This is a genomic window from Streptomyces sp. NPDC002734 (assembly GCF_040295685.1).
Lineage (GTDB): Bacteria > Actinomycetota > Actinomycetes > Streptomycetales > Streptomycetaceae > Streptomyces.
In genome coordinates, this window is record NZ_JBEOVU010000006.1 from 1 (window position 1) to 56,871 (window position 56,871).

General features: G+C 73.6%; 48 protein-coding genes, 1 pseudogene and 1 other annotated feature (1 of these 50 only partly in view). Of the genes and pseudogenes, 27 read left to right on the forward strand and 22 right to left on the reverse strand.

Translation table 11 applies throughout. The features are described from left to right. Positions 1-69: 69 nt before the first annotated feature. On the reverse strand, positions 70-741 hold the full coding sequence (locus tag ABT026_RS07500; protein WP_351113143.1) for a potassium channel family protein: 672 nt from the start codon (positions 739-741) through the stop codon (positions 70-72). Further along, the gene (locus ABT026_RS07505; protein WP_351113144.1) at positions 741-1,412 is read right to left on the reverse strand and encodes a potassium channel family protein; all 672 of its coding nucleotides are present in this window, start codon (positions 1,410-1,412) and stop codon (positions 741-743) included. Before ABT026_RS07505 ends, ABT026_RS07500 begins: the two co-directional genes overlap by 1 nt. 244 nt (positions 1,413-1,656) lie before the next feature. Between ABT026_RS07505 and ABT026_RS07510 the strand changes: the two genes are divergently transcribed. Next, complete coding sequence (locus ABT026_RS07510) at positions 1,657-3,765, forward strand: APC family permease (protein ID WP_351113145.1); 2,109 nt, start codon at positions 1,657-1,659, stop codon at positions 3,763-3,765. 200 nt (positions 3,766-3,965) lie between these two features. Continuing rightward, entirely contained in the window at positions 3,966-5,297 is a 1,332-nt protein-coding gene (locus tag ABT026_RS07515; RefSeq protein WP_351113146.1) for a class I SAM-dependent RNA methyltransferase, read from the forward strand. 406 nt (positions 5,298-5,703) lie between these two features. Here ABT026_RS07515 and ABT026_RS07520 read toward each other — a convergent pair whose 3' ends face one another. From ABT026_RS07520 to ABT026_RS07535, 4 genes are all read right to left on the reverse strand, one after another. Then, complete coding sequence (locus tag ABT026_RS07520) at positions 5,704-6,183, reverse strand: MarR family winged helix-turn-helix transcriptional regulator (RefSeq protein ID WP_351113147.1); 480 nt, start codon at positions 6,181-6,183, stop codon at positions 5,704-5,706. An 11-nt stretch (positions 6,184-6,194) separates the two neighbouring features. Further along, a complete protein-coding gene (locus ABT026_RS07525) occupies positions 6,195-7,256 on the reverse strand; it encodes an alkene reductase (protein ID WP_351113148.1) in 1,062 nt (353 codons plus the stop codon). 167 nt (positions 7,257-7,423) lie between these two features. After that, positions 7,424-8,395 carry an alpha/beta hydrolase gene (locus ABT026_RS07530; RefSeq protein WP_351113149.1) on the reverse strand — a complete coding sequence of 324 codons (972 nt, stop codon included), beginning with the start codon at positions 8,393-8,395 and terminating at the stop codon, positions 7,424-7,426. 646 nt (positions 8,396-9,041) lie between these two features. Beyond that, a complete protein-coding gene (locus tag ABT026_RS07535; protein ID WP_351113150.1) occupies positions 9,042-9,908 on the reverse strand; it encodes a DUF1963 domain-containing protein in 867 nt (288 codons plus the stop codon). A 383-nt stretch (positions 9,909-10,291) separates the two neighbouring features. Continuing rightward, positions 10,292-10,399, forward strand: a sequence feature (AL1L pseudoknot). 156 nt (positions 10,400-10,555) lie between these two features. On the opposite strand from ABT026_RS07535, the gene ABT026_RS07540 reads away from it, so the two are divergent. Then, positions 10,556-11,104 carry a Uma2 family endonuclease gene (locus ABT026_RS07540; protein ID WP_502967922.1) on the forward strand — a complete coding sequence of 183 codons (549 nt, stop codon included), beginning with the start codon at positions 10,556-10,558 and terminating at the stop codon, positions 11,102-11,104. A gap of 63 nt (positions 11,105-11,167) precedes the next feature. Here ABT026_RS07540 and ABT026_RS07545 read toward each other — a convergent pair whose 3' ends face one another. Continuing rightward, entirely contained in the window at positions 11,168-13,486 is a 2,319-nt protein-coding gene (locus tag ABT026_RS07545) for a beta-phosphoglucomutase family hydrolase (protein WP_351113152.1), read from the reverse strand. 126 nt (positions 13,487-13,612) lie between these two features. Further along, complete coding sequence (locus ABT026_RS07550; RefSeq protein ID WP_351113153.1) at positions 13,613-13,750, reverse strand: hypothetical protein; 138 nt, start codon at positions 13,748-13,750, stop codon at positions 13,613-13,615. Positions 13,751-14,387: 637 nt separating this feature from the next. Between ABT026_RS07550 and abc-f the strand changes: the two genes are divergently transcribed. Together abc-f and ABT026_RS07560 are read left to right on the forward strand one after the other, a co-directional pair. After that, a complete protein-coding gene (gene abc-f, locus ABT026_RS07555; RefSeq protein WP_351113155.1) occupies positions 14,388-16,022 on the forward strand; it encodes a ribosomal protection-like ABC-F family protein in 1,635 nt (544 codons plus the stop codon). 16 nt (positions 16,023-16,038) lie between these two features. Further along, on the forward strand, positions 16,039-17,724 hold the full coding sequence (locus tag ABT026_RS07560; protein WP_351113156.1) for an ABC-F family ATP-binding cassette domain-containing protein: 1,686 nt from the start codon (positions 16,039-16,041) through the stop codon (positions 17,722-17,724). 32 nt (positions 17,725-17,756) lie between these two features. Here the strand turns inward: ABT026_RS07560 and ABT026_RS07565 are convergent. From ABT026_RS07565 to paaK, 4 genes and pseudogenes are all read right to left on the reverse strand, one after another. Further along, positions 17,757-17,846: pseudogene (locus tag ABT026_RS07565) on the reverse strand (aldehyde dehydrogenase family protein); the annotation flags it as partial. Positions 17,847-17,922: 76 nt separating this feature from the next. Next, on the reverse strand, positions 17,923-18,726 hold the full coding sequence (locus ABT026_RS07570) for a lysophospholipid acyltransferase family protein (RefSeq protein ID WP_351113157.1): 804 nt from the start codon (positions 18,724-18,726) through the stop codon (positions 17,923-17,925). Positions 18,727-18,967: 241 nt separating this feature from the next. Then, positions 18,968-19,600 (reverse strand): TetR/AcrR family transcriptional regulator, encoded by a 633-nt coding sequence (locus tag ABT026_RS07575; RefSeq protein ID WP_351113158.1) that lies wholly within the window; start codon positions 19,598-19,600, stop codon positions 18,968-18,970. A 40-nt stretch (positions 19,601-19,640) separates the two neighbouring features. After that, positions 19,641-20,987 carry a phenylacetate--CoA ligase PaaK gene (paaK, locus tag ABT026_RS07580; protein WP_351113159.1) on the reverse strand — a complete coding sequence of 449 codons (1,347 nt, stop codon included), beginning with the start codon at positions 20,985-20,987 and terminating at the stop codon, positions 19,641-19,643. 255 nt (positions 20,988-21,242) lie between these two features. Between paaK and paaN the strand changes: the two genes are divergently transcribed. The 10 genes from paaN to ABT026_RS07630 all read left to right on the forward strand — a co-directional run bounded on the left by paaN (position 21,243) and on the right by ABT026_RS07630 (position 30,837). Then, positions 21,243-22,955, forward strand: coding sequence for a phenylacetic acid degradation protein PaaN (gene paaN / locus ABT026_RS07585; RefSeq protein WP_351113160.1), 1,713 nt, complete (start codon positions 21,243-21,245; stop codon positions 22,953-22,955). Continuing rightward, positions 22,955-24,178 carry a thiolase family protein gene (locus tag ABT026_RS07590; protein WP_351113161.1) on the forward strand — a complete coding sequence of 408 codons (1,224 nt, stop codon included), beginning with the start codon at positions 22,955-22,957 and terminating at the stop codon, positions 24,176-24,178. Before paaN ends, ABT026_RS07590 begins: the two co-directional genes overlap by 1 nt. A 5-nt stretch (positions 24,179-24,183) precedes the next feature. Next, entirely contained in the window at positions 24,184-24,936 is a 753-nt protein-coding gene (locus ABT026_RS07595) for an enoyl-CoA hydratase/isomerase family protein (RefSeq protein ID WP_351113162.1), read from the forward strand. Then, the gene (locus tag ABT026_RS07600; RefSeq protein ID WP_351113163.1) at positions 24,933-25,796 is read left to right on the forward strand and encodes a 3-hydroxyacyl-CoA dehydrogenase family protein; all 864 of its coding nucleotides are present in this window, start codon (positions 24,933-24,935) and stop codon (positions 25,794-25,796) included. Before ABT026_RS07595 ends, ABT026_RS07600 begins: the two co-directional genes overlap by 4 nt. 149 nt (positions 25,797-25,945) lie before the next feature. Next, a complete protein-coding gene (paaA, locus tag ABT026_RS07605; protein ID WP_351113164.1) occupies positions 25,946-26,959 on the forward strand; it encodes a 1,2-phenylacetyl-CoA epoxidase subunit PaaA in 1,014 nt (337 codons plus the stop codon). Beyond that, positions 26,956-27,249 (forward strand): 1,2-phenylacetyl-CoA epoxidase subunit PaaB, encoded by a 294-nt coding sequence (gene paaB / locus ABT026_RS07610; RefSeq protein WP_108952091.1) that lies wholly within the window; start codon positions 26,956-26,958, stop codon positions 27,247-27,249. Before paaA ends, paaB begins: the two co-directional genes overlap by 4 nt. Positions 27,250-27,258: 9 nt before the next feature. Further along, a complete protein-coding gene (paaC, locus tag ABT026_RS07615) occupies positions 27,259-28,089 on the forward strand; it encodes a 1,2-phenylacetyl-CoA epoxidase subunit PaaC (RefSeq protein WP_351113165.1) in 831 nt (276 codons plus the stop codon). Beyond that, on the forward strand, positions 28,083-28,598 hold the full coding sequence (paaD, locus tag ABT026_RS07620; protein ID WP_351113166.1) for a 1,2-phenylacetyl-CoA epoxidase subunit PaaD: 516 nt from the start codon (positions 28,083-28,085) through the stop codon (positions 28,596-28,598). Before paaC ends, paaD begins: the two co-directional genes overlap by 7 nt. Further along, positions 28,598-29,716: a 1,2-phenylacetyl-CoA epoxidase subunit PaaE gene (paaE, locus tag ABT026_RS07625; protein WP_351113167.1), complete on the forward strand. Its 1,119-nt coding sequence runs from the start codon at positions 28,598-28,600 to the stop codon at positions 29,714-29,716. The genes paaD and paaE overlap by 1 nt, the downstream gene beginning before the upstream one ends. A gap of 458 nt (positions 29,717-30,174) precedes the next feature. Beyond that, a complete protein-coding gene (locus tag ABT026_RS07630) occupies positions 30,175-30,837 on the forward strand; it encodes a deoxynucleoside kinase (protein WP_351113168.1) in 663 nt (220 codons plus the stop codon). 79 nt (positions 30,838-30,916) lie between these two features. Here the strand turns inward: ABT026_RS07630 and ABT026_RS07635 are convergent, their stop codons facing one another. Further along, positions 30,917-31,204, reverse strand: a complete 288-nt coding sequence (locus tag ABT026_RS07635) for a DUF4190 domain-containing protein (RefSeq protein WP_351113169.1) — start codon at positions 31,202-31,204, stop codon at positions 30,917-30,919. 330 nt (positions 31,205-31,534) lie between these two features. On the opposite strand from ABT026_RS07635, the gene ABT026_RS07640 reads away from it, so the two are divergent. The 4 genes from ABT026_RS07640 (at position 31,535) to ABT026_RS07655 (ending at position 39,135) form a co-directional block, all read left to right on the forward strand. Next, entirely contained in the window at positions 31,535-34,768 is a 3,234-nt protein-coding gene (locus ABT026_RS07640; RefSeq protein ID WP_351113170.1) for an FtsX-like permease family protein, read from the forward strand. A 239-nt stretch (positions 34,769-35,007) separates the two neighbouring features. Continuing rightward, on the forward strand, positions 35,008-37,785 hold the full coding sequence (locus ABT026_RS07645) for an FtsX-like permease family protein (RefSeq protein ID WP_351113334.1): 2,778 nt from the start codon (positions 35,008-35,010) through the stop codon (positions 37,783-37,785). Between the two features lie 74 nt (positions 37,786-37,859). Further along, positions 37,860-38,825, forward strand: a complete 966-nt coding sequence (locus ABT026_RS07650; protein ID WP_351113171.1) for an ABC transporter ATP-binding protein — start codon at positions 37,860-37,862, stop codon at positions 38,823-38,825. Between the two features lie 157 nt (positions 38,826-38,982). Next, positions 38,983-39,135 (forward strand): hypothetical protein, encoded by a 153-nt coding sequence (locus ABT026_RS07655; RefSeq protein ID WP_351113172.1) that lies wholly within the window; start codon positions 38,983-38,985, stop codon positions 39,133-39,135. Between the two features lie 10 nt (positions 39,136-39,145). On the opposite strand, the gene ABT026_RS07660 is transcribed toward ABT026_RS07655, so the two are convergent. Beyond that, complete coding sequence (locus tag ABT026_RS07660; RefSeq protein ID WP_351113173.1) at positions 39,146-39,577, reverse strand: hypothetical protein; 432 nt, start codon at positions 39,575-39,577, stop codon at positions 39,146-39,148. 131 nt (positions 39,578-39,708) lie between these two features. Further along, positions 39,709-40,419 (reverse strand): ABC transporter ATP-binding protein, encoded by a 711-nt coding sequence (locus tag ABT026_RS07665; RefSeq protein WP_351113174.1) that lies wholly within the window; start codon positions 40,417-40,419, stop codon positions 39,709-39,711. A gap of 179 nt (positions 40,420-40,598) precedes the next feature. Here ABT026_RS07665 and ABT026_RS07670 point away from each other — a divergent pair, with 179 nt between their 5' ends. The 4 genes from ABT026_RS07670 to ABT026_RS07685 all read left to right on the forward strand — a co-directional run bounded on the left by ABT026_RS07670 (position 40,599) and on the right by ABT026_RS07685 (position 45,983). Beyond that, complete coding sequence (locus ABT026_RS07670; protein WP_351113175.1) at positions 40,599-41,897, forward strand: tetratricopeptide repeat protein; 1,299 nt, start codon at positions 40,599-40,601, stop codon at positions 41,895-41,897. A 710-nt stretch (positions 41,898-42,607) separates the two neighbouring features. Next, complete coding sequence (locus ABT026_RS07675; protein WP_351113176.1) at positions 42,608-44,155, forward strand: DHA2 family efflux MFS transporter permease subunit; 1,548 nt, start codon at positions 42,608-42,610, stop codon at positions 44,153-44,155. A 187-nt stretch (positions 44,156-44,342) separates the two neighbouring features. Beyond that, complete coding sequence (locus ABT026_RS07680; protein WP_351113177.1) at positions 44,343-45,413, forward strand: hypothetical protein; 1,071 nt, start codon at positions 44,343-44,345, stop codon at positions 45,411-45,413. 105 nt (positions 45,414-45,518) lie between these two features. Next, positions 45,519-45,983: a nuclear transport factor 2 family protein gene (locus ABT026_RS07685; RefSeq protein ID WP_351113178.1), complete on the forward strand. Its 465-nt coding sequence runs from the start codon at positions 45,519-45,521 to the stop codon at positions 45,981-45,983. Positions 45,984-46,063: 80 nt separating this feature from the next. Here ABT026_RS07685 and ABT026_RS07690 read toward each other — a convergent pair whose 3' ends face one another. Genes ABT026_RS07690 through ABT026_RS07705 form a run of 4 tightly spaced genes read right to left on the reverse strand, consistent with a single transcriptional unit; the run spans position 46,064 to position 48,614 of the window. Further along, positions 46,064-46,219, reverse strand: a complete 156-nt coding sequence (locus tag ABT026_RS07690) for a hypothetical protein (protein ID WP_351113179.1) — start codon at positions 46,217-46,219, stop codon at positions 46,064-46,066. A 46-nt stretch (positions 46,220-46,265) separates the two neighbouring features. Further along, on the reverse strand, positions 46,266-47,228 hold the full coding sequence (locus tag ABT026_RS07695; RefSeq protein WP_351113180.1) for an MBL fold metallo-hydrolase: 963 nt from the start codon (positions 47,226-47,228) through the stop codon (positions 46,266-46,268). Further along, complete coding sequence (locus ABT026_RS07700; RefSeq protein ID WP_351113181.1) at positions 47,225-47,773, reverse strand: flavin reductase family protein; 549 nt, start codon at positions 47,771-47,773, stop codon at positions 47,225-47,227. The genes ABT026_RS07695 and ABT026_RS07700 overlap by 4 nt, the downstream gene beginning before the upstream one ends. A 55-nt stretch (positions 47,774-47,828) precedes the next feature. After that, positions 47,829-48,614, reverse strand: a complete 786-nt coding sequence (locus ABT026_RS07705) for an SDR family NAD(P)-dependent oxidoreductase (protein WP_351113182.1) — start codon at positions 48,612-48,614, stop codon at positions 47,829-47,831. A gap of 226 nt (positions 48,615-48,840) precedes the next feature. Between ABT026_RS07705 and ABT026_RS07710 the strand changes: the two genes are divergently transcribed. Continuing rightward, on the forward strand, positions 48,841-49,332 hold the full coding sequence (locus ABT026_RS07710) for an SRPBCC family protein (protein WP_351113183.1): 492 nt from the start codon (positions 48,841-48,843) through the stop codon (positions 49,330-49,332). Beyond that, complete coding sequence (locus ABT026_RS07715; RefSeq protein WP_351113184.1) at positions 49,329-50,504, forward strand: acyl-CoA dehydrogenase family protein; 1,176 nt, start codon at positions 49,329-49,331, stop codon at positions 50,502-50,504. The genes ABT026_RS07710 and ABT026_RS07715 overlap by 4 nt, the downstream gene beginning before the upstream one ends. 555 nt (positions 50,505-51,059) lie before the next feature. Here the strand turns inward: ABT026_RS07715 and ABT026_RS07720 are convergent. After that, on the reverse strand, positions 51,060-52,373 hold the full coding sequence (locus ABT026_RS07720) for an NAD(P)/FAD-dependent oxidoreductase (RefSeq protein WP_351113185.1): 1,314 nt from the start codon (positions 52,371-52,373) through the stop codon (positions 51,060-51,062). Further along, the gene (locus ABT026_RS07725) at positions 52,373-52,696 is read right to left on the reverse strand and encodes a 2Fe-2S iron-sulfur cluster-binding protein (RefSeq protein ID WP_351113186.1); all 324 of its coding nucleotides are present in this window, start codon (positions 52,694-52,696) and stop codon (positions 52,373-52,375) included. Before ABT026_RS07725 ends, ABT026_RS07720 begins: the two co-directional genes overlap by 1 nt. A gap of 170 nt (positions 52,697-52,866) precedes the next feature. Between ABT026_RS07725 and ABT026_RS07730 the strand changes: the two genes are divergently transcribed. Both ABT026_RS07730 and ABT026_RS07735 read left to right on the forward strand, forming a co-directional pair. Then, positions 52,867-54,357 carry a DHA2 family efflux MFS transporter permease subunit gene (locus ABT026_RS07730; protein WP_351113187.1) on the forward strand — a complete coding sequence of 497 codons (1,491 nt, stop codon included), beginning with the start codon at positions 52,867-52,869 and terminating at the stop codon, positions 54,355-54,357. Positions 54,358-54,377: 20 nt separating this feature from the next. Beyond that, a complete protein-coding gene (locus ABT026_RS07735) occupies positions 54,378-55,805 on the forward strand; it encodes an alpha/beta fold hydrolase (RefSeq protein ID WP_351113188.1) in 1,428 nt (475 codons plus the stop codon). Between the two features lie 72 nt (positions 55,806-55,877). Here ABT026_RS07735 and ABT026_RS07740 read toward each other — a convergent pair whose 3' ends face one another. Further along, positions 55,878-56,871, reverse strand: partial view of a winged helix DNA-binding domain-containing protein gene (locus ABT026_RS07740; protein ID WP_351113189.1) — the 3' portion only. The gene runs 113 nt beyond the window's last position; only the last 994 of its 1,107 coding nucleotides appear in the window; its start codon lies off the right edge, out of view; the stop codon is at positions 55,878-55,880.

A 56,871-nucleotide genomic window follows, 5' to 3' on the forward strand; every position in this document is an offset into this window, starting at 1 on the left:
GGGCCCGCGACACCCTTTCCGAGGTGTCGCGGGCCCGCCGCTTCGTCGTGTGCGGAGCCGCCCGCGTCGTCAGACGACGTCGTTACGCACCGACAGCAGGCTCTCCAGCTGCTCCTCGCGGTCCTGCGCGGCCACGAAGAGGAGCTCGTCGCCGGCCTCCAGCGAGTCCTCGGGGGAGGGCGCCAGCACCCGCGAGCCGCGGATGATGGTGACCAGCGAGGTATCCTGCGGCCAGGCCACGTCACCCACCCGGGTGCCGGCCAGGGCCGACTCCGGGGGCAGCGTGAGCTCCACCAGGTTGGCGTCGCCGTGGCTGAAGCGCAGCAGGCGCACCAGGTCGCCGACGCTCACCGCCTCCTCCACCAGCGCGGACATCAGCCGCGGCGTCGAGACGGCGACGTCCACGCCCCACGCCTCGTTGAAGAGCCACTCGTTCTTCGGGTTGTTGACCCGGGCGACGACCCGCGGCACCCCGTACTCGGTCTTCGCCAGCAGCGAGACCACCAGGTTGACCTTGTCGTCGCCGGTGGCGGCGATGACGACGTTGCAGCGCTGGAGCGCCGCCTCGTCCAGCGAGGTGATCTCGCAGGCGTCGGCGAGCAGCCACTCGGCGCGCGGCACCCGCTCCACCGAGATGGCGGTCGGCGCCTTGTCGATCAGCAGGATCTCGTGGCCGTTCTCCAGCAGCTCGCCCGCGATCGAGCGGCCGACGGCTCCGGCTCCGGCAATGGCGACCCTCATCAGTGCCCCGCCTCCTCTTCCGGACCCTTGGCGAACGCGGCCTCGATCTCGGCCACGTCCTCGGTCCGCATCATGACGTGGACCAGGTCGCCGTCCTGGAGGACGGTCTGCGACGAGGGGATCATCGCCTCGCCGAACCGGGTGAGGTAGGCCACCCGCACGCCCGTCTCGTCCTGAAGCCGGCTGATCCGGTGGCCGATCCAGGCAGGGGAGGTGTGCACCTCGGCCAGCTGGACGCCGCCGGTGGGGTCGCGCCACAGCGGCTCCGCGCCCGAGGGCAGCAGACGGCGCAGCATCTGGTCCGCCGTCCAGCGGACCGTGGCCACCGTCGGGATGCCCAGGCGCTGGTACACCTCGGCCCGCCGCGGGTCGTAGATGCGGGCCGCGACGTGCTCGATGCCGAACATCTCGCGGGCCACCCGGGCGGCGATGATGTTGGAGTTGTCGCCGCTGGAGACGGCGGCGAAGGCGCCCGCCTCCTCGATGCCGGCCTCACGCAGGGTGTCCTGGTCGAAGCCCACGCCGGTGACCCGGCGGCCTCCGAACCCGGAGCCCAGCCGGCGGAAGGCGGTGGGGTCGCGGTCGATCACGGCGACCGTGTGCCCCTGCTGCTCCAAGGTCTGGGCGAGCGCGGCGCCTACGCGTCCGCAGCCCATGATGACGATGTGCACGACCGTCCTTCCGGTGTCCCGATTGTCGTTCCGCACTGATGCTGTCCAGCCGTACGTGCCGTCCGGCGTCGCCGGCCGACACGAACAGGGTCTCAGACAGCCGCCCAAGGTACACACGCAGCGTCCGGAGCAAACCACCCCCCGCACCTGCCGGGTAAAGCCTTGGCGATGTTTTGAAACCCTTAACGCGATCCTGATGTCCCTGGCTGGGTCCTCCCCCTGCTCGGGCCTACGATCCACTGTCGTGTCCAAACTGACCGACGTGCCCAAACGCATCCTCATCGGGCGCGCACTCCGCAGCGACCGGCTGGGGGAGACCCTCCTGCCCAAGAGGGTCGCCCTGCCCGTCTTCGCCTCCGACCCGCTCTCCTCCGTGGCCTACGCGCCCGGCGAGGTGCTGCTGGTCCTGTCGATCGCGGGTGTGTCGGCCTACCACTTCAGCCCCTGGATCGCCGTGGCGGTCGTGGTGCTGATGTTCACGGTCGTCGCCTCCTACCGGCAGAACGTGCACGCCTATCCCAGCGGCGGCGGCGACTACGAGGTCGCCACCACCAACCTGGGCCGCCGGGCCGGCAAGACCGTCGCCAGCGCCCTGCTGGTGGACTACGTGCTCACCGTGGCCGTGTCGATCGCCTCGGGCATCGAGAACCTCGGCTCGGCCGTGCCGTTCGTGGTCGAGCACAAGGTCGCCTGCGCGGTCGCCGTCATCGTGCTGCTCACCCTGATGAACCTGCGCGGGGTGAAGGAGTCGGGCAAGCTCTTCGCCATCCCGACCTACGTCTTCGTCACCGGCGTCTTCGTGATGATCCTCTGGGGCGCCTTCCGCGGCATGTTCCTCGGCGACGAGATGCGGGCGCCCACCGCCGACTTCGAGATCCACCCCGAGCACCAGGGGATCGCCGGCTTCGCGCTGGTCTTCCTGCTGCTGCGGGCCTTCTCCTCCGGCTGCGCCGCGCTGACCGGCGTGGAGGCGATCTCCAACGGCGTGCCCGCGTTCCGCAAGCCGAAGTCGCGCAACGCGGCGACCACGCTGCTGCTGATGGGCACCATCGCCGTCACCATGTTCTGCGGGATCATCGCCCTCGCCATGGCCACCGGCGTCAAGATGGCCGAGTCGCCCGCGCAGGACCTGCTGGAGAACGGGCGGCCGGTGGGCACCGGCTACGTCCAGGACCCGGTGATCACCCAGGTCGCCGAGGCGGTCTTCGGGCACAACACGCTGCCCTTCCTGATCCTCGCCGCGGCCACCGCGCTGGTCCTCTTCCTGGCCGCCAACACCGCCTACAACGGCTTCCCGGTGCTCGGCTCGATCCTGGCCCAGGACCGCTACCTGCCCCGCCAGCTGCACACCCGTGGCGACCGACTCGCCTTCTCCAACGGCATCGTGCTGCTGGCCGGTGCGGCAGCGCTGCTCGTGGTGGTCTACGACGCGGACTCCACGCGGCTGATCCAGCTCTACATCGTCGGCGTGTTCGTCTCCTTCACCATCAGCCAGATCGGCATGGTCCGGCACTGGAACCGCCACCTGGCCACCGAGCGCGACCAGGCGGCCCGCCGCCGGATGCAGCGCTCGCGCGCCATCAACGCCTTCGGCGCCACCTTCACCGGCCTGGTGCTCGTCGTGGTGCTGCTCACCAAGTTCACCCACGGCGCCTGGGTCGCCCTGCTGGGCATGGTGATCTTCTACGGCACGATGACGGTGATCCGGCGCCACTACGACCGGGTCGCCGAGGAGATCGCCGCGCCCGAGGAGCCCGGCGACGAGAGCCAGCGGCCCTCCCGGGTGCACTCGGTGGTCCTGGTCTCCAAGGTCCACAAGCCGGCCCTGCGGGCGCTGAGCTACGCCCGGATGATGCGCTCCGACACCCTGGAGGCGCTCACCGTCAACGTCGACCTCGCCGAGACCAAGGAACTCCGCGAGGAGTGGGACCGGCGCCGCATCGACGTGCCGCTGAAGGTCCTGGACTCCCCGTACCGGGAGGTCACCCGCCCGGTGGTGGAGTACGTCAAGAACCTGCGCCGGGAGTCCCCGCGCGACGTGGTGTCCGTCTACATCCCCGAGTACGTGGTCGGCCACTGGTACGAGCAGCTGCTCCACAACCAGAGCGCGCTGCGGCTCAAGGGCCGGCTGCTCTTCCAGGCCGGTGTGATGGTCACCTCGGTCCCGTACCAGCTGGAGTCCTCCGAGGTGGCCCGGCTGCGGGCGCGGCGGCGGGCGAACTGGACCGCCCCCGGCTCGGTGCGGCGCGGGCCCGCCGCCCCGTCGCGCAACGGCGGCCACGGCGGCAACGGCGAGCGGCGCGACCGCAAGGGCTCGACCCGGGCGGACGGGTCCCAGGGCGGGCCCGGGTGACCTGGGCGGGCCGGGCGGGCTGGGTCTGAGGGTCCGCCCGCGCGTGACCTGAGGGTCCGCCCGCACGACCTGCCCGGCCGGCCCGATTTCGGTCCGGTCGGGCAGGCGCGCCGACCGCGTAGACTGGTCGGCTGTTGTCCGGACACGCGCCACCGGTGCGCGCGCCCGATTCGTCACCGAGGTTGTGGAGTCACCCCGCCATGCAGGCACAGGAGAAGAAGTCGCTGGTGGGGGAGGAGTACGAGGTCGAGATCGGCCCCGTGGCCCACGGTGGGCACTGCATCGCCCGGACCGACGAGGGCCAGGTCCTCTTCGTCCGGCACACGCTGCCCGGCGAGCGCGTCGTCGCCCGCGTCACCGAGGGCGAGGAGGGCGCGCGGTTCCTGCGCGCCGACGCCGTGGAGATCCTCGAGGCGTCCAAGGACCGCGTCGAGGCGCCCTGCCCGTTCGCGGGCCCCGGCAAGTGCGGCGGCTGCGACTGGCAGCACGCCAAGCCGGGCGCCCAGCGGCGGCTCAAGGGCGAGGTCGTCGCCGAGCAGCTCCAGCGCCTCGCCGGGCTCACCCCCGAGGAGGCCGGCTGGGACGGCACCGTGATGCCCGCCGAGGGCGACAAGGTGCCCGCCGGCCAGGTCCCGTCCTGGCGCACCCGCGTCCAGTACGCCGTCGACCCGGACACCGGTGAGGCCGGCCTGCGCAAGCACCGCTCGCACGAGGTGCAGATCATCGACCGCTGCCTGATCGCCGCTGAGGGCGTCAGCGAGCTCGGCATCGAGCAGCGCGACTGGTCCGGTATGGAGAGCGTGGAGGCCATCGCCGCCACCGGCTCCCAGGACCGCCAGGTCATCCTCGCCCCGCGGGTGGGCGCCCGGCTGCCCATCGTCGAGCTGGACCGTCCCGTCTCCGTGATGCGGGTCGGGGAGAAGGACGGCGGGGTGCACCGGGTGCACGGCCGCCCCTTCGTCCGTGAGCGGGCCGACGGCCGCACCTACCGCGTCGGCAGCGGCGGCTTCTGGCAGGTCCACCCGAAGGCCGCGGACACCCTTGTCACCGCGGTGATGCAGGGCCTGCTGCCCCGCAAGGGCGAGACCGCACTCGACCTGTACTGCGGCGTCGGCCTCTTCGCCGGCGCGCTCGCCGACCGCCTCGGCGACGAGGGCGCGGTCCTCGGCATCGAGTCCGGCAAGCGCGCGGTGGAGGACGCCCGCCACAACCTCGACGGCTTCGACCGGGTCCGCATCGAGCAGGGCAAGGTCGAGGCGGTCCTGCCGCGCACCGGCATCACCGAGGTGGACCTCATCGTCCTCGACCCGCCGCGCGCCGGCGCCGGCCGCAAGACCGTCGCTCACCTCGCCTCCCTCGGCGCCCGCCGCGTCGCCTACGTCGCCTGCGACCCGGCCGCCCTCGCCCGCGACCTCGCGTACTTCCGCGACGGCGGCTACCGGGTCCGCACGCTGCGGGTCTTCGACCTGTTCCCGATGACCCACCACGTGGAGTGCGTGGCGATCCTCGAGCCGGTGAAAAAGGGCGTCTGACCTGCGGTTTCTCTGCGCCGGTTCGGCTCATGAAGTGTTTTGCCGTGCACACCAGGTGGGGCGGGATTCATCCGCCCCCACCTGCGGTTTTCCGCTGTCGAGACGCGTGCGGGAGCTTTTGGGTGTCGGCTCGCTGGAATTTTTGACGCTTGTATGACGCTCGAAATGACGGCACGTTGGTGGCGGTGGCTCCGATGTGGGAGTGTCACCTGTTGAGAGTGGTGCCCCTGTACGAGGGCTGAGGACCCCCGCCGTCGGCGACTGGTACGGGCCCGATGAGGTCGTCTCGGAGCAGTCGGCGGAACGTGACCAGTCGTTGAAGCCGTTCACGTACGCCCAGGCGGGCATCGCGCGTTCTTGGCCCAGCGCCGCGTCCCCCGCTGACGTCATCCGCCCGGACACCCCTCTAAGGGGTGTCCGGGCGGATGACGTCGTGGCTGTTCATGGCGTCGACGATGGCATAGGCGTCGTGGACGAAGGATTCGGCCCGCTCCTTCGGCAAGTGGCGCATAGAGGTTGCCTCCAGAGTCCGCCACATTGCGGCGATGGGCTCGCGCAGGGCGCGGCCTTCGTCGGTGAGGTGGACGACCATCACCCGTCGGTCGTGGTCGGACGGCCGACGGGTGAGCAGGCCGGCGTCCTGCATGCGGCGCAGGGACTTGGAGACGGTGGAGTGGTCCAGGCCGACGCTCTCGAGCAGTTCGGACTGGGTCTGGCCGTCCTTGTCGAACAGCTGCATGAGCAGCAGTTCCTGTCCGGGGTGCAGGTTCATCTCGCGGAGCATGGCGGCTGCGTAGCCGCGGTGGGCGCGGGCGAGCTGGAAGATCGCGTAGCTCACCTGTCCCTCGCTGACGGTGGAGGGAAGAGGACGGGTGGGGGCGGGCATGGTCTGGATCCTCAGGCGGTGTAGGTGGGGTAGTCGGTGTAGCCGGCCGCGCCGCCGCCGTAGAAGGTGGCCGGATCGGGGGAGTTGAGCGGCGCGTCAGAGCGTAGCCGCTGAACCAGGTCGGGGTTGGCCAGGGCGAGGGCTCCGACGGAGATGAGGTCGGCCGTGCCGTTGGCGATGTCCTTGGCGCGAGTGGCCAGGTCGGTGCCGGCCCGGTTGAGGATCAGGGTGGTCGGCCACAGTGTGCGCAGAGTGTCCAGCAGGTTCCTGTCGCCGGCGTGCACGACGTGGAGGTAGGCGATGCGGAGCGGGGCGAGGACACGTAGGAGGGCGGGGTAGAGGTCGGCGGTGTCCGGCTCGGCGATGTCGTTGAAGGGGTTGCCGGGCGAGATGCGCAGACCGGTGCGGTCGGCGCCGATCTCCTCGGCCACAGCGGTGACGACCTCGGCGGCGAAGCGGATGCGGTGTTCGACTGAGCCGCCGTAGCGGTCGGTGCGCTGGTTGCTGTTGGTGGCCAGGAACTGGTGGACCAGGTAGCCGTTGGCGCCGTGGATCTCGACGCCGTCGGCTCCGGCCGCGATCGCCGCGGCGGCTGCGCGGCGGAAGTCGTCCACGGTCGCCGCGACCTCGCCGGTCGACAGGGCGCGGGGCATCGGCATTTCCTGCGGTCCCGAGGTGGTGAACATCATCCCCGATGGGCGGGTCGCCGAGGGGGCGACCGGCTGCCGGTGGTGGGGGGTGTTGTCGGGGTGTGCGATGCGTCCGACATGCATGAGCTGGATGAAGATCCGTCCGCCCGCGGCGTGGACCGAGTCGGTGACCGTGCGCCATCCGGCGATCTGTGCGTCGTCGTGGATGCCGGGGGTGAGGAGGTAGCCCTGGCCGTCGGCGGAGGGCTGGGTGCCCTCGGTGATGATGAGTGCGTAGGAGGCGCGCTGGGTGTAGTACTCGGCGTTCAGCCGCGTCGGTACGCCTTCCGGTATGGATCGGTCCCGGGTCATGGGGGCCATGACCAGGCGATGCGGCAGGGAAAGAGCGCCGACGGTCGTGGGTGTGAACAGGGCCTCACACATGAGTGATCCTTCGTTATGGTGGCGGGCGAGCTCGGTGTTCGTGGCGCTCCTGTGGACGTCAAGCCGCTCGAGCCAGGTCGGTCCACGGCGCGGCAGGCGGAGTGGCCTCCTTGCCGGGCAGTTGCTGCAAGGGCTGTGCGAGACAGGCGGCGGCCATGTCCCTCTCCTCAGGTGCCGAGGGTGCGGCGCACCCAGGCGGTGCGGGCGGCGAGCGCGGCGACGGACAGGGCCGCAGTGGGAGCTGCGCCGTCGAAGATGTGGAAACCCCCTGCCCAGACGTGCAGTTCTGCCTGGACGCCGGCCGCCCACAGCCGGGAGGCATAGGCGACGTCCTCGTCGCGGAACACCTCGGCGGAGCCGACGTCGATGAAGGCCGCCGGCAGTCCGGACAAATCGGTGGCCCGGGCGGGAGCGGAGTAGGCGGAGACGGCCTCGCTGCCGCGGCGCTCGCCCAGAAGGGCGGTCCAGCCCGTGGTGTTGCTCTCCCGGCTCCAGGAACCCGTGTTTGAGTACTGGAGCGTGGAGACGCTGTCGTCGCGGTCGTCGAGCATCGGACTCATCAGCAACTGCGCCATGGCCTTCGGGCCCTTGCGGTCGCGGGCGAGCAGCGCGACGCCGGCGGCCAGGCCACCGCCGGCAGAGGTGCCGGCCAGCAGGATCCGCCGGGGGTCCACACCGAGTTCCTCGGCATGGGCGGTGGTCCAAACGAAGCCGGCGTAGGCGTCCTCGACGGGGGCTGGAGCGGGGTGTTCGGGGGCGAGCCGGTAGTCGAGGGAGACGACGACCGCGCCGTGCTCCAGAGCCCAGTCGAGGATGTTCTCGATGCCGGTGAAACGGTCACCGATGATCATGCCGCCGCCGTGCAAGAAGTAGATGCCGGGAGCGGCGGCGGCCTTGTCGCGAGGGGTGAAGACGGAGGCTGTCAGCTCACCGTCCGAGCCTGGGACGGCGACGACCCGGTGGTCCAGGGCGCGAGTGGCGAGGACTTCCTCGATCGGGGCGGTGAAGGGCGCGGCCCGCAGCGGCTCGATCATCTCCGTCGTGATCGCGGACGGCAACGGACTGTTGGCGAGCAGGGCGCTCAGCTCCGGGTCGTACGGAGGGCGGGCGAGAGCCTCGGACGCGGCGGCAGCGGTCATGACGCACTCCTGGGAAGTGGTGATGCCGACCATTTATGTGGCCGACCACAGAAAAGTAGCGCGAATTTATGTGGCTGGCAACCTATTCGTGGGCAGGCCTCGCTTTTCACGGCGCTTCCCGGCGGTGTCGCCTGCCTGGCGCAGCGCGGCCGATCGCCTTGGCGTCACGGCCCGCTCGACGTGCTCCCCACTGACCGGGTGTGTCAATGTGCACCGGCCTGTGGCCCGTCGCCGACAAGCCCCGCCGTCCGCTCCCGTGCTCGGGCGCTACTGGAGGCGCCGAGCCGACGCGTCAGCCGACTGCAGGAGCCCGGCCGGTTCGCCGGGGCGACCGGGGCCGGCCTCCTGGCGGAGCAAGCGATCGCCAACAACTGTCCTGCGGCCGGATCGCAGGCACGGGCGGGCCCTTCACGCGCGTCGCGCAGGCCCACCGAGGGCGGTGGCCGGCACTGCTTCCAGCGGGGAGCGAGACCCCCGGTGGCCCCCCTCCCGGCGGCCCCCTCCCCACCCGGCCTCCGCACTGGCGGGGCACCGGCACGCCCGGACGCCCCAGGGCCGTCCTCCTTGGTGAACGGGCGCCGGCGGAAACGCCGTGTGGCTTCGAGGCGGAGCGGGCTGAACATGCGGGAGGGGCCGGTCGGACCGGTCAGGGGTTCCAGGAGACGTTGGCGAAGGCCCGGTCCAGACGTCGCGCTGTCAGGTCCTCGCGCTGGATCACCCAGTGCACGGTGGAGCCTTCCCAACCCACCACGTCCTCGCCGGCGAACCAGTCGGCGAGCAGAACCCAGTCCGCGGGGTCGGCCGAGGCCGGTCCGTCCCAACCGCCCGACTCCACCGCCCGCACGGCGGCCCACACGGCGTCCTCCACCGGGTTGAGGTGGACGACCTCCTCGTTCGAGTAACCTCCGATCTGGAGGGTCCCTTCGGGCACGATGTCGTTCCAGGTCTTGTCCCAGACCTCGACGAGTTCCTCAGCCCGGGAGTGTCCGGGGACGTGGGCGATGTCCTGTCCCCCCGGCAGGGTCACGTGTGTGTGATACGGGAGCGACGGGTGGAAGCTCGCGCGCAGCGGTCCCTGGGGGTAGCTGGCGAACATCCTGCGGTGGTCGTCCACGTCCCCCGAGTTCCAGGACTCCTGCTTGTCCCGCTCGTCGACGGTCGCGCCTGCGGGAACGTACACCACCTGGCCCGCGGAATGGCGGTGGTCGGGCTCGGGCCAGGAGAAGAAGAGCAGGTGGCCGTCGGGCGGCAGGGGCAGATCCGTCGCGTCGGCCGGCAGGGCCGCGAGGTCGATGGACGCCACGAAGGGGTACTTGGGGGTGGGGACGCCGACGGGGAGAAGAAGTGGGCCCCCAAACCGGCCCACGACGGGTTCCGGCCCCTCCTTCGCCGGTGTCAGGTTTACGCAGGGGCGAGCGAGGGTCAGCCACCGCTCCACGTCTTCGGCCGGTATGCCTTGCGCGAGCGCCTCGTCGCGGAAGGGTCGTAAACGGTTTCGCATCTCGGTGTGCATGGCCGGACTCTAAGCGCCGGGTCCGACAACGGGCGGAGGCAGGTGCGAGTGGCCCGCGGGCGCATCAGCCGACACGCGCGACGGGCTGGTCCTGCGAGCCTCGTGAGCGGTGGGTGACAGGACGACGCGTATCCGTACGCGCAGGCGCGGACGGTCGTACCGCACCTGGCGGAGCCGCCCCACCGTGCGGGCGTAACGGAACATCACCCGGAACCCGCCGTCGGGTGAAGCACATCGGGTCCTGGGCCTCGTTCGGCTCGTTGTAGCCCCACCGCTGCGGGCAGCCGTAGTTGCGCGTCTGCGGGGCGATCACCGTGCCGTGGGCGGACGCGGTCGGCGCCATCGGCAGCAGGCAGAGCAGCGCTGACGGTTGAGTTCACCTCGGCTTTCTTCGCGTCTGAGCTCGACCGGCTGTCGAAGCGCTCGTAGCGTTCATTGACGGGCACCGGGAGGTGTTCGGGGGCGAGCCGATCCGCAGGTGAACCGCCCCGGCCATCGGCGCGTTGGCGCATCGCGCGGTCCGGCGGCAGTTGTCGATTACGCTGATGTCAGTTGTGTGGCCCCTGTGCGCTTCCCGGGTGGGGGGCCCTGTGACTGTCTTCCGAAGGCGTCTGGAGGAAGCCGTGACCGCGGAGTTGCCCGACTGGATGATCCCGCCGAGGCCCAGCGGCTGGGAGGCTGATGATCTCGACCATCTTCCGCAGGCTCCCCGGCATACGGAACTCATCGACGGAGCGCTGATCTTCATGATGTCGCCGCAGCGGTCCTGGCATGCCAGGCTGGTGGAGAACATGACGTTCACGCTGCGGCGTGAGGCTCCGGCGGGCTTCGAGGCGGAGCGGGAGATGACCGTTCGCCTCGACCGCAAGAGTCGCCCGGAGCCGGACATCCTGGTGTCCACGGCCGCCTACGACCCCGACCGGACCTGGTACGCGCCCGGAGAGGTCACGTTGGTCGTCGAGGTCGTTTCGGAGGAGTCCGCGGACCGTGACCGGTCGCTGAAGCCGTTCAAGTACGCCCAGGCCGGGATCGCCCACTTCTGGCGGGTCGAGGACGAGGCTGGTGCGCCGACCGTTCACACGTATGAGCTCGACGCGATGACCAGGACGTATGTGCCGACGGGTATCTATCGTGGCCGGCTGAAGGTCTCCGTTCCCTTCCCCATGGACATCGACCTCGACGCTCTGGTGCCCTGACCGGCTTCACAGCGGAGCGGCGGTAGCGGGCGAGGCAGCGGCGGCAGGCCGGCCGGAGTGGCCTTACCGCAGGGACAGGGCTGCCGAGGGGTCGACCTGCCGCGGAGCACTCACTGTCATCGATCCGTGACTGGCCAGGTCTCCGGCTCGGAGGCCCGCGGTCTCCACCAGGAGCTCCGTCCCGTGCCGGTACAGGAGATCCACGTCTCCCGTGACCCGCACATACTGGGTGAGCGCGTAGGCGATGTCGGCATTGATGTGATACTGCGCCGTGCCTGCGGCGTAGTAGGGCGACGCCTCGGTGCCGTTGATCGTGCGCCATGGAAAAAGCGCTCCGTCGCACGAGACCTGCCGGGCCCGCTCCCGTGCCGTCGGCAACGCGTCGATGCGGTGCATCAACAGACTTCGGGCCACCGACGGGTGGGTGTGGACGAGGAACGGGAGCAGGTAGATCTCGGTGTCCCAGAAGTAGTGCCCCTCGTAGCCCGTCCCGGTCTGCCCCTTCGAAGGCACTCCACGCCCCTCGCTACGAGCCGTCCCCTGAAGCAGCGTGAACAGGCTGAAGCGGAGAGCCTGTTGTGCCGTCAGCGATCCCGTCCATTCGACGTCGCTGTCGGCCCAGAACCTCGCCCAGTCTGCCGCGTGCTCCTGAAGGTCTGCCGGAAATTCGGTGTCCATCGCACGATGCAGGGTCGCCTCCGCCCGGTCAGCCAAGGCGTCGCTGTCGCCGGGACCGTCGTGGTACGCCAGCCACTTCGTCAGCGTCACGGTCCGGCCCGGCGCGGCCCGCACCGTGAACTCCACGGAGACCCGATCCTGCTCGACACGGGTACGCGTGTGCGTCAGTGCCGCCGGGTCGAAGGAGTGATCCATCGCCGCGGCGACCGCCAGACCGCTGCCGGAGGTCCGGTACATCCGGGTGACGCGCACCCCGTCGACCCGCTCGCCGTCGGGCCGCAGCGCGTCCTCGGCCAGCGACCGGGTCCGGCGTGGGTCTCCGTCGGGGTCCGTGACGACCGGCGGGCGGGTGACCATCTCGGAGGAGAGCGCCAGGTCCGCCGGAGTGCCGGGCTCCTCCTGGCCCTGGGGCGCGGGCAGGACCGTCAGCTCGTAGCCCACACATGCCAGGTGCCGGTGGGTCAAGGACACGAAGCGGAACGAGTCGACCCTGATGGGCAGGCCGCCGGGCAGTTGGTAGGTGACGCTGCGGCGCAAGGTCCCGTCCGCCATGTTCAAGGTCCGCTCGTATGCGCGTACCTCGGTGCTCACGATGTCCACGGGCTCCTCGTCGACGAGGAGCCGGACGACGGTCGCGTCCGGGACCGGGACGACCGTCTGCCCCGTGCTCGCCAGCCCGTAGGCCGGTTCGGGACAGACGATCGGCCAGGTCTCGTGGAAGCCGTTCAGCATCGTCGCGGGCCGGTCCGCCGGCTCGCCCTCCTCGTGGCTGCCGCGCATGCCGATGTACCCGTTCGACACCGCGAACAGCGACTCGGTGCGCCCGACGTCGTCGGGACGGGGACTGCGTTCGAGGAGCCGCCACGGGTCGGTGGGGTGCTCGGCGCTGGTCGCCAGAATGCGCCGTGCGGCGGCCCGCAGGCGGTGGGTCCGCGGCCCGGACCTGTGGACCTCCTCGGTGACGTCCGCGAGCAGCTCGCCGAGATCTTCCACCACCAGGTCCGCGCCGTGCTCGGTCAGAGCACGGGCCTGGCCGGCCCGGTCCACCCCGATGACGAGCCCGAAGCCTCCCGCCCGGCCTGCGGCGACGCCGGCCGGCGCGTCCTCCACGACGACGCAGCGCTCGGGTCGCACGCCGAGCACGTCGGCGGCGGCGAGGAACATGTCGGGCGCAGGTTTTCCGGGGATGCCGTGGTCCAGTGCCGTCCGGCCGTCGACGCGGGTGTCGAACAGATTGCCGAGCCCGGCGCAGTTCAGGATCTCGGCGCAGTTCTGGCTGCTGGAGACCACCGCGGTCCTGAGCCCCGCCTCGCGCACCTCTCGCACCCAGGCGATCGATCCGGGAAACGCCTCGACACGGCCGGTCGCCAGCTCGGCGACGACCCGCTCCTGCTTCCGGTTGCTCAGCCCCCAGACGCTCCGCGTCGACGAAGGATCGTCAGGCGTTCCGGGAGGCAGGGTGATGCCGCGGGCGTCGAGGAAGTCCCGCACGCCGTCCTGTCGTGGCTTGCCGTCGACGTACGCCGTGTAGTCGGCGGCGTCGAAGCGGGCCGTGCTCGTCCCGTGGACGGCGTCCCACTCGCGCAGAAAGGCGTCGAACGTGCTGCGCCAGGCATCCTCGTGCAGGGACGCGGTCGTGGTCAGGACCCCGTCCATGTCGAACAGGACGGCGTCGAAGTCCTCAGGCGTGACCGGTGAGCGCATCACGGCACCTGCCGTTTCTCCGCGGACGCCGCATGCGGCATCAGCTCCGTTCCGCCCGGTCGCCCAGCGACCAGTCCCGCACCTCCGGCGTGTGCCGCAGATGCTCGACCACGTACCGCTCGTGCCTCACCGGCCGACGGTGAGGTAGTTGCTTGCCCGCCACCAGGCGTCGACCGCGGCGACATCGGCGTCGGTGGGATGTGCGAGCCGGTCCACGATGTGCGGGGCAGCGAGCCCGGTGGCGCCGACGTCGGCAGGTGCCACGGCGCTCGACCTCCTTCGCCACTGAGACCTCCCCCGACACCGTTGCGCCGGTGCGCCTTCCGTGGTGACCACTCATGACGAGTCGGGCGTTTTGTGCAATATGTCACCGTTGTGCCGGTCGTGCCACGCGGCCGCGGCCGCGGACGATCTTGACGCTCGTGCGACGCGCGGGACGCGTTCCGGTGTCCGTCGAGTGGTTCCGCACCTGGTGCTCGCCGAGGACTCCGTCGTTCTGCGTGACGGCACGGTCGAGTCGCTCGGCGCGCGGTTGCGAGGTGGCTGCCGTCGCGGGGGCGGCGCGGCCCGCGAACGGGCGGTGGCGACAGGTACGTGGGTGCGGGTGACGTACTCCTTCGGCCCGCTCGGCACCGGACGGCGGTCCGTCCGGGCCCGCTCGGCACCGGACGGCGGTCCGTCCGGGCGCCCCTTGCTAAAGTGACGGGCAGTCGACCGTTGATCGAGGAGTCAAGACGTGGTGGGTGACGACGACATCTCCGGGTGAGATCCGGATCTGACGGCCACCGGCCGGTGCTCGTGAGCACTGCCGAGGTGGTCCGCTCTGTCGTGCCCCCCTTTCCCACGTCTGCCCAGGGCAGAGGTCCATGCTCTGCCCTCGTCCTCCCGAGGTCGCTCCTCCATGTCCGTTGCCACGATCGTCTGCTCCAGCCTCTCCTTCGCCTGGCCCGACGAGACGCCGGTCTTCGACAACCTGTCCTTCACCGTCAGCACCGGCCGCACCGGCTTGGTCGCGCCCAACGGTTCCGGCAAGAGCACCCTGCTCAAGCTGATCGCCGGCGAGCTGAGGCCCGCCACCGGATCGGTGTCCGTCAGCGGTTCCCTCGGCCACCTGGCCCAGAGCCTGCCCCTGACCGGCACCCTCACCGTCGCCGAGGTGCTCGGCGTCGCCGAGGTGATCCGCGCCCTGGACGCCGTGGAGTCCGGCGACGTCCGCGAGGAACACTTCACCACCATCGGCGACGACTGGGACATCGAGGAGCGCACCCGCGCCCAGCTCGACCGTCTCGGCCTTTCCGACCTCCCCCTGGACCGCAGGCTGAGCACCCTCAGCGGCGGTCAGATCGTTTCCCTGGGCCTCGCCGCGCAGCTGCTCAAGCGCCCCGACGTGCTCCTGCTCGACGAGCCCACCAACAACCTCGACGCCCAGGCCCGGCACAAGCTCTACGACGTGCTGTCCGATTTCCCCGGCACGCTGCTCCTGGTCAGCCACGACCGCGCCCTGCTCGACCGCATGGACCGCATCGCCGAACTCGACCGTGAGGAACTGCGCCTGTACGGCGGCGATTTCACCGCCTACGAGGAGGCGGTGCGGGCCGAGCAGGAGGTCGCCGAGAAGAACGTCCGCAACGCGGAGCAGGAGCTCAGGCGGGAGAAGCGGGAGATGCAGCAGGCTCGCGAACGCGCCGAGCGCCGCATGAGCAACGCCTCCAGGAACCTCAAGAACGCCGGCCTGCCCAAGATCTTCGCCGGCACCATGAAGCGCGGCGCCCAGGAGTCGGCCGGCAGGTCCGCGACCGTGCACTCCACCCGGGTCGACGAGGCCAGGGCCCGCCTCGACGAGGCGGGCCGCGCCCTGCGCGACGAGCAGCGTCTCACCCTCGAACTGCCCGACACGCAGGTCCCCGCGGGCCGCAACCTCTTCCTCGGCGAGGGCATGCAGGCCCGGCTCGGCGACAGGCCCGTGTTCGCCGACGGCGGTCTGGGCCTGACGGTCCGCGGTCCCGAACGCATCGCCCTGACCGGCCCCAACGGGGCCGGGAAGACCACCCTGCTCCGTCTGATCGCCGGTGATCTCCCCCTGTCCGGCGGGGAGATCAAGCGCAACGACGGCCGTATCGCCTACCTGTCGCAGCGCCTGGACCTCCTCGACGTGGACCGCACGGTCGCGGAGAACTTCGCCGCCTTCGCCCCCGGGCGGCCCGAGGCGGAACGCATGAACCTGCTCGCCCGCTTCCTCTTCCGTGGTCCCCGGGCCCACCTCCCGGTCGGCGTCCTCTCCGGCGGAGAACGCCTGCGCGCCACCCTGGCCTGCGTCCTGTGCGCCGAACCGGCGCCCCACCTGCTCCTGCTCGACGAGCCGACCAACAACCTCGACCTGGTGGGCGCCGGCCAACTGGAGGGCGCGCTCAACTCCTACCAGGGGGCCTTCATGGTGGTCAGCCACGACGAGCGGTTCCTCGCCCGGATCGGTGTGCAGCGCCGGCTCCGGCTCGCCGACGGCACGCTGGAGGAGGTCCGGGCGCCCGAGGTGTGAGCCACCGACGTGTGACATGGCCCGCCGAGGCGTCCTCCGCCCGGCGGGCCGCCCACCAGCCACTTCTGAGGGAACCCCTGTGTCGGCACTGATCGCCCACGACCTCGTCCACAGCCTGGGAGGCCGTCGCGTCCTCGACGGCATCTCCCTGACCGCCGCTCCCGGCCGCCGCATCGGTCTCATCGGGGAGAACGGCGTCGGCAAATCCACGGTGCTGCGCCTCCTGGCCGGCGCCGACGAACCCGACGCGGGGACCGTCAGCCGCCCCGTCGATCTCGGCTTCCTCCACCAGGAGATGCCGTACGACGCCCGCTCCACCATCGCCGTCGTCCTCGACGAGGCGCTGCGCGAGGCCCGCGAGGACCTGGCCGAACTGGGCCGGCTCGGCGAGGAGCTCGCCCGCACGCCGGAGGACCAGGACCTCCTGGACGCCTACGGCAGGCGCCTGGAGCAGGCCCAGGACCGGGAGTCCTGGGACGCCGACCGCCGAGCCGCACTCGTCCTGGACGGCCTCGGCCTGGGCGCCGTCCCGCACGACCGCGTCCTCGGCTCCCTCTCCGGCGGGCAGCGCGGCCGCCTGGCCCTGGCCGCCCTTCTCGTACGGCGTCCGACCGCGCTCCTCCTCGACGAACCCACCAACCACCTCGACGACGAGGCCGCCGCCTTCCTGGAGGAGCAGGTCCGCGGTCTGCCCGGCACCGTCGTCGTCGCCAGTCACGACCGCGCGTTCCTCGACGCCGTCTGCACCGATCTGATCGATCTCGATCCGGCGCTCGACGGCCCGGTCCGTCACGGCGGCGGCTACAGCGCCTATCTGTCCCACCGGCTCGCCGAGCGGGAACGCTGGGAGCGGCGGTACGCCGAGGAGCAGCAGAGACTGACCGAGCTGCGTCAGGCGGCTGGGGTGACCGCGCACCGGGTCGCGCCCGACCGGGGCCGCACCGACAACGAGAAGATGGGCTACGGCCACCGCAGCGGCCGGGTGCAGAACCAGATCTCCCGCAGGGTCCGCGACGCCACGCGGAGACTGGAGGAGCTGGAGCGCGGACAGGTACCCGCGCCGCCGCGCCCTCTGCGGTTCACCGCCGGCGACCTCGCCGCCGCCGGCGATCTCGGCGCGGCCGGCGAGGAGGACTCCCTTCCCCTGGTGGCCCTGAGCGGGGTACGGGTACCGGGCCGGCTCGCCGTCGACGCCCTGGAGGTCTCACCCACCGACCGGCTGCTGGTCACGGGCGGCAACGGCACGGGCAAGTCGACGCTGCTCGCGGTGCTGGCCGGACGTCTCCCGGCCGAGGGCGGGGTGTACCGGCGCCCTCGGCTGACGGTGGGCCTGCTCACCCAGGACACCGTGTTCGACCGCCCCGACCGGACGGTCCGCCACACCTACGACCAGTCGCTGGGAGTTCCGCGTGCCGAGGAGGTGCCTCTGCGCTCGCTCGGCCTGTTCCACGAGGCGGACCTGGACAAGCCGGTAGGCCACCTGTCCGTGGGACAGCGCAGGCGGCTCGCGCTGGCCCTCCTCGTCGCCCGCCCGCCCCGGATGCTCCTCCTCGACGAGCCCACCAACCATCTCTCCCCGTCCCTGTGCGACGAGTTGGAGGAGGCCCTGGGCACGGGCCCGGGCGCGGTCGTCGTCGCCAGCCACGACCGCTGGCTCCGCCGCCGCTGGCGGGGGCGCGTCCTCGGGCTGGAAAGGCAGTGATCCGTCCTCGCGTGAGGCCGGGGCACCGGTCAGGACGCCTTGAAGCCTCCGAACGGGCCGTCGAAGGTCACCGGGGCGCCGTTGACGGTGAGGGTGCCGGTGCGGATGCGGCGGGCGAGGGCGTGGGACTGAGGCAGGGGCGAGTGCCCGCGGACGCACCGGTCGGCGCGCGCGACGGTCGGTCCACCGGCAGCGGCGTCAGGTCTGAGGGAGATGATCGGCCGTGGACGACGGGCACGGCTTGCGTGCGGTGGGACGGGGTTCCTCGCGGAGTTCCTCGAGGAGCGTGGTGATGGCGTCCATGATCCGCAGGCCGGCCTCCGCGAGGACCGGTGCCGTGATCACCTGTCCCCGCAGGTCGGAGAGGTCGACGGGCGGGCCGGCCGCCACCCGCACGACGGTCCGCCGGTACCAGGGGCGGGAGCGGCGCACCGTGCTGCCCGCCGCCGGGATGATCTCGTGCGCGTTCCACTGGGCCACCGGTATCACCGGAGCCCCGGTCTCCAGGGCCAGCCGGGCCACGCCCGTCTTGGCCCTGGACGGCCACAGCTGAGGGTCGTCGGTGAAGGTGCCCTCGGGGTAGACGGCCACGCAGCAGCCCCGGGCCAGGGCCTCCTTGGCGTGCACCAGCGCGTCCGACGCGTGGACGGTGTTCCGGTACACCGGTATGTGGCCCATGGCGCGTAGCGCCGCTCCCAGCACGGGCACCGAGAACAGCGGCGCCTTGCCCAGGAACCGGGCGGGACGGCCGTGGTGGTACTGGAAGAGGCCGTAGCAGACCGGATCCGCGTACGAGGTGTGGTTGACCGCCGTGATGTACCCGCCGGCTGCCGGCAGATGATGGCCGCCCCGCCACTCCCACCGTGCGACGAGCCGGACGAGAGGCGTCAGCACCGCGGCCGCGAACCGGTAGACCCACCCGGGTCCGTCCCCGGTCACCCCGCCGGTCCCGGTCCCGGTCCCGTCCCCGGACTGTCGGCCGGCCCCGTTCTCCTGCTGCATGGAGCCGTTCTACATGACGGGCGGCGGCAGGGACATCCCCTTTCACACGGCCCCGGCCCCCACTGTCGGCCCTGGTCAGCCGCCGGAGGAGTGGACGTCACCTCGGCGGCGGGCGCCGGCGGTGCGGCTCGCGATGGTGGAGCCGCCGATTCCTTCGGGCCCGGCGGGCCCTGCGCCGCCGTGCCGGCCGACGGCCGGCACGGGAGGATCCGGGCCGGCCGTCGCGCGCGTGGGCGGACGCCTACCGTGCCGGGCCGGCGGGCGCCGGGCGGCCCAGCCCCTCGAAGAGCATCGCCGTGAGCGCGTCGGCCACCGTGGCCACCGGGAGGTCGCCGTCGGGGCGGTACCACTCGATGAGGGAGTTCACCGTGCCGAACAGCAGGCGGCTCGCCAGGTGGGGGTCGATGTCGACGCGCACGCCGCCCTCGGCGGCGGCGCGTATGACCAGTCCGGCGAAGCGGTGGTCGAACTCGCGCCGGCGCTCCAGGGCCCGCCGCTCGGTGTCGCTGTTGCCGCGCAACCGCAGCAGCAGGGTGACGTAGGGCAGTTCGGCGGCCAGCACCTCGACGCTGCGGTGCAGGACGTGCCGCAGCCGGGCCGTCGCCGTCGCGCCGGGAGCGGGGTCCTCGTCCAGCACGGCGAACACCGCGTCCAGGGCGCGGGTGACGGCCAGGGAGAGCAGTTCCTCCTTGCCGGAGACGTGGTGGTAGATGCTGGACTTGCTCAGCCCGAGGCGCCGCGCCACGTCCTCCATGCCGGTGCCGTCGTACCCGCGCTCGTTGAAGACGGCCACCGCGACCGCGAGGAGGGAGTCGCGGTCGTAGGCGGGCCGTTCCCCGCGCCGGGCGGGGCGGCCGGTGGGCGTGTCGGTCATCCGCTCATTGTGGCAAGCGGACGGGGCGGGTCCGGGCAGGTCAGGCTCCACGCAGGTCCTCGATCCGGCGGAGCTTGCCCAGCGAGCGCTCGAGGGTCTCGGGCTCCACGATCGCCACCTCCACGCTCACGCCGACGCCGTCCTTGACGCCCTTGGCGATCGCGCGGGCGGCCGCCTCGCGCTGCTCGGGGCCGGCGCCGCGGGCGGACTCCACACGGACGGTCATGTGGTCCATCCGGCCCCGGGTGCTGAGCCGGATCTGGAAGTGCGGGGCGACGCCGGGCGTGCCCAGCACCACCTCCTCGATCTGACTGGGGAAGACGTTCACCCCGCGCAGGATGATCATGTCGTCGCACCGGCCGGTTATCTTCTCGATGCGGCGGAACGCCGGACGGGCGGTGCCGGGCAGCAGCCGGGTGAGGTCCCGGGTGCGGTAGCGGATCACCGGGAGCGCCTCCTTGGTGAGCGAGGTGAAGACCAGTTCACCGCTCTCCCCGTCGGGCAGCAGGGCGTCGGTGACCGGGTCGACGACCTCGGGCAGGAAGTGGTCCTCCCAGACGTGCAGGCCGTCCTTGGTCTCCACGCACTCCTGCGCCACGCCGGGGCCCATCACCTCGGACAGCCCGTAGATGTCGACGGCGTGGATGCCCATGCGCTCCTCGACCTCGCGGCGCATCGCCTCCGTCCACGGTTCGGCGCCGAAGATGCCGATCCGCAGGGAGGTGGAGCGCGGGTCGACGCCCTGGCGCTCGAACTCGTCGAGCAGGGTGAGCATGTAGGAGGGGGTGACCATGATGATCTCGGGCTGGAAGTCCTGGATGATCTGGACCTGCCGCGCCGTCATGCCGCCGGAGGCGGGGATCACGGTGCACCCGGCGCGCTCAGCGCCGTAGTGGGCGCCCAGGCCTCCGGTGAAGAGGCCGTAGCCGTAGGAGATGTGGACCTTGTGCCCGGCCCGGCCGCCGGCCGCGCGGATCGAGCGGGCGACCACGTCGGCCCAGTTCGCGAGGTCCTTCTCGGTGTAGCCGACCACCGTGGGGCGGCCGGTGGTGCCGCTGGAGGCGTGGACGCGGCGCACCTCGGACATCGGGACGGCGAACATGCCGAAGGGGTAGGTCTCCCGCAGGTCGGCCTTGGTGGTGAAGGGGAAGCGGGCCAGGTCGCCGAGGGTCCGGCAGTCGTCGGGAGTCACGCCCGCCCGGTCGAACTTCTTCCGGTACAGCTCGACGTTGTCGTAGGCGTGCCGCAGCGTCCGGCGGAGCCGGTCCAGCTGGAGCGCCTCCAGCTCCTCCCGCTCCATCCGCTCGGCGTCGTCCAGCAGGTCCGCCGGAAGGGCCTCGCCGTGGCGGCGCGTGGCGTCCAACGGTGCGCTCGGTTCGCTGGTCATTGCGGCTCCTCGCATTCCTTGCTCCCAACAGTGCGGCCGCGGTGGCGGAAAAGCGCCGACTGCCCCGCCTCACGACCACCCTCGCACCGCGGACCCCGGCCGCGGCCGACAGGGCCGTGCACGCCGTCCACTCGCAGGGAGGGCGACATATGTGTCACGACTTGTACCACCTTGTGTACCGACCGAACATTCGGTTAGCGTGCGGCGAGGCCAGTAATTCAAGCCATGCCAGTGCCTGTCAAGGGGATGAGCCACATGCAGAACGCAGCCGCCGAGGCGCCCGACTTCTTCGCACGCCACCGGACCCTGCTGGAGAAGGCGGTGTCCGCGGCGGCGAGCCGGGAGCACTGGACGCCCTATCCCGAGTCGCCCAGCAAGTCGGTCTACGGCGAGGACGCCGCCCCGCTCGGCGAGGCCTCCTTCAAGGAGCAGATCGGCAGGCCCTTCGACCTTCCCGGCCACCCGGGCGAGGGACGGGTGGCGCCCGAGGAGCAGTCCCCCTACGGCTTTCCGCTGGGGATCAGCTACCCGCGCCTGACGCCCGACGCGGCCGTGGCCGCCGCCAGGAAGGCGGTCGGAGCATGGCGCGCGGCCGGCCCGGACACGCGCGCCGGGGTCGCGGCGGAGATCCTCGCCCGCCTGAACGCGGCGAGCTTCGAGATCGCCCACGCCGTCCAGCACACCACCGGCCAGGCCTTCGTCATGGCCTTCCAGGCCGGTGGCCCGCACGCCCAGGACCGCGGCCTGGAGGCCGTGGCCTACGCGTGGGCGGCGCAGAAGGCACAGCCGGCCGCGGCCCGCTGGAGCAAGCCGCAGCGCAAGGGCGGCGCCCTGGTGATGGACAAGAAGTTCACCCCCGTCGGGCGGGGCGTCTCCCTGCTCGTCGCCTGCAACACCTTCCCCACCTGGAACGGCTACCCCGGCCTGTTCGCCTCGCTGGTCACCGGCAACCCGGTGCTGGTCAAGCCGCACCCGGGCGCCGTGCTGCCGCTGGCGCTCACCGTGCGGGTCGCCCGTGAGACGCTGGCCGAGGCGGGCTTCGATCCCGACCTCGTCCTGCTGGTCACCGAGGCCCCCGGCGGCCGCGACGCCGCCACCCTCGCCCTGCACCCGGACGTGCGGATCGTCGACTTCACCGGCTCCACCGAGTTCGGCGACTGGCTGGAGGAGAACGCCCGGCAGGCCGCCGTGTACACCGAGAAGGCCGGCCTCAACACCGTCGTGCTGGACTCCACCGACGACTACCGCGGTCTGCTCGGCAACCTCGCCTTCTCGCTGTCGCTGTACAGCGGGCAGATGTGCACCACCCCGCAGAACCTGCTGATCCCGCGTGAGGGCATCACCACCGACCAGGGCCCGCGCACGGCCGACGAGTTCGCCGCCGACCTCGCCGCCGCCCTGGACAAGCTGCTCGGCGACCCGGCCCGCGCGGCGGGCACGCTCGGCGCGATCGTCAACGACGGCGTGCGCGGCCGGCTGAAGGAGGCCGCCGAGGTCGGCCGCACGGTGCGCCCCTCGACGCCCGTCGAGCACCCCGAGTACCCCCGGGCCGACGTGCGGACGCCGCTGGTGGCGCGCCTGGACGCGGAGAGCGACCGGGAGGTGTTCACCCGCGAGTGGTTCGGGCCGGTGTCCTTCGTGATCGGCACCGACTCGACCCGGCACAGCCTCCAGATGCTGCGCGAGACGGTGCGCGCCCACGGCGCGCTGACCGCCGCCGTCCACTCCACCGACGAGGAGGTGCTGGCCGCCGCCGAGGAGGCCGCCCTGGACGCGGGCGTCCACCTCTCCGAGAACCTCACCGGCCAGGTCTTCGTCAACCAGTCCTCCGCCTTCAGCGACTTCCACGGCAGCGCCGCCAACCCCGCGGCCGGCGCCACCCTCTCCGACGCGGCCTTCGTCACCGGCCGCTTCGCCGTCCTGCAGTCCCGCCGTCCCGTCGCCGTCGCTGCCGAGGAGAACGCCTGATGCCCGAGGACGTCTATCTGGTGGACGGGGCGCGCACCCCGCAGGGCCGCTACGGCGGCGCCCTGGCCTTCGTGCGCCCCGACGACCTGGCCGCCCTGGTCGTCGGCGAGGCCGTGCGCCGCGCCGGCGTCCCGGCCGAGGCCGTGGACGAGGTGATCCTCGGCGCGGCCAACCAGGCCGGCGAGGACAACCGCGACGTGGCCCGCATGGCCGTCCTGCTGGCGGGGCTGCCCCACACCGTGCCCGGCTACACCGTCAACCGGCTCTGCGCCTCGGGCCTGACCGCGGTGGCGTCGGCCGCCCAGGCGATCCGCTCCGGCGAGGCCGACCTGGTCGTGGCCGGCGGCGTCGAGTCCATGACCCGCGCCCCCTGGGTGATGCAGAAGCCCGGGACCCCCTGGGCCAAGCCGGGCGAGGTGCACGACACCTCGCTGGGCTGGCGGTTCACCAACCCCCGCTTCACCGCCGCCGACCGCGCCGTGCCCGCGGGCGCCGGACCGGAGAGGGTCAAGCACACCCTGTCGATGGGGGAGACCGCCGAGGAGGTGGCCGCGCTCGACGGCATCACCCGCGCCGACTGCGACGCCTTCGCGCTGCGCAGCCACCGGCGGGCGGTCGCCGCCCAGGAGGCCGGCCGCTTCGACCGCGAGATCGTGCCCGTCCCCGTGAAGGACGGCGAGGTCACCCGGGACGAGGGCCCGCGCCCCTCCACCACCCTGGAGAAGCTCGGCACGCTGCGCCCGATCTTCCGTGAGGGCGGCGTCGTCACCGCCGGTTCCTCCTCGCCGCTGTCCGACGGCGCCGCCGCCCTCGTCGTGGCGAGCGGGACGGCCGTGGAGCGCCACGGCCTCACCCCGCGGGCGCGGATCGTCACCTCCGCCTCGGCCGGGGTCCAGCCCCACCTCATGGGGCTCGGGCCCGTCCCCGCCACCGAGAAGGCCCTCGCCCGGGCCGGCTGGGGGACCGCGGACCTCGACGCCGTCGAGCTGAACGAGGCGTTCGCCGCCCAGGCCCTGGCCGTGACGCGGCGGCTGAAGCTGGACGAGGACAAGGTCAACGCCGACGGCGGGGCCATCGCGCTGGGGCACCCGCTCGGCTGCTCCGGCGCCCGCATCCTGCTGACCCTGCTGGGCCGGCTGGAGCGGGAGGACGCCCGCAGGGGCCTGGCGACCCTGTGCGTCGGCGTGGGCCAGGGCGTCGCGATGCTGGTGGAGAGGGTGTGAGCGCCATGGACGCGAACACGTACGAGACCCTGCTGGTCGAGGAGCGCGAGGACCGGGTCGTCGTCACCCTGCACCGGCCCGACGCCCGCAACGCGATCAGCGGGCAGATGATCGACGAGCTGCACCAGGTCTGCGCCGGGCTGGAACGCCGGCCGAGGCTGTTGCTGCTCACCGGCCACGGCCGGGTCTTCGCCGGCGGCGCCGACATCGCCGAACTGCTGGAGCGGGGCCGTGACGAGGCGCTGCAGGGCATCAACAGCCGCCTGTTCGAGCGGGTGCGCCGCCTGCCCATGCCGACCCTCGCCGCCGTCGACGGCTGGGCCCTGGGCGGCGGCGCCGAACTCGCCTACGCCTGCGACCTGAGGATCGCCGGGCCCGACGCGGTCTTCGGCAACCCCGAGCCCGGACTCGGCATCCTCGCCGCGGCCGGCGCCTGCTGGCGGCTGCCCGAGCTGGTCGGCGAGTCGGTCGCCAAGCAGGTGCTGCTCGCCGGACGCAACCTCGACGCGCGGGCCGCCCTGGCCGCCGGGCTCGTCATCGACGTCGTCCCGGCCGAGGAGCTGCCGGCCGCGGCGCACGCGCTGCTCGACCGCATGGCCCGGTCGTCCGCGACCGCCCTGCGCCTGACCAAGCTCGTCGTCGACTCGCCCGGCGCGCACCCGGTCGCCGACGACCTCGCCCAGGCCGTGCTCTTCGAGGGCGCGGACAAGAAGGACCGCATGACCCGCTTCCTGGAGAAGAAGGGGAGCCGCGCATGACCGCCACAGCACCCGCACCGGCCGTCGTCGGGGTGATCGGCGGCGGCCGCATGGGCGCCGGCATCGCCCAGTCCTACGCGACCGCCGGGTCGGCCGTCACGGTCGTCGAGAGCGGCGCCGCGGCCGCGGCCGCCGCCCTGGACCGGGTGGCCACGGGCCTGGCGCGGGCCGCCGAGCGTGGCCGGCTCTCCGACCCGGCCGAGGCGGTCCTCACCCGTGTGTCCGTCGTGGAATCGGTGGACGCGCTGCCCGCCGGGGCCGACCTGGTCGTCGAGGCCGTGCCCGAGGACCCCGCGCTCAAGGCACGCGTCCTCGCCGCCGCCGAACGCGCGGTGGACGCGAGGACCGTGCTGGCCAGCAACACCAGCTCGCTGTCGGTCACCGAACTGGCCGCCGCCCTCACCCGGCCCGGCCGCTTCCTGGGCATGCACTTCTTCAACCCGGTGCCCGCCTCGGACCTGGTGGAGATCGTGGTGGCCCCCGGCACCGACCCCGCCACGGTCGAAGCGGCCCTGGAGTGGACCCGCTGCCTCGGCAAGAAGGACGTCGTCGTCAAGGACTCGCCCGGCTTCGCCAGCAGCCGCCTGGGCGTCGCGCTCGGCCTGGAGGCCATCCGCATGGTCGAGGAGGGAGTGGCGGCTCCCGAGGCCATCGACGACGCCATGCACCTGGGCTACAAACACCCCATGGGGCCGCTGCGCCTGACCGACCTGGTCGGGCTGGACGTGCGCCTGGCCATCGCGGAGCACCTGCACCGCACCCTCGGCGAGCGGTTCGCCCCGCCGGCCCTGCTGCGCGAGAAGGTCGCCCGGGGCGAACTCGGCCGCAAGAGCGGACAGGGGTTCTACACGTGGCAGTGACGGCGGTACGGGTGCCGAAGCCCGGCGCGGCGGACTCCGGTCGCCGCGGGAACTGACCGCTCCCGGGCACTTGCCGAACGGAAGAGGCTCGGCATAACATCGACCGAACGAACGGTCGGTTGGGGTTGGCAGGAAGAGGTGACACAGGGATGACGGCACAACAGGCCGCCTCGTCGGCCGTGATCGGTGCTTCCGAGGCGGAGACGGAGACGGAGCTGCAGGAGCGGTTCGACGCGACGATCGCGCGCGACCAGCGGATCGAGCCGCGCGACTGGATGCCCGAGGGCTACCGCAGGACGCTGATCCGCCAGGTGGCGCAGCACGCCCACTCGGAGATCATCGGCATGCAGCCGGAGGGCGAGTGGATCACCCGGGCGCCGTCCCTGCGGCGCAAGGCGATCCTGTTCGCCAAGGTGCAGGACGAGGCAGGCCACGGCCTGTACCTCTACTCGGCGGCGGAGACGCTGGGAGTCGACCGCGCCGACCTGACCGAGCGGCTGATCGAGGGCCGGCAGAAGTACTCGTCGATCTTCAACTACCCGACCCTGTCGTTCGCCGACGTCGGCGTGATCGGCTGGTTCGTGGACGGCGCCGCGATCTGCAACCAGGTCCCGCTGTGCCGCAGCTCCTACGGGCCGTACGCGCGCGCGATGGTGCGGATCTGCAAGGAGGAGTCCTTCCACCAGCGGCAGGGCTACGAGATGCTGATGACGATGATGCGCGGCACCGAGGCGCAGCGCGAGATGGTGCAGGACGCGGTGAACCGCTGGTGGTGGCCGTCCCTGATGATGTTCGGCCCGCCGGACGACAACTCGCCCAACTCCGCGCAGTCGATGGCGTGGAAGATCAAGCGGCACAGCAACGACGAACTGCGGCAGCGGTTCGTCGACATGACCGTCCCGCAGGCAGAGAAGCTCGGCGTCACCCTGCCCGACCCGGAGCTGCGCTGGAACGAGGAGCGCGGCCGTCACGACTTCGGCACCCCCGACTGGTCCGAGCTGATGCGGGTCATCAAGGGCGACGGCCCGTGCAACGCCGAGCGGGTCGAGCGGCGGCGCGCCGCGCACGAGGAAGGGGCCTGGGTGCGGGAGGCGGCTGTCGCGTACGCGGCCAAGCAGGCGGAACGCGCCGGGAGCGGCGCGGAAAAGGGAGTGGCGGCATGACCGGCGAGAAGCGCGACTGGCCGTTGTACGAGGTGTTCGTGCGGGGCAAGCGCGGGCTGAACCACGTCCACGTCGGATCGCTGCACGCGGCCGACGACCGGATGGCGCTCACCCACGCCCGGGACCTCTACACCCGGCGCAACGAGGGCGTGTCGATCTGGGTGGTGCGCAGCGAGCACATATCCGCCTCCACCCGTGACGAGAAGGACCCGTTCTTCGCGCCCAGCGCGGACAAGGTGTACCGCCACCCCACCTTCTACGACATCCCCGACGACGTCCCCCACATCTAGGAGCAGGGCATGAGTGACGACCACGTCTACACGGCCCTCGCCGAGGAGCACGAGGACGACACCCGGTGGGCCTACGGCACCGGCTTCGAGGACCCGCTGCACGGCGTGGACACCGCCGTCCCGGCGGGCGTCGACGGGGCGGAGCTCGCCGCGCTGTGCCTGGCCCTGGGCGACGACGCGCTGGTCAGCGCGCAGCGGCTGGCGGAGTGGACCACCCGTGCCCCCGAACTGGAGGAGGAGGTGGCGCTCGCCAACATCGGCCTCGACCTGCTCGGGCAGGCCCGTCTGCTCTACGCGCGGGCCGGCCAGGTGGACGGCACCGGCCGCGGTGAGGACGCCTACGCCTACTTCCGCGACGCCGCCGACTTCCGCAACGTGACCCTGGCCGAGCTCCCCAACGGGGACTTCGCGTTCAGCACGGCCCGGCTGCTGGTGCTGTCCAGCTGGCGGCTGGCCCACCTCCAGGGCCTCACCGCCTCGCCCGACCCGGTGCTGCGCGCCGTCGCCGCCAAGGGCGTGAAGGAGCTGACGTACCACCGTCAGTACGCGGCCGAGTGGGTCGTCCGGCTCGGTGACGGCACCGAGGAGTCGCACCGCCGGATGCGCGCCGGTCTCCAGCAGGTGGGCGCGTACCTGGGCGAGCTGTTCGACGCCCACGACGCCCGCGAGGAGGTCCTCGCCGTCCTCGGGCAGGTCGCCGACGCGGCCGGTCTCGCCGTGCCCGAGGCGGTGCCCGGCGACGGGGGAGCGGGCCGCCTGGGCCGTCACACCGAACACCTGGCCCCGCTGCTCGAGGAACTGCAGTCGGTGGCGCGCGCCCACCCGGAGGCGACATGGTGACCGTCCTCGGGGACGCGCGCCGCGCCCGGCACGTCGCCGAGCAGGTGCCCGACCCGGAACTGCCCATGCTGACCCTGGCGGACCTCGGAGTGCTGCGCGAGGTCGAGGTCGGCGAGGACGGCACGGTCGTCGCGAGCCTCACCCCCACCTACTCCGGCTGCCCCGCGATGGCCGAGATGCGGGCCGGAGTGGCCGCGCGGCTGAGGGACGCCGGCTTCCCGCGGGTCGAGGTCCGCACGGTGCTCGACCCGCCGTGGACCACGGACTGGATCACCCCCGAGGGCCGGCGCAAGCTCTCCGAGCACGGCATCGCCCCGCCCGGCCCCGCGCCGCGCCACGCGTCCGGGCCGGTCCCGCTCACGCTGACGCCGACGCGGCGCCGGGTGTCCTGCCCGCGCTGCGGCTCGGCGGACACCGAGGAGACCTCCCGGTTCGGCGCCACGTCCTGTAAGGCGCTGTGGCGCTGCCTCGCCTGCCGCGAGCCGTTCGAGTACGTCAAGGAGATCTGATGGCCGACCAGTTGGCCCCCGCCGACGAGGCCCCCGCTGCCGGACGGCGCGTGCGTCGCCGCCCGGCCTTCCACCCCCTGCGGGTGTCCGCCGTCCAGCGGTTGTGCGAGGACGCGGCCGCGGTGAGCTTCGACGTCCCCGAGGAGCTGGCGGAGGAGTTCGCCTTCGCGCCCGGCCAGTCGCTCACCCTGCGCCGCCAGGTCGACGGACGGGACGAGCGGCGCTCGTACTCCATCTGCTCGGCGGCCGGCGCCCTGCCCCGGATAGGCGTGCGGGTGGTGCCCGGCGGGCTCTTCTCCTCCTGGCTGGTGCACGAGGTGCGGCCCGGCGACGTCGTCGAGGTGATGGCCCCCACCGGCGTCTTCACCCCCGACCTGTCCGCCCCCGGCCACCACGTGCTGGTCGCGGCCGGGTCCGGCGTCACCCCGATGCTGTCCATAGCGGAGTCGGTCCTCGCCACCGACCTCCGCTCCCGCGTCACGCTCTTCTACGGCAACCGCCGCACCGACTCGGTGATGTTCGCCGACGAGCTGGCCGACCTCAAGGACCTCCACCCGGGCCGCTTCCAGCTCGCGCACGTGCTGTCCCGTGAACCCCGCGAGGCGGAGCTGCTGTCCGGGCGGCTGGACGCGGAGCGCTTCGCGGCCCTCGTCGACGGCCTGGTCGACGTGGAGGAGGCGGACCACTGGTGGCTGTGCGGCCCGCACGGCATGGTCCTCGACGCCCAGAAGGTCCTCGCCGACCTGGGCGTGCCCGACGAACGGGTCCACCAGGAGCTGTTCTTCGCCGGCGACGAGCCGCTCGCACCGGTGCGCCGGGAGGAACGGGGGCCCGACGGTCCGGTCAGCGAGGTCACCGTCGTCCTGGACGGCCGTTCCACCACCTCCGCGCTCTCCCGCGAGGAGACCCTCCTCGACGGGGCCTCCAGGATCCGCCCCGACCTGCCCTTCGCCTGCAAGGGCGGCGTCTGCGGCACGTGCCGGGCGCTGGTCGGCGACGGGGAGGCGGACATGCGGCGCAACTACGCGCTGGAGGCGGCGGAGGTCGAGGCGGGCTACGTGCTGACCTGCCAGACCTTCCCCTGCTCGGACACCCTGACCGTCGACTTCGACAGCTGACGGACGCGTCCGGAAACCCTGCGCCGGCCACCGCCGGGCAGGGTTTCCGCGCTGCCCGCCCGGGGTCGCCCCGCGCCGGGCTCGTGCAGTGCCCACCGTCCGCGGGCCTTGGCGGGCACCCGCTGTCACGAGTGGTGACGCCCCGCGCGGGGCGGAACACCGGGGCGGGACACCGGCGCGGGCGGGCGTCGGCACCGTGGCTGGCGGCCGTGGATTCTTCACTTATTATTCAAGCGGCCGCGGGGCGGTCACGCGTTGCCGCACGCGGCGTCCGCGGAACGGTCGGTCCGACCGGACGAGGAGCGTGGCCTGCGCCGGAACCTGGGTCCGGGCGGGGACCACATGACGCCGATCATGCGAATCTCGGGGAATCGAGTGTCCGCCGACACGTGCCTGAGTGGTGTGGGACGCCCAGCCCACCCATCCGCGAACGGAAGATCCCCAGGGAGAAGTGAGGTATGCCAGTGATCTGCGTCGGAGGCATGATCGGCACCGGCAAGACGAGCGTCGCCGAGCTGCTGGCCAAGGGGCTGGGGAGCCAGGTCTTCTACGAGAGCGTGGAGGACAACCCGATCCTTCCGCTCTTCTACACGGCGAGCCCCGAGGAGATCCAGGCGAGGCGCTACCCCTTCCTGCTCCAGCTCTACTTCCTGCAGACCCGGTTCGCCTCGATCAAGGAGGCCTACCGGCAGGGCGACAACGTCCTCGACCGCTCCATCTACGAGGACTGGTACTTCGCCAAGGTCAACCACGAGCTGGGCCGGATCAGCTCCCTCGAGATGCGGGTCTACGAGGGCCTGCTCGACGAGATGATGCGCGAGATCGACGGCCTGCCGTACCGCAAGGCGCCCGACCTCATGGTGTACCTCAAGGCGTCCTTCCCGACGGTGCTGTCCCGGATCGGGATGCGCGGCCGCGACTTCGAGCAGGACGAGAGCCTCGTCGAGTACTACCGCACCCTGTGGGCCGGCTACGACGACTGGGTCCACAAGCACTACTCGGCCAGCGAGGTCCTGGTCATCGACATGGACCGCACGGACGTGGTGAACAACCCGGAGGACGCGGACCGCGTGCTGCGGGAGGTCGAGACGGCCCTCGCGTCCGCCCGCTGCCTGACCTGAGCCCGCACGACGAAGGGACGCACCCGGTCGTGGGCCGGGTGCGTCCCTTCGTCGTGCGGGGCTGCGCGCGTCGGGTGTGTCAGCCGCCCACGTACCAGCTGAAGCCGCCGCTGTTGGCGGCCACGAGCAGCAGCACGAGCCACAGGACCACGTCGACGACGCCCAGGATGATGCCCGCCTTGGCCAGACCGGCGCCGTTCTTCGCTCCCACCTGCCGCCGGGCCACGACGCCGAGGACGATGGCCAGCGGGCCCAGGATGATGTTCATGATGAACAGGCCGACGATGCCGCAGCACAGGCTCGCGATCGCCAGGCCGTTGGTGCGCGATCCGGAGGACGCGGCCGAGGGGTTGCCGTAACTCGTCATTGCTCACTCCCGTTGAGGTCGGCTCGCTTCTGTCGTGTCATGCGCCTGCCCCCATGTCGGGACTACATGTCAAATAGGCGTAAGTAAAGGCGAGTTAAGTGGCCGGAGTGGCCGGAGCGCCGGGAGGGGCGCAGGCGGCAGCGGCCGGAGCCCGTCCGGCCAGGTAACGATTCCCGCGTCCGGCAGAATCAGCCACCTTCCGGTCACCAGGTGATCGAACTCGGTCCTACAATGCCGTCCTGCACCCGCACGGCTCAGACACCGCAAGTGTTCCGGTCCGCAGGGGTGGGATCGGGGGATTCGGTGGGGGAACGAGGCGTGCCGCCGGGCATGTTGCGGTTCGTCGTGCTGCGGGCCCGGGGGTATCGAGCACTTCTGGGCGCCGCGCTGCTGACCGTCACGCTGACCACGGCCGTGCTGGCCGCGCTCACCGCCTACTCGGGCGCCGTGGGCGACGCCGCGCTGCGGCGCTCGCTCGCCGGGCAGCGGACCGCGGCCGAGACCGCCCTGGTCGTCAAGGCCGACGTCCCGGCCGGCGACCGCGAGGCGGCGGACAAGGCCGTGCGGGCGGGGGCCCGCGAGGTCTTCGACGGGCTGCCCGTGCGGGTCGCCACCCTCCGGCGTTCCGGCCCCTACGCCCTGCCGCTCTCCTTGCGCCCGGCCTCCGAGCGGGAGGGGAACCCCGACCTCGTCCACTTCGCCGCCGTCGACCCCACACAGGTGCGGACCGTCGCCGGCCGGCTCCCGCGCGGGGAGGGAGCGGGCGGCCCCGTCGAGGCGGCGCTGCCGCAGAGCGCCGCCCGGCGGCTCGGGATCGAGCCCGGCGACCGCCTGACCGTCGCCGACCGGCTGGGCGGCCCGGCGGTGCGGGTGCTGATCACCGGCCTGTACCGGCCCAAGGACGCCGGCGCGCCCTACTGGCAGCTCGACGAACTGGGCGGCCGCGGCGTGAAGGCGGCCGGGTTCACCACCTACGGCCCCCTGCTCACCACCGGCGGTGTGACGGCGTCCGGCCGGGTGAGCGCGGGGGAGTCGGGCTGGCTGGCGTCCGCCGACTACGCGTCCCTGACGACCGGACGGATCGACGCGCTGCGCGAGGCGGCCCGCACGGAGAGCGCCAAGCTGCGCGAGCGGCCCGAACTCAGCGGCACCACCGTCGCGGCCACCGGACTGCCCGACGTCCTCGACCGCGTCGAACGCTCGCTGCTCGTCACCCGCTCCAGCGTGCTGATCGTCGCAGTCCAGCTGGCCCTGCTCGCGGCCTGCGCCCTGCTGCTGATGGCACGGCTGCTCGACTCCGAGCGCACGGCCGAGACCCGGCTGCTGCGGGCACGCGGCGCCACCCGCGGGCGGGCGGCCGGCCTGGCCGTGCTGGAGGCCCTGCTGATCTCCCTGCCGGCGGTGGTCCTGGCGCCCCTGCTGTCCGGGCCGCTCACCCGGCTGCTGTCGGGCCAGGGCGCGCTGGGACGCACCGGCGTGCGCATCGACGTGCCGGCCGGCGGACGGCCCGAGGTGTGGGCGGTCTCCGCGGCCGTGGCCGCGCTGTGCGCGCTGGCGGTCGCCGTCCCGGCGCTGCGGGCGCCGGACACCGGCCTCGCCGAGACGCGGTCGGGGGCGCTGCCCGCCCCGCTGCGCGCCGGGGCGGACGTCGGACTGCTCGCGGTGGCCGGGATCGCCCTGTGGATGCTCGGCGGACGGCGCTCCGGCGCCGTCACCGCCGACCGTGAGGGAGTCCTCGGCGTCGACCCGCTGCTGGTGGTGGCGCCCGCGCTGCTGCTGCTCGCCGGCACGGTCCTGGTGCTGCGGCTGCTGCCCCTGCTGGCGCGGCTCGCCGAGCGCTTCCTGGTCCGGGGGCGGGGACTGACCGCGGCCATGGTCGGCTGGCAGTTCAGCCGCCGGCCGGCGAGGAACGCCGGCCCGGTGCTGCTCGTGGTCATCTCGGTGGCGCTGGGCGTGACGGCGATCGGGCAGGGCGCGTCCTGGCAGCGGTCCCAGGACGACCAGGCCGACTTCCGGGCCGGCGCCGACGTGCGCGTCCTGGACCCCGGAGGCGGCGGCGCGGGCCGCGGCGACGTCTTCGCCGGGCTCCCGGACGTCGACGCCGTCGTCCCCGCCGTCCGCCGCACGGTGCTGCTCCCGGGCAGCCGCCACGCCACCGTCCTCGCGCTGGACACCCGGCAGGCGGACCGGGCGGTGCTCGCGCGGCACGACCTCACCGACGGCCCGCTCACCGCCGGCCTCGCGCCGCGCGGGACGCCCACGGGCGTCGAGGTGCCGGCGGGCGCCCGGGGGCTCACGCTGACCGCCACCCTGCACAGCTCACGGCCGGGGGAGGGCGCGGACGTCACGCTGACCCTGCGCGACCGGTACGGCACCTCCCACGAGATACCCTCCGGCCACCTCGCCGGCGACGGCCGCCCCCACCGGCTCACCCCCGAACTGGACGGCGCCCGCGGCCCGTTGGCGCTGACCGGGATACAGGTGCAGACGCCGCAGCCGGCCGGCCGCGCCCACCGGCACCGCCTGGTCCTGGGCGCGCTCACCGCCCGGGAGGCCGACGGCGGCACCCGGGAACTGTCCCTGCCGACCCGGTGGACGACCGCGGTGGAGACCGACTCGGCCGCCACCGCGCCCGAGGACACCTCCCTGCCGACCCGCCCCCGCGTCACGTCGACGGCTCCCGTCGCCATGACCTACAGCACCGGGTTCCTGCTGCCCGACAGCCCGCCCGTCGCCGCCCCGGCGTTCCGGCTGGAGGTCGCCCAGCCCGCTGCCCCCGAGGTGGTGGCGGTGGCCACCGAGCGCTTCCTCACCGCGGCCGGCGCCCGTGTCGGGCAGCGCACGGAGGTGCGGTTCGACGGCCGTCCGGTGCCCGTCCGGATCGTCCGCACCGCGACCGCCCTGCCCACCACACAGGCCACCGCCGAGGACGGCGGAGCCCTGCTGGTCGACCTCCGGGCCGTCGACCGGGTGCTGCGCGCCCGTGCCGGGGAGGGGCTGCGACCCGGCGAGTGGTGGCTGGGCACCAGCGACCCCGCGGCCACGGCCAAGGCCGCGCGGGACCTGCCCGGCGTCGACGCCGAACAGGTGGTGGTCCGCGACGAGACGGCGGCCGGGCTGCGGGACGACCCGTTCGGGGCGGCCCCCGAGGCGGCGCTGCTCGCGGCGGCCGCGGTGACGGTCCTCTTCGTCTCGCTCGGCTTCGCGGTGAGCGCCGCCGGGGCGATGCGGGCCCGGGACGGCGAGTTCGCCGTGCTGCGCGCCCTCGGCACCCCGCAGCGCCGCCTGGCCCGGCTGATCGCCGTCGAGCACGGCGTCCTGGTGAGCCTGGCGCTGGCCGTCGGCACCGCCCTGGGCGTGGTGCTCACCCATGTCCTCGTGCCCCTGGTCGTCCTCACCGGCGAGGCCGCACGGCCGCTCCCGCCGGTGCTGGTCGAACTGCCGCTCGCCCCCCTCGCCGTCCTGCTGGCGGCCATCGCCGCGGGTCCCGCCCTGGTGACCGCGGCCCTCGCACTCCGGCGGGCCAGACCCGTGGTGACCCTCAGGGACGAGGTGACGCAGTGACCACGCAGCCCGAGCGCGGGCCGGAGACGTCCGGGCACGACCCGGCGCGCCCCGCCCACGAGCCCGCACGGTCCGACGGCGAGGCGGGGCGGTCCGACCGCGAGCCCGCACGGTCCGACGGCGAGGCGGGGCGGTCCGACCGCGAGCCCGCACGGTCCGACGGCGAGGCCGCGGTTGGGCGTAGGACGGGGTCGGCGGCGCGGAAGGCGAGGGCGGCGCGGCCGTCCGCGTCGGCCGGACTGCGGACCCGGCTGCGGGCCTTCGCCGGCACCTCCCTGGCCCTCGCGCTGCTGGTGGCCGTGACCGTCGCGCTGGCCGCCGCCTACCCGCGCGCCGTCGACCGGTACGGGGACGCCGGGCTGCGCCGGGCGGTCGAGGAGGCGCTTCCGGACCTGACGACCGTGCGGGTGACCGCCCCGCCCGCCGGGTGGACCAGCTTGGAGGAGGCGGAGGCCGCGCTGCGCCCCGACGCGCTGGCCGCGGCGCAGGCCGAGGTCCTCGGCGCCGCCCGGACGCCGCTCGTGCCCGACCGGGAGCAGTCGACGTACGGCGTGCGCTCGACCGTCGTGCCGCTCGACGAGTGGCTTCCCCGGCCCTCCGACGTCCCCGCCGAGATGGTCGTCGCCGTCCAGCAGGACCTGGACTCCCACGCCCGGGTCACCGAGGGCCGGATGCCCCGCACCGACGGCCCGGTGACCGCGGCGACCGAGCGGGTCGAGGCCGTCGTCACCGAGGACACCGCCCGCGCGCTGCGCATCGAGGTGGGCTCGGTGATCCACCTGCCCGAGGTGGAGGGGACACCGCTCGCCGTGCGGATCAGCGGCATCGTCGTCCCGCGTTCGCCCGAGGGCGCCTACTGGTCGACGCTGCCGGTGTTGCGCGCCCCCGCGCTCAGCCAGGTGCCCGGCAGCATCCCGGTGGACCACTACTGGCTCGGCGGCCTGCTCCTCGCCCCCGACGCCGGACCGGCCCTCCTCGGCGTCAGGACCGAGGACGAGCTCACCCGCTACTGGCACCTGGCCCCCGAGCTCGACGCCCTGCGCGCCCACGACCTGGACCGGCTGTCGTCCGCCGTCGCCGCCCTGGAGGCGGGCCCCGGGGCGCAGCACCTGCGGACGGCCGTCGACCAGAACATGGAGACCCAGACCGGCCTGGACGAGGTCCTGGCCGGCCACGCCCGGCTGCGCGCGGGCGTCCTGCCGCTGCTGCTCCTCGCCGCCGTCGGCGCCGGCGCCCTCGCGGTGATCGTCCTCGCCATGGCCGGCGCGGTGACCGCCGAGCGCCGCCGCGCCGAACTGGCCCTGCTGCGGGCCCGCGGCGCCTCGCTGCCCCGCCTCGCCCTGCGGCTGCTGGCGGAGACGGCGGTGGTCGCCGTGCCGGCCGGCGGGCTCGGACTCGCCGCCGCGCTGTTCCTGCTGCCCGGCGCCCGCACAGCGTCCGCCGTTGCCGCGGCCGTCGCCGTCACCCTGCTCGCCTGCCTCGCGCTGCCGCTGCGCGCGGCGGCGGCCCACCGCACGGTCCGTCTGCACGAGGTCCGGGAGGACCACGCCACCGCACGGCCGTCCCGGCGCCGCACGGTGGCCGAGCTGACCGTCCTGGTCATCGCGGTGGCCGCGGTCCTCGCGTTGCGCCGTCAGGGGTCCGGCAGCACCGGACTGGTGGCCGCCGCCCCCGTCCTGACCGGCGTGGTCACGGCCCTGCTGCTGGTGCGCCTGCACCCGCTGCCGCTGCGTGCGCTGAGCCGGGCGACCGCCCGGGCGCGCGGACCGGTGGTCCCGCTGTCGCTGGCCCACGCGGCCCGCGCCTCCGGCCTCGCCGTACTGCCGCTGCTCGCCCTGATCGTCGCCCTGACGACGGCCGCGTTCGGCGGTTCGGTCCTGGCGGGGGTGACGGCGGCCCGCGACCAGGCCTCGCTCCTCGCCGTCGGCGCCGACGCCCGGGTGGAGAGCGCCTCCGGCGTCCTGCCGCGTGGCCTGGCCGACCGCGTCCGCCGGCTGCCCGGCGTCCGCGACGCCGTGGAGGCGGGCGTCGCCTACGAGGCCCGGCCGTTGCAGGACACCGAGCCGGTGCCGCTGGCCGGGGTCGACCCCGACGCCTACGCGGACCTGTCGCGGCGGACGGGCCTCGGCCCGTTCGACGCCGCCGACCTGCGCGCGGCGGCCACCGGCACCGCGGGCGACGCGGACTCCGGTGACGACCGGCCGCTGCCCGCGCTGGCCTCACCGGGCCTGGCCGAGCGGTACGGCACCGCACCGGCCCCCGTCCGGCTGCCGGACGGCAGCACCGTCACCGTACGGATCGTCACGGTCCGGGACCGTACACCGGCCGTCATCGGCGACGAGTTCCTGGTCGTGGACCGGGCCGGTCTCCCCGGCGACGCGGCCCGGGCGACCACCCTGCTGCTGACCGGCGAGGGCCTGGACGGCAAGGCGCTCCGCGCGGCGGCGCGGGACGCGGCGGGCGCCTCGGACGCCGAGGGCGCCTCGGACGCCGAGGGCACCGCGGGAGCCGAGGACTCGGAGACGACCGTCCGGCTGCGCGCCGAGGAACACGCGCGGAACGTCGGCTCACCGTTGCAGTCCGGCGCGGAACGCCTCTACGCGGCCGCCGTCCTCGCGGGCGCCGGCTACGCGGTCCTCGCCCTGCTGCTGACCGTGCTGCGCACCGCGCCCGAACACCGTGCCCTGCTCGCCCGGTTGCGCACCATGGGCATGACCCGGGCGCAGGGCCGCCGGCTGCTCGTGCTCACCGCCCTCCCGCAGGCCCTGCCGGCCGCGGTGGGCGGCGTGCTCGCCGGCTGGGCCGGCATCCGCCTGACGGCGCCCGGCATCGACCTCACGGCCGTCGCGCTGACCTCCTCGTCCGCCGTCGACACGGTCGCGCTGCGCGCCGATCCGCTCTCCCTGACCGTCCCGGCACTCGTCGTCCTGCTGCTGGCCGTCGGTGTGCCGGCCGGCCAGGCGTGGTGGACCTCCCGGCGCGGCTCGGCACCCGAACTCAGGCTGGGAGACCGGTAGATGACCGGAACCACGGCAGGACCACGCCCTCCCCGGCACCGGCCGGTGTCCCTCCGTCCGCCCAGGAGCAGCCGATGACCGACAGCCCGACCTTCCACGAGCTCGCCGACCGCGCCCTGGCCGCGCGCGACGCCGCCGCCTACGGTCACGACGCCCTGATCACCTGCGACCGGCTGGTGCGGATCTTCTCCGCCGACGGGGTGGAGGTCCAGGCGCTTCAGGGCCTCGATCTCCTGGTGCGCAAGGGGGAGTTGATGGCGCTGGTGGGCGCCTCCGGCAGCGGCAAGTCCACCCTGATGAACATCCTCGCCGGCCTGGACCGGCCCACCGCCGGCGCCGCCCGCGTCGCCGGGCACGACCTGCTCACGATGGGCGCCAAGGAGCGCCTCGCCTACCGCCGCGACACCGTCGGTTTCGTGTGGCAGCAGACCTCACGCAACCTCCTGCCCTACCTCACCGCCGCGCAGAACGTCGCGCTGCCCCTTCAGCTGGCCGGCGCCGGGGGCCGGCGCCGCCGCCGGGCCGAGCGCGCCATGGAGCTGCTCGACCTGCTGGAGGTCGCCGACTGCCGCGACCGCCGGCCGCAGCAGATGTCGGGCGGGCAGCAGCAGCGCGTCGCCCTCGCGGTGGCCCTCGCCAACGACCCGGCGATCCTGCTCGCCGACGAGCCCACCGGCGAACTCGACTCGCACACCGCGGAGCAGGTGTTCGCCGCGTTCCGCACCGCCAACGAGGCGCTGGGCACCACCATCGTCATCGTCACGCACGACCGCTCCGTCGCCTCCGAGGTCCGCCGCACAGTGGCCATCCGGGACGGACGCACCTCGACGGAGGTGCTGCGCCGCAGCGAGGTCGACTCCGCCACCGGGCAGGAGAGCCTGGTCGCCCGCGAGTACGCGATGCTCGACCGGGCCGGCCGCCTCCAGCTGCCCGCCGAGTACACGCGCGCCCTGGGTATGCGCGACCGCGTCGCCCTGGAACTGGAACCCGACCACATCGCCGTCCGCCCCGACGACGCCCACGGGGACGGTCCCGCCTAGCCCGGGCGGCCTCCTGGGGCCGGTTCCACGGGGTGAAAACGCCACGGACGGCAGCGTCTCGACAGGGCAGAACGGGCGGGAGGGACCGTCGAGGCCGGTGGGGTACTCACGAACGGCGAGGGTGATCGTCCCACGCCGGCCGACGGCACATCAGCCGGTGATCGCTCCCGGCGACGACCCCGCCCTGCGGCGTTCCTTCCTCACCGTGGCGCGGTTCCGGCACGGCCCGGCCGTGCCGTCGGGCGAGGACGCCGACGCCGGGCTCCGTGACATCGCCTGGGACGACCTCGCCCTCGACGACGACGTCTGAGCGCGTCCGGTCACCAGAACGACCGCGGGTCCTGCGCGTGTTCCGGCGAGTGCCGGTCCTCTCCCCGCCCCAGGCCGGTGCGGACCAGGAAGCCGGGGTGCGGGTCGGACACCGGGGCGGCGACGTGCACCCGCCGGGTCCCGGGGACCTCCACCTCGACGAGGACGCCGTCGCGGAACATCCACAGACCGAACAGGTCGTCGTCCTCGTCGTGCAGCAGGACCTGCACGCAGGCGGGCTCGTTCCACGGCAGGGACTCCAGGTCCGCGAGCACGCCGCGGCGTCGGAACCACCGCTCGAACTCGATGTACCAGCCCCCGACGAACCAGGGGATCTGCTGGAAGCAGCCGCCCCAGGTGCGGGACTCGTCCGGCCGCGTCAGAGGCTCCATCACCTCGTCCTCGTACCGCGCCAACACGATGACCTGCGCCATTCTGCTCATGCGGACAGGTGACACCGCGCGCAGTGCGGAGGGCAACCGAATTGGGCACCCCGGCACGGCCTCAGCGGTGTGCCGGGCCCTTCCGTCCGGGCACCTGCCACCGGGCCGGGCCACCGGGCCGGTGAAGCGGCCTACGCCTCTTCGGTCGCGTCGAGCTCGGTGATCTCGCCGTCCCGCAGCTCCAGCACGCGGTCGGCGAGGTCGAGCAGGGTGGTGTCGTGGGTGGCCACGAGCGCGGTGATCTCCTCGCTGCGGACCACCGCGCGCAGCAGTTCCATCACCGAGTGGCCGGTTTCCGCGTCCAGCTGGCCGGTCGGCTCGTCGGCGATGAGGATCGACGGGCTGTTCGCCAGAGCGCGGGCGATGGCCACGCGTTGGCGCTGCCCGCCCGACAACTCGCCCGGCCGCTGCGCCGCGTGGTCCGTCAGGCCCACCAGGGACAGCAGCAGGTCGACGCGCTCCTCCCGCTCCCGCGGGTCGGCGCCGCGCAGCCGCAGCGGCACGCCGACGTTCTCGGCGGCGGTGAGCACGGGGATGAGCCCGAAGGACTGGAACACGAACCCGATGCGTTCCCGGCGCAGGGCGAGCAGCGCGTCCTCGCCCTGTTCCCGCAGGTCCAGTCCGTCGACGACGACGCTGCCGCCGTCCGGCTCGTCGAGGCCGCCGACGATGTTGAGCAGCGTGGTCTTGCCCGAGCCGGAACGCCCCTTGAGGGCCACGAGTTCACCCCGCGGGACCTCGAAGGAGACACCCCGCAGCGCGTGCACGGCGCCGACGCCCCGCCCGTACGACTTGTGCACGTCCGTCACCCGCAGCATGGCTGTGGTCACCGCCTGGCCCATCGCGCCCCCGTCCGCTCCGCCGACGCCAAGGTGCGCCAGTATGGCACCGGCCCACCCGGCATGGCGACGTGTTCACCTGGGCGGATCCTGCCGGGCAGGGGCAGGGGCAAGGGCAAGGGCGCGGTCCGCGGAGCTGTCGATCTCCGTGACATCACGCCACGCGGCGGGGGAGGAGCGGGATGAGGAGTGAGCCGGTCACCGCGGAGTCGCTCGCGGAGGCGCGACGACTTGCGCGGGAGGATCCGGGGGCCGGCCTGCCGCTGCTGGCGCGGCGTCTGGCGGCCCACGGGTGGTACGTCGACCGCGGGCGGCCCACCGCGCGGCTCCCGTACTTCGAGGAGGCCGCGGGCATCTGGCGCGATCTCCTCGCGGGAGGAGCGGAGGAGCATCTCGCGGCGGCGACGTACCTGATCTCCTCGCTCGCGTCGCAGTACTCGGCCGCTCACGCCGACGACCGCTCGCTGGCCGCGCGGACGGAGGCGGCCGGGCTGATGCGGCGGCTCAACCGCACCCGGGCGGCCGGCGAGAAGGACACCCGCGTCCTCGGCGCGTGCGCGCATGCGCTGGCCGAGGCGGGGCGGTACGGGGAGGCCGTGGCGGTGCAGCGTGAGGTCGTCGACCTGTGTCGCGCGGCGGAGGGCCCTGAGGACGGGGCGCGGCCCGGCATCCTCATGTGGGCGCTCCACGACCTGGCCCTCCACCTCGGCCTGGCCGGGCGGACCGAGGAGAGTCTGGAGGCGGATCGCGAGGCTCTCGCGCTCGGGCGCCGTCCGGCGGAGGGGGCTCCGCGACGCCTGCCCGCGCTGGCGATCCGGCTGGCGGGAGCCGCGCTCCGCTTCGCCGGTGCGGGGCGTGCACCGGAGGCGGTGCGGCTACTGGACGAGGCGGTGGGTGTCTGCGACCGGCTTCCGCCTGAGGGTTCCGTCCATGACTACGGGTTCCACCAAGCGCTGCAGGCCGCGATGTTCGCCAGGTCCGGAGCCGATGAGGAGCGAATGGCCGCGGGCCGGGTGGCGCCGGCCGGGGACGAACGGGAGCCCATGGTCCTTCGGCCGGTGCTGGGTGCGGACTTCAGTCGGTGGGCGTTCAGCGTCCGGGAGGCCTACCTGACGGAGCACGAGACCGTCGAGCGGGCGATCGCGGGGGCGGTCGAGGAGGCGGGAGACGTGTCCGCCCTCGGGCCGGCGGAACTGGCCGGACTCGGCACGCTCCTGCGCCGCCGCGGCATCCGCCGGTCGGTCCACCCCTCGGGCGGGTGGCGGGAGTTCGCCGAGGTGGTGGTCGCGGGGCTGGGGGAGGCGGTCGCCGTGGAGCGCCGCCTGGTCGCCGTCCGGCCGGACGCCGGTCCCGGGCGCCTGGTTCGCTCGCTCACCGACCACGCGCTCGGGTGCCTGGCCGTCGGGGCGAACGCGTCGGCGGGGGAGGCGCTGAGGGAGGCCCGCGATGTGTCCGCCGCCGCGGAGGGGAGGGGAAGGTGACGTGGGCGTCCGCCCGTGGGCCGGCGCGCCCCGTCCCGTCACTTTCTTCGCGGACCCGGACCGGCGGGGACGTGCGCGCACCTTCCGCCCAGGGGGCCTTCCCTGCCCCGGCTGCCCCGGCTGCCCCGGCTGCCCCGGCTGCCCGGTCACCCGAGGCGGCGAAGGCGGCGAGGAGGCGCGGCGGCTGGGACGGGGCGGGTCCCGGGCATACGGCGATTGCCTCCGGCGCGGACGGTGCGGAACTGTCGCTGCGTGCGGTGCGGGACGCCCGTGGACGCAGGGCGCGCCCTCTGTCAGCGCGGCGCGGGAGAACGGTGCGGGTGACGCTGCGGACCGGGGCGGGAGGCCCGGGTGCCGGTAGGTCAGGCCGCCCCCTGGGCGGGGCCGCGCACCCCTGCGCGTGGGGCCGGTGCGGCTTCGTGGGGGCCGGGTGACCCCGGGTGGGGACTGTCGGTGCACCGGGGCATAATTCGTGCCCGGCATAAGTCCGATTTCGATATCATCCCCCGGTGGCGAAGCCGGACGACCCAGAGGTCGCGGACCTGCCGGAGGTCGTCGCAGGGCGGCGGTTGTCATGAGGGACGCCGCACCGCCGGGCCGGCTCCTCGCCGGCCGCCCCAGGCACGCTCACCGACGCGCGCGGCCCTGGTGCACACCGTCGGGCCGATGTGGGCCCCGGCGCGTGACTACTGAGAGAAGGAACCCTTTCCATGAGCACTGACACGGGCTCACCTCCCGGGTCCGAAGGCGGTCCGCAGGCGGCGGACAAGCTGGACAGCGGCGTTCTCAAGATCGCCGGCGTGGTCGTCCTGGGCGCCATCATGTCGATCCTCGACGTCACCGTGGTCAGCGTCGCGCTGCCCACCCTGATGAAGGAGTTCGACGCGACGTACGCCACCGTCGCCTGGACGATGACGGCCTACACCCTGGCCCTCGCCGCGGTCATCCCGATCACCGGGTGGGCGGCGGACCGGTTCGGCACCCGGCGTCTGTACCTGGCCTCGATCGTGCTCTTCGTCGGCGGTTCGGCGCTGTGCACCCTCGCCTGGGACATCGGCCCGCTGATCGCCTTCCGTGCGCTGCAGGGTCTCGGCGGCGGCATGCTGATGCCGCTGGGCATGACGATCATGACCCGGGCCGCCGGCCCGGAGCGCGTCGGCCGCGTCATGGCCGTGCTGGGCGTGCCCATGCTGCTCGGCCCGATCGGCGGCCCGATCCTCGGCGGCTGGCTGATCGAGGCGGCCAGCTGGCAGTGGATCTTCCTGATCAACGTTCCGATCGGCGCGGTCGCCCTGGTCAGCGCGTGGATCGTGCTGCCCAAGGACGACCCGCAGCCCTCCGCGTCCTTCGACTTCGTCGGCATGCTGCTGCTCTCGCCGGGTCTCGCCCTGTTCCTGTACGGCGTCTCCTCCATCCCGGAGGAGGGCACGGTCACCGCGACGAAGGTCCTGGTGCCGGGCCTGATCGGTCTGGTGCTCGTGGTGGCCTTCGTGGCGCACGCGCTGCGCAAGGCGGACGCGCTGATCGACCTCAGCCTCTTCAAGAACCGCAACGTGACCATCGCCGTGGTCACCATGACGCTGTTCTCGGTCGCGTTCATGGGCGCGATGCTGCTGTTCCCCAGCTACTTCCTCCAGGTCCGCGCCGAGGGCACCCTCAAGACGGGTCTGCTGCTGGCGCCGCAGGGCCTGGGCGCGATGCTGACCATGCCCATCGGCGGTCGCCTGACCGACAAGATGGGCCCGGGCAAGCTGGTCCTGGGCGGCATCGTGGTGATCGGCGCGGCCATGGCCGTCTTCACCCAGGTCGGCGCGGAGACCTCGTACGGCGTGCTGCTGGGCTCGCTGTTCGTGATGGGCATGGGCATGGGCGTCACGATGATGCCGATCATGTCCGCGGCCCTGAGCACGCTGACCGACCACCAGATCGCGCGGGGCTCGACGATGATGAACATCGTCCAGCAGACCGCGGGCTCGATCGGTACCGCCGTCATGTCGGTGATCTTCACCAACCACGTGCTCGACAGCCAGGCGGCCGGTGCGTACAGCGCCGTCATGCAGGGCAAGGTGCCCGTCGACCAGGTTCCGCCGGAGCTGCTCCTCCAGGGCAGGACGGACCTGGCCGAGGCGTTCGGCAGCACCTTCCTGATCGCCCTGGTGCTGATCGCGGCCTGCCTGGTCCCCGCCCTCTTCCTGCCGCGCAACAAGCCCGCCGCGACGGCGGGCGAGACGAAGACCGCGGCCGTGCCGATGCACTGACCCGCAACCTCCGTCGGGCTGCCGCCCCCGCCGTGCACACGGCGGGGGCGGCAGTTTTTCGCCGTCGGCCGGGACCGGTGGTTCGCCACCGTGGGGCGGGCGGTCCGGCCCCCTCCTCGGGGTCCGCGGAACCGGGGAAGATCGGCGGTGCGTCCTCGGTCCCGAGAGGTGAGGGGGCGAGGGCGGGATGCCGGCGTACCGACCGCAGGAGATGGCGCCCAGGGCATGGGCCCGGGCCGGCGTCGTGGGCGTCCTGGCCGTGCTGGTGACCGCGCTGGTCTGGCTGCCCCGGCCGTGGGGTGACCTGCGGGCGTACGAGGCGGCGCCCGTGTGCCGTGCCGGGCGTTCCGCGGAGGACTGCCGGACGGTGACGCCGGCCGAGGTCGCCGAGGTGGAGCGCCTGCGCCGCGGCAGCAGAGGCGCGTACCGGCTCACGCTCCGCCTCGCCGACGGGTCCGTGCGTGCGGTGACCATGGCCGGGCTGCGCGGCGGTCTCGGCGCCTCCGTCGGCGAGCGGGCCGGGATCGTCGTCTGGCGCGGCTCGGCGGTCGAGGTGGTCCAGGGGGCGGACCGGGACACGGTGACCGGTTCGCGTCTGCTCGCCTGGCGGCCGCCCCTGGTGTTCCTGCTGCTGCTCACGCCGGCCACGGCCGCCGCGCTGTGGACGGCGGGATGGCTGCGGCGGCGACGGCGGAGGCTGGGGCGGCGGGTGACGGGGCGGGAGGCGGTGCCGGTCGGCGTCGTCCTCGTGGCGGCGGTGGTGGCCGCCGTGGGAGGCCTGCCGATCGGGCTCTCGGCGAGCGGTCCCGAGGCCGCGCTGCGCGCCGGGGCATGGCTCCTGGCGGGCGCGGCGGTGGCGGCCGCGCCCTTCGTGCTGTGGACGTCGGCGCGGCCGCCGAGGGAGCGCCGGGACGTGGCGGTCGGCCCTCGCACCCCGGCGGAGGAGCGGGTCGTGCACGGCTTCGTACGGGGTGACGTGCCGTACAGCAAGGAGGGCTTCGACCGTCTGGTGGTGGGCCCCGGGCTGCTCGCCGCCACCCCCGACCCCGCGGGCCGGGTGGCGCGGGTCCGGGTGCCCGCGCTGGAGGTCGTGCGGGTCCGGGAGAGCTGGCCCGACGAGGCCCTGCCGCAGGGCCGGGGGAGGGCGCCCACCCAGGTCGTGGAGTGCCGGGACGCGGACCGCGAGGTGCTGATCGTGGCGCGGGCCGAGGACCTGCCCGAGGTGCTGGGGGCGCTGCGCTCCACCGGCCGGCCCTGAGCCCCGGACCGCGACCGGTGCTCCAGTGCGGCTGAAGCCGGGTGCGGCACGGTGGGCGGTGATGGCCGGCAGCCGCAAGGGGCGCCGCAGTGAGGGGAGTTCACCATGTCTCAGTCGGTCGGGATCCGCCCACAGGTCACCGGTGACCTGTACGCCGAGGTGCAGACCTTCTACGCCACGCAGATGCGGCGGGTCGACAGCCTGGACATCGAGGGCTTCGCCGCGACCTTCACCGAGGACGGCGAGATCGTGCACGCGGGCGGACGGCGGCAGAGCGGCCGGGCGGAGATGCTCGCCGGGATGCGGGCGGCCCTGCCCCGGTACAAGGACATCGCCACCCGGCACTGGTTCGGCCACCTCCTGATCGAGGCCGACCCCGCCGACGAGGACACCGTCCGCGTCTCCTACTACACGCTGGTCACGCAGACCGACCGCGAGGGCAAGGTCTCCTTCCAGCCCACCTTCACCGTGGACGACGTGCTCGTCCGCCGGGACGGCGCCCTGCTGACCCGCTCCCGGGTGATCACCCAGGACGGTCCGGACGCCCGCGCCGCCGCCGCGGCCGCCTGACGCCCGACACCGGTGCCGGCACGCGGCACAGGGATGAGGGGCCCTCCGCCGGAGGGCCCCTCATCCCTGTGCCGCGGCGCTCAGTCGATGCCGCGGCAGATGTGCGGCTCCGAGCCGTCGTCGTCGAGGTCCCCGGCGAGCAGCCAGGCCACCCAGCGGGGTGCCTCGCACGGGCCGCCGAGGGGCGGCAGGGTCGCGGCGGCGGTCTTCTCGCGGTCCGGCAGATTCGTCTCCATCGACGACTCCTTTTCGGTGGGCAGGTCTTCTCTCCGCTCGAGGCGGTCAGGCGTGACAGGAGGGCAGGCCTCCGTGGAAGGCGACCATCTCCTTGAAGGACGCGGCGACGTCGATCCGGGCGCCCGGCTCCAGCCCCTCCAGCTCCGCGTACGCCCGGTGCAGGTTGCCCACCAGGCGCTCGGAGTCCAGGAGGCCGGCGAACGCGCCGAGGTCGGCCTCGCGGGCGGCGGTCAGCGCGCTCACTCCGCGGCGCAGCCCGTCGCGGGCGAGTTCCGCCAGCCACCGCACGTACGCCTCCGTCTCGTCCAGCAGCTCGGGGCCGCCGACCGGCCCGTGTCCGGGGACGACCACCTCGGGGGCGAGGACGCGCATCCGGGCCAGCGCCTGGAGCGAACCGGTGATCGAGCCCATGAGGAGGTAGGGGGTCACCCCCGACCAGACGACGTCACCGGTGAAGAGCACCCCGCGCTCGGGGACCCAGGCGACGACGTCGTTCGGGGTGTGGGCCGGGCCCACGTCGAACAGCTCGGTGCGCGGGCCGCCGTCGCCGTGCAGGGTGAGGCGGTCGCGGAAGGTGAGGTCCGGAGGGGTCAGGGGCGTGTCGCCCCACTCCACGCCGGGCCACAGGTGCCGCAGGCCCAGGCCCGCCTCGCAGATGTCGGACCGGGTCCCCTCGTGCGCGACGACGACGGCGCGCGGGACGAACTGGCCGTTGCCGAAGGTGTGGTCGCCGTGGAAGTGGGTGTTGACCACGTAGTCCGGTCCCGCCGGCACCACGCGCTCCACCTCCGCGCGCAGATGGCGGGCCCGTGCCTCGGTCGCCGCCGTGTCGACGAGGACCGAGCGCCCGCCGCCGACGACGAGTCCCGCGTTGTTCAGGCACCAGCCGCCCTCCGGCTGGACATACGCGTACACGTCGTCGGCGACCCGCGTCAGGCTGCCCGGCGCCGCCTTGGCCACCCCGGGGGAGGCCGGGGCGGCGGGGGCGGCCGGGGCCGGCGCCGTCACGCGGCGGCCCTCGGCGCCTCGGCGGCGGGCAGCGAGCCGAACCGGCCCAGGTGGAACAGCAGCGGGTCCGGCGCGGACGCGCCGCCGGACAGCGCCACCACCCTGCCGATCAGCAGCGTGTGGTCGCCCGCCTCGTGCTCGGCGTGCAGCACGCACTCGACGTACGCCTCGGAGGCGGGCAGCACGGCGTTGCCGGTGACCCCCTCCACGGCGGACAGCCGGCGCATCGCGGCGTGCCCCTCCGGCCGGTCGGGCCGGCAGAACTCCTGCGCCAGGTCACGTTGCGCGTCGGTGAGCAGGTTCACGGCGTAGCTGCCCGAGCGCGAGATGCGCGGGCGCATCCGGCCGTCCGCCTTGACCGACACCAGGATCAGCATCGGGTCGAGGGAGACGGAGGTCAGGCTGTTGAGGGTCATCACGATCGTCTCGTCGCCACTGCCCTGGGTGAGCAGGGTGACGCCGGTCGGGAACCGGCCCATCGCGGCCCGGAAGGAGGCCACGTCCGGTTCGGCCAGCGTGGCGCCGGCGGTCACAGCGGGGGTCATGTCGGTACTCCGTTTCAGCTCGTCCACTCGTCCGGTCGTCCGTCCGAGGCGGCGGTCAGTAGTTGCCGAGCCCGCCGCACACGTTCAGCGCCTGCGCGGTGATGGAGCCGGCCGTGTCCGAGGCGAGGTAGCCGACGAGTCCGGCGACCTCCTCGGGCGTCGAGTAACGGCCCAGCGGGATCTTCGCGTTGAAGCGCTCCTGGATCTCCTGCTCGCTCACCCCGTAGTGGCCCGCGTAGCCCTGCCGGACCCGCTGGGCCATCGGCGTCTCCACATAGCCGGGGCAGACGGCGTTCACGGTGATGCCGGTCGGGGCCAGCTCCTTGCCGACGGCCTTGGTGAAGCCGATGACACCGTGCTTGGACGCCGAGTAGGGCGCGGCGAGCTCGACGCCCTGCTTGCCGCCGGTGGAGGCGATGTTGATGATCCGGCCCCACGAGCCCTCGCGCATCAGCCCGGTGGAGAGCACCTCGCGGGTCACCCGGAAGGTGCCGTTGAGGTTGGTCTCGATGACGTCGTCCCACAGCGCGTCGGGCAGCTCGGCCGTCACGCCGCCGCCGCCGCGTCCCGCGTTGTTGACGAGGATGTCGATGCGCCCGTACTCGGCGACCGCGGCGCGCACCGCCTCCTGGATCTGCGCCGGGGACGTCACGTCGCACACCGTCCCCGACACCTCGCGGCCCAGCTCGCGCTGCTCCTTGACCAGGGTGCGCACGTTTTCCGCGTCGCGGGCCACGCCGAACACCGCGACCCCCTGCCCGGCCAGCAACTCGGTCACGGCCAGGCCGATCCCGCTGGTCGCGCCGGTGACGAAGGCGACCCGTCGTTGCACGTCTGTCATCGCGTTCTCCCCATCGCTCGTGTGGCTCGCTCGTGCGGCTCGTCGGTCCGCTCCACTTCGGCTCGACGGTGGGCCTGCCGCCTTGCGGGGTTCTCGGCCCGCGGTGGAGCGCCCCTGGAGGACAGACGTTCGAGCAGGGCTCGACACGCGGCCTAGCCGGGGCCGTCAGTTTGGGCGTAATCGATGCCGTGGCCGGGCGGACACCCGGCCTGAGCGAGGAGGCCCCGTGCCCGAGCAGACGCAGACGCTGCCTGATGTCAGGAAGTCGGTAACCGTCGCGGCGACGCCCGACGAGTGCTTCCGGATCTTCACCGAGCGGCCGGCCGACTGGTGGCCGCCGAGCCACGTCCTGGTCCGCAAGGAGCGGGCCGGTCTCGCCTTCGAGCCGGGCGTGGGCGGGCGCTACTACGAGTGGGACGTCGAGGGCACCGAGATCGCCTGGGGCCGCATCCTCGAGTGGGAGCCCGGCCGGCGGCTCGTCATGACCTGGCGCATCGACCCCAACTGGCAGTCCATCCCCACCGACGACGGCGCCAGCGAGATCGAGGTGGACTTCGAGGCCGTGGACGAGGGGCACACCAAGGTGTCGCTCGCCCACGTCAAGCTCGACAACCACGGCCCCGGCGCCGAGCGGGTGTTCAAGGCCCTCGACGGACCCAGCCCGGGCGAGACGCTGGAGCGCTTCGAGCGGGCCGTCGCGAACGGACCGGCCGCGTGAGCGTCGACACCGGCGTCGCCGCCCCCGCGCCGGCTTCCGTCTCCACGGCTCCCGCATCCCTCGCCGCCCCGTCGACCGGGCTCGCCGACGCCGCCGTCCGGCTGCGGGACCTGGCGGCCGCCCACGCGGCGGACGCCGACACCGCGCGCGGCCTGTACCGCGAGGTCACCCACGGCATCCGCGAGGCCGGGTTCGCCCGGCACTTCGTGTCCGCCCGCTTCGGCGGCACCGAGGGCACCTTCGCCGAGCTCACCCGGGCCGTCATGACCGTCGGCGAGGGCTGCGCCGCCTCGGCCTGGTGCGCCTCGCTGGCCGCCTACTCGGCCCGCTTCGCCGCCCACCTGCCCGAGGCCGGGCACCAGGAACTGTGGGGCGCCGGACCCGACACCGTCGTCGCCACCGGGCTCATGCCGGCCGGCCGGGCCGTCCCGGAGAACGGCGGCTGGCGCCTCACCGGTCGCTGGGCGTACGTCAGCGCCGTGGACTTCGCCGACTGGGTGATGGTCTGCGCCGCGGTTCCCGGCGCAGGCGGTGAGGGACCGCCGCAGCTGCGCTTCTTCACCCTGCCGCGCGGGGCGTACAGCGTGCTCGAGACCTGGGACAGCATCGGGATGCGCGCCACCGGCAGCCACACCGTGGTCGTCGAGAACGCGTTCGTGCCGGAGCACCTGACGTTCGACCGTACGGACATGCTCACCGGCCGCAACGGCTTCTCCCCGGTGCCCTCGCACAACGTGCCGTTCCAGGCCGTCGGCGGGCTCACCTTCATCGCGCCCGTGGCCGGCGCCGCGACCGGCGCGCTGGCCGCCGTCGCCGACTCGGTCACCGGACGCCGCCGCACCCAGACGGCCGAGCTGACCGTGGTCCGCGCCTCCGGCCTCGTCGACGCCGCGCGCCACCTGGTGGAGCAGAACGCCCAGGTCCTCGACGAGCGGCTGTTCACCCCCGAGCACATGGCCCGCAACGAGCGCAACGCCACCTTCGCCGCCGAGATCCTGCGCGAGGCCGTCACGCTGCTGGTCGGCGCGGCCGGCACCGGCGGGCTCGGCGAGAAGCACCCGTTGCAGCGCCACTGGCGCGACATCACGTCCGCGACCAGCCACGTCGCACTGCAGTACGACACCGCGGCACGCAAGAACTACTCGGCGGTCCTGCTCGGCCCCGAGGGGTGAGAACCCGGCGGGCACAGGGGGCGTCCCACCGAGGGCGCCCCTTCGGCCGTTCGGCCCCCGCCGCCGCCCACCGTTCCCTTCCCGTACCGGTACACCCCGGCGGAGGATCGATCGGGACTGTCACCCGGGAGACGACCACCCAGGAGACGGCGCCCCAGGGCGGCGGCTGCCCGCCGACCCCCGGCTCACCGCGCCCAGGCAGAAGCGGGCGCGGCCGACGGACGACGTGCTGTCCGAGCTGATCGCGGCGCGCGACCAGGGCGACCGGCTCAGCGGGGCGAACTGGTCACCGGCTCTCGGCGGAGAGCTTGTGGTCCGGCGTGGAGGTGAAGCGCGGCGTGGTGACCGAGGTGGTGCCGATCGGGCAGGTGGACGGTCACCGTGAGGTCCCGGACGCCGGCCGGCGGCCTGTTGCGGACCAGGTGGTGGGCGCGGTCCGGCGCGGCCGACGCGGTGCCGACGCCCGTCAGGACGGTCGGCACCGCGAACAGCACGCCGAGCAGCCTCAGCGTGCCCGAACGCGGCCGCCGCGTCGACGCGGCGGCGGAGTGGGTCTCAGGCGTGGACGGACAGCCTTTCCCCGGATCTCGGACCAGGCGGTGACGCTGTGGGGGAGGTGGGGGAGCTGGGGGTGTGGGGGGCGCGGGGAAGCTTCTTGAGGTCGAAGCCGGGCTCGCGGCACACCGCCGGCGACAACGCCGTGCCCGCGGCCAGCAGCCGCGCCGCGATCCCCTGGTCGGCGGGGCGGTTGACGGACTCGACGCCGATCAGCCGGCCCTCGCGGAAGCACAGGACGGAGAACCGGCCGCCCTCCACGTCGCCGAGGGTGACCGTCTCGTCGTGACCCGACGTCAGCCCCACCATCTGCACCCGCAGCGCGTACTGCTCGGTCCAGAAGCGGGGCACGGCCGTGTACGGGTGTGGCTCGCCGCAGATCGCGGCGGCCACGCAGCGGGCCTGGTCGGTGGCGTTCTGCACGGACTCCAGCCGCAGCCGGCCGCCGGAGCGCGACTCGGGGAAGGAGGCGCAGTCGCCGACCGCCCAGATGTCCGGGTCGGCGGTGCGCAGGCCGGCGTCGACCACGACGCCGTCCTCGACCGCCAGACCCGCGGCGAGCGCCGGACCGGTGCGGGGAAGCACACCGATGCCGACCACCACGAGGTCGGCGTCGAGCCGCTCGCCGTCCGCCAGCTCCACCGCGCGGACCCGTTCCTCGTCGTCGCCGTGGAGCACCGCGACCTGACGGCCGGTGAGGACCCGCACGCCCCGCGCGCGGTGCTCGGCGACGATCCGGTCGGACACGGCCGGCGTCAGCGCACGGGCCAGCGCCCGGGGCCCGCTCTCCACCACGGTCACCTCGTGGCCGAGGCCCCGCGCGGTGGCCGCCACCTCCAGGCCGACGAACCCGGCGCCGACCACGACCAGCCGCAGCGGCGGACCCTCCAGCGCGCGGCGCAGCACCTCCGCGTCGGCCAGGCCGCGCAGCGTGCGCACCCCGGTCAGCGAGGCGCCGGGAACCGGCAGCGGACGCGGGCGGCAGCCGGTCGCCAGGACCAGCGCGCCGTACGGCAGACGCAGGCCCGAGTCCAGCAGGACCGTGCGGCGCTCCCGGTCGACCGAGACCACCGTCGCGCCGGTCAGCAGCTCGATGTCCTGCTCGGCGTAGAACGAGGCGGGCCGCAGGGGCACGTCGTCGGCCGGCACCGCGCCGGTCAGGTAGCCCTTGGACAGCGGGGGCCGGTGGCAGGGGCCGGGCGGCTCGTCGCCCACCAGGGTGACGCGCCCGGTGTACCCGCGGGCCCGCAGCGCGGCCGCCGTCTCCAGGCCGGCCTGGCCCGCGCCCGCCACCACCACCGCGTTGGGCGCCATCAGCTCTGCGCCTCGGGCAGGTGGACCAGCAGGCCGTCCAGCTCCTCGGTGACCGGCAGCTGGCAGCTCAGCCGGCTGAACTCGTTGCGCTCGCAGGCCGTGCCGTACAGGACGTCGTCCTCGACCTCGTCCATCGCCGGCAGCGGCAGGGTGTTCGCGCTGTCGACGTACACGTGGCAGGTGCCGCACTGGGCGGACCCGCCGCACTGCGCCTCGATGCCGTCGACGTTGTTCAGCTTGGCTCCGCGCATGACCGTGTTGGGAGCCTCGACGTCGACGACGGTGACCGTTCCGTTCGGATGCTTATAGGTGATCTTGGCCATGGCAGGGTCTCCTGGGCTGTCGTTCGTGCAACATCGGCCATCCGTGCGCGGGTTACGGATCCGAACTGTGGCGACGCCGCCTTCAGCGGCGGTGGAGGGCTTCTGGACCGCCCGGGCCGCTCCAGCCGCCCACCACCACCGGTCCATCGGAGCGGCGGAGCGTGCCCGGCATGACTGTCACCGATACGACGGACCGGGCGGCCGCACGCCCCCGCGGGGGCGCACGCGGACCACGCCTGGGCCTGGTGCTCGCTGCCTGCTGCCTGGGGCAGTTCATGAACGTGCTGGACGCCTCGGTGGTGAACGTGGCGCTGCCCGTCATCTCCGACGAGCTGGGCTTCACCCGGCACAACCTCCAGTTCGTCAACAACGCCTACACGGTGGTGGTGTGCGGGTTCCTGCTGCTGGGCGGGCGGCTGGCGGACCTGTTCGGCCAGCGCCGCGTCTTCCTGTGCGGGGTCGGCCTGTTCACCCTCGCCAGCCTGGTCGGGGGAGCGGCCGACGCGCCGCTCACCCTGGTGCTCGCCCGCGCCTTCCAGGGGCTCGGGGCCGCCGTCATGGCACCCGCCACCCTGACCGTGCTCGGCACCACCTTCACCGAACCGGCGGCCCGGGCACGCGCGTTCGGCTGGTGGAGCGCCGTCTCCGGCGCCGCCGGCGCGATCGGCGTGCTGGTCGGCGGGGTGGTCGTGGAATGGTTCTCCTGGCGCTGGATCTTCCTGGTCAACGTGCCGATCGGGCTGCTGCTGCTCGCCGGGGTGTGGACGGCCGTCCCCGAGACGCGCCCGCGCCGCGCGGACTCCTCCGCACGCCTCGACCTGCCCGGCGCGGTGACCGTCACTCTCGGCCTGATGTCCGCCGTGTACGCGGTCTCCCAGTCGCACGCGTACGGCTGGGGCTCGGCCCGGGTACTCGTCCCGCTCACGGCGGGTGTGCTGCTGCTCGCCGCCTTCCTGCTGATCCAGGCCCGGTTCGCCCGTCACCCCCTGGTGCCGCTGGCGATCTTCCGCAACCGGTCGGTGGCGGCGGCCAACCTGGTCGCCTTCTTCGGGATCGCCGCCCTCTTCAGCACCTTCTACTTCTTCACGCTGGTCCTCCAGCAGGTCCTCGGCCACAGCCCGCTCAGCACCGGGCTCAGCTACCTGCCGCTGTCGCTCGGCATGGCCCTGGGCGGCTGGGGCATCGCGCCCCTCGTGCCGCGCGTCGGCCCGCGGCCGATCCTGCTGGGCGGCCTCGCCCTCGCCGCCGGCGGACTGCTGCTGCTCTCCCGGGTGGATGCCGGTTCGGCCTACCTCACCGACATCCTCGGCCCGAGCGCCCTGCTGGGCCTCGGCATGGGCGCCGTCCTCAACGCCACCACCAACGCGGCCACCGCCGGGCTCGCGCCGCACCAGACCGGTCTGGCCTCCGGGCTGCTGAACACCACCCGCCAGCTCGGCAGCGCCGTCGGACTGGTCACCCTGGCCGCCCTCGCCGCCTCCCGCACCGACACCCGGGCGGCGGCCGGCGCCCCGGCGCCCGAGGCGCTCGCCTCCGGCTACGGCCTGGCGCTCACCGGGGCCGCCCTGTTCGCGCTGGCCGGTCTGGCGGCCGCCCTGCTGGTGCCGGTCCGGAAGCAGTCCACCTCCTCTCGAGGCGACACCGAGAAGGTGGCGGCCTGACGAGATGGAGGTTTGCGGTGGTGAGCTGGTACCACACTCAGCGGCCCGACTGGTCGCCCGCACCCGGAACGGACCAGGTCGAGCACGCGACGATCGAGGTCCCCCGCGACTACGCCGCACCGGAGGGCGAGCGGATCACCCTCGCGCTCACCCGCCGCCGGGCCACCGACCCGGCCCGGCGACGCGGCATCCTGCTGGGGGTCAACGGCGGCCCCGGCGGTGACTGGGGACGCGGCAGGGAGCTGCCCGACGCCTACGCCGCCACCCCCCTCGCCGAGGTGTACGACCTGATCGGCTTCGACCCGCGCGGCATCGGCGCGTCGACCAACCTCCACGCCGAGGTCACCGTGCCCAAGGTGCCCTTCGACTCCCGGCCGCCGGACGAGGCCTTCGAGGCGATCGCCGAGGACATGCGGCTGCGCGAGGAGGCCTGCGCCCGCGCCGGCGGAGACCTGCGCCCGCACATCAGCACCCGCAACACGGCCCGCGACATGGACGTGATCCGCGCGGTGCTCGGCGAGGAGAAGATCAATTTCGTCGGCTACGCGTACGGCGCCTACGTCGGCGCCGTCTACGGAAGCCTCTTCCCCGCCTCGCTCGACCGGCTGGTGCTGGACTCCTGCGTCGGCCCCCAGTGGACCTGGCGCGAGCAGTTCCTCCAGCAGGGCGACGCCGTGCAGCGCAACGTCGACCTGTGGGCGGCCTGGGCGGGCGCGCGTGACGGCGCCCTCGGCCTCGGCGACTGCGCGGAGCGGGTCCTCGGCGGCGTCGAGGAGGCCGTCGCGGCCCTCGAGCGGCTCCCCGAGGACGGCGTGCGGCTGCGTACCCTCTTCGACGGCGCCGTCGGCAACCGGGCCGCCGACCGCGGGCAGTGGGCCACCCTCGCCACGCTGACCGACGAGGTCCGCCGGGCCGCCGGGGCGGGCGACGTCGGCGCGTGCCGCGAACTCCTCGCCGAGCAGGGCACCTGGCGGCCCGCCGACAGCGAGGGCGACCTGCGCATCGGCGTGCTGGAGGCGATCACCCTCGAGCACGCCTGGCCGTCCGACCTCGAGGTCTACTTCCAGGACATGCGGGAGTTCCGCAAGCGCTTCCCGTACGGGTACGGCGTGCTGCGCGCGTCCCCCTGGGTGGGCGCCTTCCGCGCCTTCGAGGCCCCCGAGGAGCCGACCGTCATCGCCCGCGACGGCTACCCCGTCGGGCTGATCGTGCAGGCCGACGGCGACCCGATGGACCACTACGACGGCGGCGTCGCCATGGCCGAACTCCTGGGCCACCACCTGCTGACCGTCGAGGACTCCGGGGAGCACGAGGTCTACGTGATCGGCGGAAACCCGCACGTGGACGAGATCGTCCACGCCTACCTGGTGGACGGCGTCCTGCCGCCCCCGCGTTCCTCCTGCCCGGGCCGCACCCCGCGCCCGGACGTCCCCGCCGACGCCGGCTGACCGCGTGACGAGGGGGAGGGACCGGTGGACCGGTCCCTCCCCCTTCCCGTGCGCCGCGCGGGCGGGAAGGGCTCAGGCGAAGCGGACCTCGTGCGAGGCGGCGGGCCCCGCGGCGAACGCCAGCAGCCGGCCGCCCTCCTCCACCAGCGCCTCGCGGTCGGCCTCCCGCAGCGGGCCGAACGGCTCCAGCATCAGGGTGGCGGCGCCGCGCGTCTGCTCCAGGCGCCACATGCCGGCCACGAAGCCGTCCACCAGGAACGTCGGCCGGATCAGCCCGTTGCGGGTGAACACTCGGGCCCGCTGCTCCTCGGTGAGGATCCGTGAGCGGTCGGCGTGCGAGAGCAGGATGTTGTCGAAGTCCGGCAGGAAGCGCACCGGGGCCGGGGTGTCCGCGCCGGGGCGGGGCGCCTGGGGCAGGTCGAACAGCTCGCGGCCGCCCTCGTCGCGGAAGACCGCCAGCCGCGGCCGCAGCCGCTTCACCGCCTCCGCGAGCCGGGTCATGCCGGACCACACCTGCATGTCCTTCACCGAGGCCGGGCCGAACGCGGCCAGGTAGCGCTCGATCATCGTGTCCGGGGCGTCCTGCCCGGCAAGGGGCCGGCCCAGCCACGCCTCGGCGGTGGTGTGCGCGGCCTGGCCGCTCTCGCCCCACAGCCCGCGCGGCGGCACCTGAACCAGCGGCACCAGGTTGCGCACGGCGTTGGCCAGGGCGAACGGGTCGCGCTCCGGCCACCGTTCGGCGAGCCGCTCGCCCAAGCCGCCGAGGGTCAGCGGTTCCCGCTCGACCAGCTCGCGCCCCAGCGCCGCCACCTTCTCCAGGTCCAGCCCCTCGAGCTTGCGCCCGAAGGCGCCCTTGAGCCCCTGCCGCAGCGCGCCCGCCAGGACCGGCCGCAGCGCGACGCAGTCGTCGGCCGTCACCAGGTGGATCGTGCCGCGCATCAGCACCAGGCGCACCACCTCACGGCCGCGGACGAGCGAGGCCAGGTCCTCCACGGCGAAGCCGGCCAGCCGGGTCCACAGGCCGACGTAGGGCGGGTTCGGCGCCTGGGCCTGCATGCCCACCAGG

Coding starts and splice junctions, on each gene's coding strand:
- paaA (WP_351113164.1), top strand. CDS start 25,946: ATGACGGCACAACAGGCCGCCTCGTCGGCCGTGATCGGTGCTTCCGAG.
- ABT026_RS07525 (WP_351113148.1), bottom strand. CDS start 7,256: ATGTGTGAGGCCCTGTTCACACCCACGACCGTCGGCGCTCTTTCCCTG.
- ABT026_RS07635 (WP_351113169.1), bottom strand. CDS start 31,204: ATGACGAGTTACGGCAACCCCTCGGCCGCGTCCTCCGGATCGCGCACC.
- ABT026_RS07515 (WP_351113146.1), top strand. CDS start 3,966: ATGCAGGCACAGGAGAAGAAGTCGCTGGTGGGGGAGGAGTACGAGGTC.
- paaC (WP_351113165.1), top strand. CDS start 27,259: ATGAGTGACGACCACGTCTACACGGCCCTCGCCGAGGAGCACGAGGAC.
- ABT026_RS07535 (WP_351113150.1), bottom strand. CDS start 9,908: ATGCACACCGAGATGCGAAACCGTTTACGACCCTTCCGCGACGAGGCG.
- ABT026_RS07730 (WP_351113187.1), top strand. CDS start 52,867: ATGACTGTCACCGATACGACGGACCGGGCGGCCGCACGCCCCCGCGGG.
- ABT026_RS07640 (WP_351113170.1), top strand. CDS start 31,535: ATGTTGCGGTTCGTCGTGCTGCGGGCCCGGGGGTATCGAGCACTTCTG.
- ABT026_RS07575 (WP_351113158.1), bottom strand. CDS start 19,600: ATGACCGACACGCCCACCGGCCGCCCCGCCCGGCGCGGGGAACGGCCC.
- ABT026_RS07540 (WP_502967922.1), top strand. CDS start 10,556: ATGATCCCGCCGAGGCCCAGCGGCTGGGAGGCTGATGATCTCGACCAT.
- ABT026_RS07520 (WP_351113147.1), bottom strand. CDS start 6,183: ATGCCCGCCCCCACCCGTCCTCTTCCCTCCACCGTCAGCGAGGGACAG.
- ABT026_RS07545 (WP_351113152.1), bottom strand. CDS start 13,486: ATGCGCTCACCGGTCACGCCTGAGGACTTCGACGCCGTCCTGTTCGAC.
- ABT026_RS07685 (WP_351113178.1), top strand. CDS start 45,519: ATGTCTCAGTCGGTCGGGATCCGCCCACAGGTCACCGGTGACCTGTAC.
- ABT026_RS07680 (WP_351113177.1), top strand. CDS start 44,343: ATGCCGGCGTACCGACCGCAGGAGATGGCGCCCAGGGCATGGGCCCGG.
- paaK (WP_351113159.1), bottom strand. CDS start 20,987: ATGACCAGCGAACCGAGCGCACCGTTGGACGCCACGCGCCGCCACGGC.
- ABT026_RS07500 (WP_351113143.1), bottom strand. CDS start 741: ATGAGGGTCGCCATTGCCGGAGCCGGAGCCGTCGGCCGCTCGATCGCG.
- paaN (WP_351113160.1), top strand. CDS start 21,243: ATGCAGAACGCAGCCGCCGAGGCGCCCGACTTCTTCGCACGCCACCGG.
- ABT026_RS07720 (WP_351113185.1), bottom strand. CDS start 52,373: ATGGCGCCCAACGCGGTGGTGGTGGCGGGCGCGGGCCAGGCCGGCCTG.
- ABT026_RS07595 (WP_351113162.1), top strand. CDS start 24,184: ATGGACGCGAACACGTACGAGACCCTGCTGGTCGAGGAGCGCGAGGAC.
- ABT026_RS07725 (WP_351113186.1), bottom strand. CDS start 52,696: ATGGCCAAGATCACCTATAAGCATCCGAACGGAACGGTCACCGTCGTC.
- ABT026_RS07700 (WP_351113181.1), bottom strand. CDS start 47,773: ATGACCCCCGCTGTGACCGCCGGCGCCACGCTGGCCGAACCGGACGTG.
- paaE (WP_351113167.1), top strand. CDS start 28,598: ATGGCCGACCAGTTGGCCCCCGCCGACGAGGCCCCCGCTGCCGGACGG.
- ABT026_RS07560 (WP_351113156.1), top strand. CDS start 16,039: ATGGCCCGCCGAGGCGTCCTCCGCCCGGCGGGCCGCCCACCAGCCACT.
- ABT026_RS07660 (WP_351113173.1), bottom strand. CDS start 39,577: ATGAGCAGAATGGCGCAGGTCATCGTGTTGGCGCGGTACGAGGACGAG.
- ABT026_RS07570 (WP_351113157.1), bottom strand. CDS start 18,726: ATGCAGCAGGAGAACGGGGCCGGCCGACAGTCCGGGGACGGGACCGGG.
- ABT026_RS07630 (WP_351113168.1), top strand. CDS start 30,175: ATGCCAGTGATCTGCGTCGGAGGCATGATCGGCACCGGCAAGACGAGC.
- ABT026_RS07705 (WP_351113182.1), bottom strand. CDS start 48,614: ATGACAGACGTGCAACGACGGGTCGCCTTCGTCACCGGCGCGACCAGC.
- ABT026_RS07530 (WP_351113149.1), bottom strand. CDS start 8,395: ATGACCGCTGCCGCCGCGTCCGAGGCTCTCGCCCGCCCTCCGTACGAC.
- paaD (WP_351113166.1), top strand. CDS start 28,083: ATGGTGACCGTCCTCGGGGACGCGCGCCGCGCCCGGCACGTCGCCGAG.
- ABT026_RS07600 (WP_351113163.1), top strand. CDS start 24,933: ATGACCGCCACAGCACCCGCACCGGCCGTCGTCGGGGTGATCGGCGGC.
- ABT026_RS07675 (WP_351113176.1), top strand. CDS start 42,608: ATGAGCACTGACACGGGCTCACCTCCCGGGTCCGAAGGCGGTCCGCAG.
- ABT026_RS07650 (WP_351113171.1), top strand. CDS start 37,860: ATGACCGACAGCCCGACCTTCCACGAGCTCGCCGACCGCGCCCTGGCC.
- ABT026_RS07690 (WP_351113179.1), bottom strand. CDS start 46,219: ATGGAGACGAATCTGCCGGACCGCGAGAAGACCGCCGCCGCGACCCTG.
- abc-f (WP_351113155.1), top strand. CDS start 14,388: ATGTCCGTTGCCACGATCGTCTGCTCCAGCCTCTCCTTCGCCTGGCCC.
- ABT026_RS07670 (WP_351113175.1), top strand. CDS start 40,599: ATGAGGAGTGAGCCGGTCACCGCGGAGTCGCTCGCGGAGGCGCGACGA.
- paaB (WP_108952091.1), top strand. CDS start 26,956: ATGACCGGCGAGAAGCGCGACTGGCCGTTGTACGAGGTGTTCGTGCGG.
- ABT026_RS07590 (WP_351113161.1), top strand. CDS start 22,955: ATGCCCGAGGACGTCTATCTGGTGGACGGGGCGCGCACCCCGCAGGGC.
- ABT026_RS07665 (WP_351113174.1), bottom strand. CDS start 40,419: ATGGGCCAGGCGGTGACCACAGCCATGCTGCGGGTGACGGACGTGCAC.